This is a genomic window from Psychromonas arctica DSM 14288, assembly GCF_000482725.1.
GTDB classification, from domain to species: Bacteria; Pseudomonadota; Gammaproteobacteria; order Enterobacterales; family Psychromonadaceae; genus Psychromonas; species Psychromonas arctica.
This window is the reverse complement of record NZ_KI519477.1, coordinates 157,160-214,830: the sequence shown is the minus strand read 5'-3', so window position 1 is coordinate 214,830 and position 57,671 is coordinate 157,160. Positions and strand designations below refer to the sequence as shown.

Genomic DNA, 57,671 nt, shown 5'->3' with positions numbered 1-57,671 from the left:
ATATTTAAAACTTTTTTTGTATTAGGTTTTATTAGTTTTGGTGGTCCAGCTGCTCATATTGGCTACTTTAGACAAACCTTTGTACAACGCTTAGCTTGGTTAAGTGAGAAGCAATATGCTGATTTCGTAGCGTTAAGTCAGTTTTTACCCGGGCCGGGCTCAAGCCAAGTCGGTTTTGCTATTGGTTATCATCGCGCGGGATTAGCTGGAGCTTGTTGTGCTTTTCTAGGGTTCACCTTACCTTCCATTATTATCATGTTATTACTGGCAATAAGTGCCGGACAATTAGCTGGCGATCAGCTTTTCCTGTCTGTTATGCATGGCCTTAAGCTATTAGCCGTGGTGGTAGTTTTTGATGCTGTCTTAATGATGTATCAAAATTTCTGTAAAGATAAAACGCGCATTTTTTTATGCCTATTGACCGCAGCCACTTTATTAATAATACCGGGATTATTAAGTCAAATTTTGGTTTTAATTATTGCCGCGTTAGTGGGGGGATTTTTATTAAAAGAGAATAAAATGGAAGGTGTTGAAAAGGGGACACAAAGTGCAATGAAAGTACTGACCTCCTCAATCAACCATGTTCCGCTTATCGTATTTTTGCTGCTTTTATTTTTTCTACCAATTATGACCGTATTACTGCCGTCTATGCCACAAGTCTTTTCTGTGTTTTCTGACTTTTTTCAAGCGGGCAGTTTAGTGTTTGGTGGAGGGCATGTGGTATTACCTTTACTGCAGAATATTGTCGAGGGGCAAGTAACTCCTGATCAGTTTTTAACGGGGTATGCGATTGCACAAGCAGTACCCGGTCCGATGTTTACTCTTGCGACTTATATTGGGTACTTTATTTTACCCTCTTCGCCTATTTTAGGCGCTTTAGTTGCCACTATTGCTGTATTTTTACCGGGATTTTTATTGTTGTTAAGTTGTTTGAGTCATTGGCAGCGCTTATCGAAAATACCTAATCTAGCCGCTGCTATTAATGGTGTTAATGCTGCCGTTGTCGGATTATTGGTGAGTGCACTTTATCAACCTGTATTTATAAGTGCCGTTTTTAATGGGCTAGATATGGCGCTAGTATTGCTCGGGTTCTATTTATTAAAGTGCCTTAAGTGCCCAATTATGTTTTTAGTACTGTTATTTGCAGTTGCTGGCGCAATGTTAGGCTTTATTTAACCTTTCCATGACTATTAAAACAATATTAACCACGAAGCGCTACGCTTCACGAAGAACACGAAGAACACGAAGATAAAAGAGGCAAAAATATAAAGTATGTTTTGATCTACCTTCTTTTAACTTCGTGCCTTCGTGGTTATTTAGCTTTTGATTTTAAAGAACGATATTAACCACGAAGCGCTGCGCTTCACGAAGAGCACGAAGGTAAAAGATAAAAAGTTTAAAGTGTGTTTTGAGCTAACCTTCTTTTCACTTCGTGTCTTCGTGGTTATTTAGCTTTTGATTATAAAAAGCGATATTAACCACGAAGTGCTTCGCTTCACGGAGAGCACAAAGGTAAAAGATAAAAAGTTTAAAGTGTGTTTTGACCTAACCTTCTTTTAACTTCGTGCCTTCGTGGTTAATTGGCTTTTGATTATAAAAAACGATATTAACCACGAAGCGCTGCGCTTCACGAAGAGCACGAAGATAAAAGAGGCAAAAATATAAAGTATGTTTTGATCTACCTTCTTTTTTCTTCGTGTCTTCGTGGTTATTTAGCTTTTGATTTTAAAAATTGATATTAACCACGAAGCGCTTCACGAAGAGCACGAAGGTAAAAGATAAAAAGTTTAAAGTGTGTTTTGAGCTAACCTTCTTTTCACTTCGTGTCTTCGTGGTTATTTAGCTTTTGATTATAAAAAGCGATATTAACCACGAAGTGCTTCGCTTCACGGAGAGCACAAAGGTAAAAGATAAAAAAGTTTAAATGTGTTTTGACCTAACCTTCTTTTCACTTCGTGCCTTCGTGGTTAACCAGCTTTTGACCTAATTTTATGCACTCTTTGTCCTTTGTGGTTACAGGGGGGGGATTCGACAGTAAATAAAAGGCATAAAAAATCCGATGCTTTATGGGCATCGGATTTTAAAGTGGTTAGTCTTCGGCACTAAACAGCTGAAAACTTAAAGCAAGTAAGTGATCACTAATTGCTTATGCTTGAACACCTTGGCTTTTTAGGTATTCTTCATAAGTGCCATGGAAATCAATAACTTCGTCTTGTTTAATTTCAATAATACGAGTTGCTAGTGAAGATACAAACTCACGGTCATGACTTACAAACAATAAAGTACCTTCGTAGTTCTCTAAGGCTAAGTTTAATGATTCAATAGATTCCATATCCAAGTGATTGGTTGGTTCATCCATTAATAGAATATTTGGTTTGTTCATCATCAACTTACCAAATAACATACGGCCTTGCTCACCACCTGAAATGATTTTTACAGACTTAGTTATGTCATTAGCACCAAACAATAAACGCCCTAAAGTTCCGCGAACAGCTTGCTCATCATCACCTTCTTGCATCCATTGACCCATCCAATCCATTAGATTTTGGTCTTTTTCAAAGTCAGATGAATGATCCTGTGCGTAGTAACCTAATTGTGCATTTTCAGACCATTTGTACTCACCAGATGATAATTCAACTTCGCCCATTAAAGTGCGTAGTAAAGTTGTTTTACCGACACCATTTTGACCAATGATAGCAACACGTTCGCCTACTTCAATCATCAGGCTTAAGTCTTTGAATAAGGTATTCTCATCGAAGCTTTTTGTCATCGATATTGTTTCTAATGCATTACGGAACAGTTTTTTCTCTTGTTTGAATACGATGTAAGGATTGACACGACTAGATGCTTTAACTTCTGCGAGTTCAATCTTATCCATTTGTTTGGCTCGAGATGTTGCTTGCTTAGCTTTTGATGCGTTTGCAGAGAAACGACTTACAAAGTCTTGTAACTCAGATAGTTGTGCTTTTTTCTTCGCATTTTCAGATAACAAACGTTCACGAGTTTGTGTTGCCGCCGTCATGTATTCGTCGTAGTTACCAGGGAAAAGACGTAGTTCGCCATAATCGATATCTGCCATGTGCGAACAGACTGAATTTAAGAAATGACGGTCATGCGAGATGATTACCATAGTACATTGACGTGCTTTTAATTCAGTTTCTAACCAACGAATAGTATCGATGTCCAAGTTATTGGTTGGCTCATCGAGTAACATGATGTCTGGATTTGAGAAAAGCACTTGTGCTAGTAATACACGTAGTTTCCAACCTGGTGCAATGTCTGACATTGGACCGTAATGTTGCTCAAGTGGAATACCAACACTTAGTAATATTTCCCCAGCACGTGAATCGGCAGTGTAACCGTCCATTTCAGCGAATTGATTTTCCAAATCGCCTACATGCATCCCTTCTGCTTCAGTCATTTCCGGCAAAGAGTAAATACGATTACGCTCGTTCATGACTTCCCACATCTCTTTGTGGCCCATCAATACCGTATCCAGTACTGTGTGTTCTTCAAAAGCAAACTGGTCTTGGTGTAGTTTAGCAATACGTTCGTTAGGATCTCTGGTCACATTACCTGCACTAGGCTCAAGGTCACCGGTTAATATTTTCATGAAAGTTGATTTACCACAACCATTTGCACCGATTAAACCGTAACGGTTTCCAGTACCAAATTTTACAGAAATGTTTTCAAAAAGTGGTTTTGCACCAAATTGCATGGTGATGTTATTTGTACTTAACACGGCTTATTCCTAAATTGTTGAAGTCTTGCTTTTATGGGCATTTTTAAGGGGGGTATTATACATATTATGCGAGGTTAATCACGTTAGAATTGTATGAATTTTATGCATTGCCGTTGAAACTAACTGATAGCGTGAAAAGGTTCCTTAAGGTAAGCTACGCGTCTTAAGGCATATGCCGTATTTTAATGAGATTTTTTATGAGTTTTGATTCCCTAGGTTTACCCGCATCGTTAGTAGAAGCAGTGAAAAATGCTGGCTATGAAACACCATCACCAATTCAAGAACAGGCTATTCCTGCCGTATTAGCAGGTAAAGATGTAATGGCTGCTGCGCAAACTGGTACAGGGAAAACGGCTGGGTTTACATTGCCATTATTAGCAATGCTAGAAAAAGGTGAACGCGCTAAACCGAATCAAGTTCGTGCTTTAATATTAACACCAACACGTGAGCTAGCGGCTCAAGTGCAAGCAAGCGTACAAAAATATGGGCAAAACATGCCATTACGCAGCATGGTGGTATACGGCGGTGTAAAAATTAACCCGCAAATGCAAATGTTACGTGGCGGTATAGATATTTTAGTGGCAACGCCGGGTCGTTTATTAGACCTTTATCAACAAAATGCAGTACGCTTTCAACAGTTAGAAGTGTTAATTTTAGATGAAGCTGACCGTATGTTAGATATGGGCTTTATTCACGATATTAAAAAGATCCTTAAAGCGTTACCCGCTAAGCGTCAAAACTTATTATTCTCAGCGACTTTTTCTGATGAAATTCGTTCATTAGCAAAAGGCTTAGTTAATAACCCTGTTGAGATTTCAGTAAGCCCGCGTAATACAACGGTTGAGAAAATCGAACAGGCTTTATATGAAGTAGATAAAACTAAAAAGACGGCGTTATTGAGCCAGTTAATTCTTGATAATAAATGGCGCCAAGTTTTAGTGTTTGTAAAAACTAAACATGGAGCAAACCGATTGGTTAAAAACTTGGATGCTCGTGGTATTCGAAGTGCGGCTATCCATGGTAATAAAAGCCAAGGCGCACGTACTAAAGCATTAGCACAATTTAAAGATAGCCAAATCCAAGTATTAGTAGCAACTGATATTGCTGCACGTGGTATTGATATTGACCAACTGCCTAACGTAGTTAACTTTGACTTACCTAATGTAAGCGAAGACTATGTACATCGTATCGGCCGTACTGGCCGTGCTGGCAATGAAGGTTTAGCGGTCTCATTAGTTTGCCAAGAAGAGTTCAAGTTGTTAAAAGATATTGAGCGTCTTATTAAAAAGGTTATCCCACGCAAAATATTTGCAGGTTTTGAACCAGGTGAACCATTACAGCCTTCTGTATTAGGTACACACGAGAAGAAAATTAAGAAGCCAAAAGCGCCAAAAGTTCCACATAAAGATGGCGTTCGTTCAGGTGCAAGAACGGGCAGTGCTAAGAAACAAAACGGCCCAAGAAATAATTTTGTAGGCGGTTAGAAAATTGGATTTTTAGTTACGCAAAAATTTAGCGTAATTTAAGCTCTTATTATTTTTTTCAGTAGAGGATTACTGGAGTGATAATAGGGGCTTTTTTGTATCTGTTATTTGAGTTTTGTAGTTTTTGGCTCGTTCCCATTGTCCTTGTAGGAATGCATATTATTTGGTTCGATTGAATTTTTGATAATATTTTTGATTCATTATTCTAGCTAGGTTTTGAGTGATAGCTCGTCTGCGCTCGTCGGATTATTTTGACTTTTGTAGGCAGTATTTTCGCCCTGTCGGCGACCAAACTTTCTTTTATCAGAAAAGAAAGTAGGCAAAGAAACTGACACTGAGTCACTTTCTAATCCAATCTATTAACACATTTTAAACGTACCGTTTCGGACGTGCATCCATGCACTAGCCTCAACTAACCCAAACATCCTGTTTGGTTTTACTAAAATGAGTTAATAGCTTGGGAAAGTTCAACAGTGGTGTTGTCGTAGCCACATTGAGTTTCGTAGTTTATTCACTTATTGATATTGTTGATTTCAATGAATGGTTGTCCAACACTTTCACACACGAGAAGAAAATTAAGAAGCCAAAAGCGCCAAAAATTCCACATAAAGATGGCGTTCGTTCAGGTGCAAGAACGGGCAGTGCTAAGAAACAAAACGGCCCAAGAAATAATTTTGTAGGCGGTTAGAAGATTAGATTTTTAGTTACGCAAAAATTTAGCGTAATTTAAGCTCTTATTATTTTTTCAGTAGAGAATTACTGGAGTGATAATAGGGGCTTTTTTGTATCTGCTATTTGAGTTTTGTAGTTTTCGCTCGTTCCCATTATCCCTGTGGGAATGCATATTATTGGCTTGTTTAGCTCGTCTGCGCTCGTCGGATCATTTTGACTTTTGTAGGCAGTATTTTCGCCCTGTCGGCGACTCTACTTTCTCTGTGCCAGCAGAGAAAGTAAGCAAAGAGACTGGCACCGAATCCCTTTCTAATTCAAGCAATGTAGAACTTTCTCAACGCACCAGCTCATACGACACGTCCGTATGCCGGATGAACTTACAGCAAACGTCCTGTTTGCTGTTGCTGAAAGTTATTTATCGCTTGGGAAAGTTCAACGATAGGGTTATCGCAGCCGTGCATTGAGCTGAGCATCGAATTTTTAGAAAATTAAAGGTGAATCGTATGAGTTTTCATACCGATATGAAATTGGCATCAATATCAATCGAAATACATGCTTTAAAGGATGGTTTTGAATTGATTAAATCAACATTAGATAAGTTAAAGGCTAGTGAAAAAGATAAGTTAGAAAAAGCACTTAGAAGCAGTCAAATTTTAGATGAAGATGAACTTATAGATCTACATCAAGAGCTTTATCAAAAAGTGGATATATTTTATCCTCGCTTATTTTGGGGGCCTTATTTAATCACTATATTTTCAGTTTTTGAAAGTTGTACGCAAGAACTAACAGAATATATTCGAGAACATAAATGCTGTAAGTTGAAACTTGATGACTTAAATGGAAGCTTACTTGAAAAATTAAAACTATATTACTCATCAGTTTTAGATAATAACTACTTTATTGATAATCCTTCTTGGAAGACTCTTACTGATTTATGTAAAGTTAGGAATTGCTTTGCTCACAGTAATGGTCGATTTAGTATATTAAAACCAAATAAGCATGAAAAACCTATTTTAAAGTTAGTCAGTCAAAAAATTGGTATTAAAGAGTTCTCTGGTGTTGTTGTTATTGATTCAGATTTCGTTAGTAGATGTTTAGAGTCTGTATCTAACGTTATTGAAGACCTTAAAATATTATATATAAATCTGCACGATGATAAAATTGAGTGCAGTAGATCAACTTAAGTAAAATATGTAAGCTCGCTTCGTGCTCGAACGTGGCATATGAGGGGGCGCTGTTTTTTATTTTTTGCTACAGAAGAAATAGATTAAAAACAAAAGTATGGGGCATCCAATAGTTGAAGTTTGCTATATCAATTAGTTACGATAAAGCTTAGGTCAATGTGGCTACATCCATTCCCACCGTTGAGCTTTCCCAAACAATAGATTCATTTTAGTAAAACCAAACAGGATGTTTGGGTTAGTTGAGGCTAGTGCATGGATGCACGTCCGAAACGGTACGTTTAAAATGAAGGAATTGATTGGGATTAAAAAGCGAGTTGGTGCCAGTTCTCTTTGCTTACTTTCTCTACTGGTTTAGAGAAAGTAAAGTCGCCGACAGGGCGAAACCACTGCAATTAATAATTAAATGATCCGACGAGCGAAGACGAGTTTAAAACTAATAATAACCTTCCAAGTAAAAATCAAACCAACTCAAAGCTAGCCAAATCTTTACCTTTTCATTACTGTATATAAACAAACCCAACAGACTCAATAGGTCATCATTACAAATGAACGAAACAAAAAAATGCCATTGGGCTTTAAAAACCAAACTTGAAGAAAACTACCACGACACCGAATGGGGCGTACCTGTCTATGACGATACAAAACTATTTGAAGCACTTTCTTTAGAACTGTGTCAGTCGGGATTAAGCTGGCATACCATCTTAAACAAACGTGAAGGCTACCGCGCTGCCTTTAATCAGTTTGATCTTAAAAGCGTGGCTGCGTTTGATGATGCAAAAATTGAAGAGTTACTTTTAGATGCAGGTATTGTTCGACACCGAGCTAAAATATCGGCGATTATTAATAATGCGCAGTGCATTTTGAATGTGCAACAAGAGTACGGCAGTTTTTCTGACTATATCTGGCAATTTACTGACAACAAAACCATCGTTGGTAATTGGAAATCAAAAGAAGAAGTGCCTGCATCAACGGAGTTATCTGTCCAGATAAGTAAAGACATGAAGAAAAAAGGTTTCAAGTTTTTAGGGCCAACAACCACTTACGCCTTTATGCAATCTGTTGGTTTAATTAATGATCATACAACAGACTGTTTTCGTTTTGATGCTCACTAATACATTTAAAAATCTCTATGTTCGACAGAACTAAATTATTACCGCCAATCACCAAAATGATCCGATGGTCGCAGGCGAGCCAAGCTAAAAACTATTTATTTTTAATCAAAAAATAAGAATACATTTCGTTGCCAAACTTTTATTTATAATGATAATCTAAGCTTAAATCTAAATGAAAACTATTATCGAGTGTTGAAATGGTATCAAGTAAACAAATGTCAAAACCACAGTCTAAGCCTAAACCTAAAAAATCGATTGTTATTAAAACAGAAAAAATATCAGCCAATATGCAACGTGTGACACTTCATGCTGATGAGTTTGCTGATTTCCCTGAACACTGTGAAGGAAGTTATATAAAACTTCTTTTTAGTGCCGAGGGAAGCACGGATCCAAGCGCGCTTGCAGAAGGCGAACGACCTGTTATGCGTACTTATACCATTGCTGAATTTTCTCGAAGCGAATGTACCATTGATGTGGATTTTGTTCGCCATGAAACGTCCGACTCTGGCTGTGGTTTTGCTGCGCGTTGGGCTATGAATGCGGTGGTTGGCGATAATATTTATGTTGGCGGTCCTGGTCTTATTCTCGATATTAATAGCGATGCCGATTGGTTCTTTGCTGTGGCAGACATGACTGCGTTACCTGCGCTATCTGCAAAAATTCGCAATTTACCTAAAGACGCCAAAGGGTATGCTGTAATCAAAGTAATTGAACATGATGATATTCGATCAATTGATGCGCCTGAAAATATTCAGGTTATGTGGTTGTTAGAGAATGAATCACTTATTGAACAAGTGAAGGTGTTACCTTGGTTGTCGGGCAAAGTGTCGGTTTGGGTTGCTTGTGAATTTGACGATATGCGTGCATTACGTGGTTATTTCCGTAATGAAAAAGAAGTTGAGAAAGACAATATCTATATCAGCAGTTATTGGAAATCAGGTATTACTGAAGATGGACATAAAGTGATTAAAAGAGAAGATGCCGAGGCGAACTAACTTTTATTAACCACTTTATTAGGTAGTAATAACGCGAAAGGTGTTATTACTGCTACTTTCTATCGATACAGCCTAAATTTCTATCGGGCGCGACAATATCTCTCACCAATTTTTTAAGTTCGGCTATTTCAGGAAATCCGCCCATTTCTTTGCGCGACCAGATAAGCTGTTCGTTTACCGTGATTTCAAAAATACCGCCCGTTCTCGGTAGTAATGAGAGTTCATCAACTTCATCTTCAAAAGTACTTAATACCTCTTGAGCCATCCAGCTAGCGCGTAATAACCAACGACACTTTGAACAATATTTAATTTCTATTTTATTCATATGAGTATTCCCTTAGCCTAATAAAATGGTTTGCTTCAATATTGCTATTTTTACTGCAATTAATACCCATCCTATGGCGAAAATTGTACTTAATATTTGTGTTGGTAAAGTCGAAGCGCGATAAAGGGCAATGTAAGCCAAAATGATATAGGCGATAAGGCAGAATACTTTTTCAGTTAACCAGTTATCGAGTAGTGGCGACTGATGAATGATAAAGCAAAGCATAATAGCTGAGATTAATAAGAAGGTATCAACAATCCTTGCTAACATTTTAGCCCATTTTTGTTGATGAATTGGTTTATTGATAAACATTAAAGCAGCACGAATAATAAAAAATAGCACACTAAAAGCCACTAGCGTTATATGCAGGTGTTTAATTGGTAGGTAAAAATTTTCCATGAAAATTATCCAAAATAAGAGGGTAATGTACTTTACGCGTTTTATTCAAGAATGTTAATTTCAATTAACGGTATCGTCTTTTTACTTAATCACACAATAAGCTTGCTGAAACGATTGAAAAGCTTCATATTCTATTCATTAGCTTATCGAATCTAGGTCATTTTCAATGAAAAAAATTGCAGTTTTTGCTGACGTTCAAAACATTTATTACACTACTCGCCAAGCTTATGGCAAACAATTTAATTATCGTAAATTATGGCAAACCATCTCAGAGCAAGGCGAAATTGTGTGCGCATTTGCTTATGCCATTGACCGTGGAGATAACCAACAACAAAAGTTTCAAGAGGTGTTAAAACATATTGGTTTTCACGTTAAGCTTAAACCTTATATACAACGCAGCGATGGCACTGCTAAAGGTGATTGGGATGTGGGTATCACTATTGATGTGATGGAAGTTGCAGCTTCCGTTGATACTGTCATTCTATTAACGGGTGACGGTGATTTTGCTATTTTGTTAGAGAAAGTAAAGGATGTCTATCAAGTCACAACAGAAGCCTACGGCGTACCGAAGTTAACCGCTAAAGCATTAATAGATGCCTGTAGCGTATTTAATCCTATTGGAAATGAATATTTATTGAACTGAGCGAAACTCGAGCAAACCCAACTGACCATTACAAACTTCATCTAACTTCGTCTTTAAATTTAACTTGAACGATCATTAATTTCATTAGTCAGAAATAATGAGCGCTTTAATCAATCGTTAACTTTATCTTTAAACACTTGTTTAAGTAGTATTTTTTTAGTTAATAAAGTCAATGGGATTAAAGGCTACATTCACTTTTTATACGAATCTAGATTTTAAAAAAGAGGGTATTTATGTTTAAAGGTTTAATCGTTGTTGTATTCACAAGTTTATTTTCTCTTAGCACTTTTGCTGCATTCGTTGGGCCAGGAGCAACATCAATACAGACTGTTACTGTAAAGGAATCCATTGAGTTAGCGGATGATAGCAAAGTAGCCTTACAAGGCTCGCTAGTCAAACAAACCTCTGCTGAGCATTATTTATTCAAAGATCAAAGCGGTGAGGTGATGGTTGAAATAGATCCCGAAGATTTTCCTCATGTGACAGTAACACCTGAGGATAAAGTTCGTATTACAGGTGAAGTGGATAGTGATTGGTCTGAAACTAAGATTGATGTCGAATATTTAGAGCTTCTTAAATAATACCAACTCTGCTAACTAACCGATCAATCTTACTGGTTAAAAGGAACTATTTTCGCGTTAAAAGTTCTGTAAATGGAACAACCATTTACAGAAAATTTTGCCTTAAACTAGATCCTTTTTCCTGCGTAATATTTGATCATTAAATTAACGGAATTAGCATAACGTTTTATAAGCTACAAAAATGCCGCTTTATTAATGCGGCATTTTTATATGTGTCGATAAACGCTTAAGCAATTAACTCGCTAAGCAATTAACTCACTAGGCAGCAAAGTAAGTAACCAAACAACGGTAGTTAAGTTGTTATAACTGCTTAATTTGATCTTCTTTCAACCACTGAGCTACCTGCTTTGCAAAGTAGGTTAAAATTCCGTTCGCCCCTGCGCGCTTAAAGCATAATAAAGATTCTAAAACACATTCTCTTTCTTTTAACCAACCGTTATCAATAGCGGCCTTATGCATCGCATATTCACCACTTACTTGATAAGCAAATGTTGGTACTTTTAATTCAGTTTTAACGCGGCGTACAATATCTAAATAAGGCATACCTGGTTTAACCATCACCATATCTGCACCTTCTTGAATATCTAAGGCAACTTCATGGATCGCCTCATCACTGTTTGCTGGGTCCATTTGGTAAGTAAATTTGTTAGCACCTTTTAAGTTACCTGCACTGCCGACTGCATCTCGAAAAGGGCCGTAATAAGTAGATGCATATTTTGCGCTGTAGGCCATGATTTGAGTGTTAATAAAACCTGCATTTTCAAGGGCTTCACGGATTGCACCGATTCGGCCATCCATCATATCTGATGGTGCAACAATGTCAGCACCGGCTTGGGCGTGTGAAAGGGCTTGTTTTACTAAAATTTCAGTCGTGATGTCATTTAATACATAACCTTCACTATCGATGATGCCATCTTGTCCATGTGTGGTGAAAGGGTCTAAAGCAACGTCGGTGATCACTCCTAGCTCTGGGCAAGCATCTTTAATGCGTCTTACTGCACGTTGCGCTAGTCCATTCTCGTTATAGGCTTCTTCCGCCATTTCTGTCTTAATTTCACTCGGAGTGACCGGGAAAAGTGCGACAGCAGGAATGCCTAATGCGGCTAATTCTTTGACTTCAATTTCTAATAAGTCGATTGATAAGCGCTCGATACCTGGCATTGAAGGAATTGTTTCTCGGCGATTGGTGCCTTCAACAACAAACATAGGGTAAATCAAATCGTCTACAGTGAGGCGGTTTTCTTGTACTAAACGACGTGAAAAATCGTGTTTACGTAATCTACGTAAACGACGAGCAGGAAAGCTTTGAGAAACGGTCATAATAATTCCTGTAGCCTTTTAAAGCTGTCTATTTTAGGGACTGAATAATGAGTAAAAATAGAGGCTTAATAAAAAGCGAAAAGTTAAGTTAAGTTAAAAAAAGAGCGGGTTGTTTGTTCTGTGTTATCGATAAAGTATTGTAACTCTTGCTGACGAGCATTCGCAATGACCTTGGCAATATAGGGTAAGTACTTTGGCTCGTTTCGACTAGATTTCGGCTTAGGGCGCATTGAACGAGGCAATAAATAGGGGCTATCTGTTTCAATCATTAACCGATTATCTGGTATCAGTTTTACTAGTTCAAGTAAGTGTTGTCCTCTGCGTTCATCGCATATCCAGCCGGTTATACCAATATGTAAATCAAGTGCTAAACAACGTTCTAGCTCTTCTTGATTACCGGTAAAGCAATGCAATACCGCATTCGGTAATTGCTTGATATAAGGCTTTAGTAACTCTACAAAACGCTGGTTTGCGTCTCGTTCATGCATGAACACAGGTAATTGACATTCAACGGCAAGCTCTAGCTGTTGTAGAAATGCTTTTTCTTGCTCTGCTGGTGTTGAAAAGTTGCGGTTAAAGTCTAATCCACACTCTCCAATAGCTTTCACCTGTGGCTGCGCAGCTAGCTTTTTCAGCTGAACTAAGCTGTGTTCAGTAAAGTGGCTAGCATCGTGTGGATGAATGCCTGCAGTACTATAGATAAAGTCAGGGTAGGTCTTTGCTAAGCTAAGTGCTTGCTCACTTTCTGTGATATTAGTGCCGGTTACAATAAGTTGTTTTACACCTACTTGTTTGGCGTTGTTAATCACCGACTCTAGATCTTTGTCAAAGCGCTTATTGGTTAAATTAATACCGATATCAATCATAACGGTTAATCACTCTGTTTTGATTGTTTGTGAATTGTATTTTCTACCTCTTCATCATCTTCTGGTTTTTTTACATAAAAACGAGCAAACAATAATCCCAATTCAAATAAAATCAACATAGGTACGGCTAAGAGTGTTTGTGAAATTACATCGGGCGGAGTTAATAACATGCCAAAGACAAACGCGGCGACCACAATGTAAGGGCGTTTTGCTCTTAACGCTTCGGGTGTTGTCGCGCCTGTCCAACATAAAACTAAAGTGGCAACGGGTATTTCAAAGGCTAAACCAAAGGCAAAAAACAGTTTTAATACAAAGTCTAAGTAACTACTTATATCGGTGGCAATTGTTACGCCTTCAGGAGCGGTGCTAGTAAAGAAGGAGAAAGCCAAAGGAAATACCACATAATACGCAAACACCATGCCTAGATAAAATAAAAGCGCACTACTGATCACTAAGGGGGCAATAAGTCGGCGCTCATGCTTATATAAGCCGGGGGCAATAAAAGCCCATACTTGGTGCAAAATAGCGGGTATTGCGACAAAAATAGATAATACGATAGTTAGTTTAATCGGTGTAAAAAAGGGCGTGGCAACCCCTGTTGCAATCATGCTTGAGCCAATAGGTAATTGGCTAGTCAGTGGAATAGCAATATAGTGATAAATATCGTTAGCAAAATAAACCATGCTAAAAAATATCACCAATACCACGATCACCACTTTCAGAATGCGATCTCTTAACTCTAAAAGGTGAGTAATTAATGGCAAGCTATGTTGCGTTTGATCTGACGATTGCTCGCTCATTAGTTATTTATCCTGCTGAGAAACGTGGCTTGAAGATGAGTGGACTGATTGCTCTGCTTCAGTTGCTGGCGATCTAGTCGCTGAACTTTTATCAAATCTATTATCTGAAGGAGAGTGTTGTGATTGTAGACTCTGTTCCGTGGTTTTATCTTGTGCTTGCTCTATAGCCGGATTTTTAGAGTCGAGGCTTTCTTTTTTAGTTGGGGGTTGTGCATTGATTAAGTCATCTACATTATTTTTGTAGGGATGGGTTAATTCGCTGACACTATTTTTCATTTCATCAATGGAAGCTTTTAAATCAGGATCTAGTTTATCCAGCCCTTGTTTGCTGGCTTTGATCATATTTTCATTCATTTCATGTAATTCAAGCTCTTGTGAAATCTCATTTTTCACTGAATTAGCCATACTTTTGGCCGTATTGACCCATTTCATTACCGTACGAATGGCAATAGGTAAGCGTTGTGGGCCTAATACTACTAATCCAATTATAGAGATCAACATGATCTCCCAAAAGCCAATATCAAACATTAATTAAAGTACCTTTTACTGAGCAATTTAGCGGCTGTAATACTCTTACAGACTGACTTGCATGACTGAGTCATTTTGATTAATCACCGAACGCATTGCCAGTTAGCAAACATATTATCTATCGTTAAACACATCATCTATCACACAAAACAGGAACAATGATTAGATGATAAGTCCATTAAACAGCGACAGAGAAGCATCGGAGATTAATCTTTTAGTCACTTTTTTCTGTTTCAGTTTTCTTCTGCTCAGATTTTAAATTTGCATCCGGTTTTTTTTCTAACTCAGTCGGTGTTGAGTCTTCGTCTTTAATCGCTTTTTTAAATCCTTTGATTGCACCACCAAGATCACCACCAATACCGCGTAATTTTTTTGTGCCAAATAAAACAATAACAATCACAGCAATAATAATTAACTGCCAAATTCCGATACCGCCCATAATCTATTTCCTATATGTAATGATGTTGTTAAAAATAAAGTGATTAAAAATAATACAAATTATTCAATAGCCTTTCTTATCGGCTATCGAACATATTAAAGCTTGTTGCTAAAACGCCACGCAATTACCCATGATATTACTGCGGGTAAGGCAAAATACAAGTTAAACCTACCCTCTGATTGTAAATAGAAAAGTGCAGTGATGATACTCAACGTGATCGCCAGTGATGTTATCACTTGGTTTTTGTTATTTTTTTGTTGCTGATCATTAAAGCGTTGCATTAATAGTTGCTGCTGTTGTTGGATCTGTTTGCTTTGCGCTAAATTGTGATAAACCAACTCTGGAATATCAGGCAATTTTTCTAACCAGAACGGCGCTTTTAATTTAATTTTATTGAGCAGTGTTTTAGGACTTACCTGTTCACGCATCCAGTTTTCTAAGAAAGGTTTTGCAGTATCCCATAAATCCAGTTGTGGATATAACTGACGACCTAATCCTTCGATATAAAGTAAAGTTTTTTGCAATAACACGAGTTGTGGCTGTACTTGCATGTTGAAGCGTCGAGCTGTATTAAACAGATTGATTAGTACTTGAGCAAATGAAATCTCTGATAGCGGTTTTTCAAAAATAGGTTCGCAGACGGCGCGAATGGCAAATTCAAACTCTTCTACAGGTGTGTCAGCAGGTACCCAACCAGAATCAATATGCAGTTGTGCAACTTGTCTGTAATCACGATTAAAGAAAGCTAAGAAATTCTCTGCCAAATAGCGTTTATCTTCATTGGTTAATGTCCCAACAATGCCGCAATCTATGCCTATCCACAAAGGATCTTCTGGATGTTCGTAGGAAACAAATACATTACCTGGGTGCATATCCGCATGAAAAAAACTGTCTCTAAATACCTGGGTAAAGAAAGCTTCAACACCGCGCTCCGCTAGTAATTTAAGATCAGTGTTTTGTGCTTTTAATGCCTCAATATCTGAAACGGGAATACCATAGATTCGTTCCATTACTAATGCATCTTTAGTGCAGTAGTCGGAATATATTTCAGGAACGTATAATACTTTAGAATTTAGAAAGTTCCGTCTCAATTGAATGGCATTGGCACCTTCGCGCATTAAATCCAATTCATCAATAATCGTTTTTTCGTATTCTTTGATCACTTCAACAGGGCGCAGGCGTCTTGCATCCTTAACAAAACGCTGCACTAAGGCAGCTAACCATTTCATTAATTGAATGTCAGCGGCAATAGTTTTTTTAATGCCAGGGCGAGTCACTTTAATGACTACTTCTCTGCCATCTTCTTTTAAAATAGCCGTATGAACTTGGGCGATAGAAGCTGAAGCTAATGCGACTTTATCAAAGTCATCAAAAATCTCATCGATTGGACGCTGAAAGGATTTTTCTATTTGCTTTATTGCTAAGTCACCACAAAAAGCAGGGACATTATCTTGTAAATGCGCCAGTTGATCTGCATAAATTGGGGCTAACAAATCACGACGAGTTGATAACATTTGTCCTAATTTTATGTAGATAGGCCCTAGAGATTGTAAGCTTAAACGTAAGCGTTCAGGTAAATCCATGTCTTGATGTTGATTTCGTAACCAAAATAAACACAAACGTAATAACCAATAACTCTTAGGTATTTGCGCTTTTGGAACTAATTCAATTAAACCGTACTCAATAAAGGTCTTATTAATTTGGTACAAACGCGATAATTCTTTTATTTTAATCATCTATCTTCCAGCTAACTTGTTAGCATATGGTTAATTTGCTCTATTTATTGGTGTACTGGTTTAACTTTAACAACAGTTTATCCGCTTGCTTATCTAGCGTTTTTACTTGTTCACAAAAATAGGCAACCTCTAAGCCACTAGGGGCAAGTTTAACCTCTTCGGTAATATAGAGCGCCGTTTGTGTTTCTATATTCATTAACTGTTGCTGAACACTCTGCTGAATTTTTTTGGCGTGGTAACAAAACTTATGAGCAATCACATCTCCGACTTTATGCGATAAGTGCTCTTCCCAATCTATCTCCATATCTGTTAATAGTTGTGCAAACTGTTGCACTAATTGAATATCGCCTTCAACTTCTAATTGTCCAGTTTTAATCAAGTGAGTTAATTGATGATTATCTTGTAATTTAGGTAACGCACTAGCACTGACGCGAATAAAGCAATCAGGATCGCCGGAGAACTTATTGAGTATATCAATTTGTTGCGATGAGATAACAAAATACAAAGGGAAATTAAGCTCTTTTAAACTAACGCCAATAATAGTGCCATTAAGTTGTTTCCGTTTTATGACAGCGCTGCTATCTAATTGATGTAATTGATTTACACCTGTTTCTAATAAACCGCAAAGCAAGTTATTTAATGGCATATTGAGTCTCGTTGTAAAAGGGTTTCATCTGTTATTACATTGTCTCGAATAACACGCTTAATATTTATAACCACGGTGTAAAGCCACAATACCTGCGCTTAAATTAAAGTATTCAGTCCCTTCAAATCCGACATTTTCCATCATCTCTTTTAGCTCTTCCTGACCCGGATGCATACGAATACTTTCAGCAAGATATTGGTAACTTTCGCTATCATTCGCAATCAATTTACCTAATTTTGGCAGAATATTAAAAGAATAGAAGTCATAGAATTTTTTAACCGGAGTGTAAATAGGTTTTGAAAACTCTAACACTAATAAACGACCACCTGGTTTTAAAACTCGGTAGATAGAGGCGAGTGCTTTGTCTTTATCCGTCACATTACGTAATCCAAAAGCAATGGTAATCAAATCAAAATGATTATCAGGGAAGGGTAGTTCTTCTGCATTTGCTTGCACATAACTGACATTGCCTTCAATGCCCATGTCGCGTAACTTTGTACGGCCAACTTTCAGCATAGAATCGTTAATATCAGCTAAAACCACATCACCTTTAGGACCCACAATACGAGAAAATTTTGCTGTTAAATCGCCAGTGCCGCCTGCTAGGTCTAATACTTTTTGGCCTTGACGGACACCAGAGCAATCAATAGTAAAACGTTTCCAAATGCGATGAATACCCATTGATAACACATCGTTCATAATGTCATATTTAGCAGCAACAGAATGGAATACGTCTGCAACTAGTTCCACTTTCTTATCTTCTTCAACGGTTTTAAAACCAAAGTGAGTCGTGTTGTCTGGCTTTTCTTGCATGGTTATCTCTTTACCTTAAGGATAAAATTATTGGGTATTATGTTCAAACTACCTGAAGATATTGAGTTCAGCAAGGCGCAAGCTAATACAGTTGTAATAAAGGCAGTTTGATTTCTTTATTTAAAATCAATGTCTTTAAATTTCTAATGTCTGTACTTTTGTATTGCGGTTTTACAAAAAGCTAAATCTACATCTTCTGTCATTCAAGTATAAATATGCCACTATGATAGCAATTTTCCTTTGTAATTGGATCTTTATTGTTTGCTCTTTTATTGATTTAAGTAGCTTATTTTCTTTTGTTTTTAATGTTACGCTTTATCACCGAAATACTGTGAATTTGCCGATATTATCAAATTAAAAGAATAACTAATTACCTTGGCAGTACGCCATCTTCAGTGCTTTTGCATGCTAGTTATAAATATTACAGGACTCTGTGCCGCTTTGATTTACTGATAAGCACACGTGAGTAGATACAATTTAATATCATAAACTTGGGAACTCCATATGTTGAAAAATATACAACCTACACAAACCGCTGCTTGGTCGACTTTACAAAATTTATTTGATGATCATGCTGAGATGCAAATATCTCAATTATTTGCTGAAAATCCAGAACGCTTTGAAACATTTTCTCGTCAATTTAATGAAGACTTTTTGCTCGATTTCTCTAAAAACTTAATAACAGAAGAGATACTAGCTAGCTTAATTGATCTTGCAAAAGAAGTAGATTTAGCGTCGGCTATCAAAGCGCAGTTTTCTGGTGAAAAAATAAATATTACAGAAGGTCGTGCTGTTTTACATACGGCATTACGTAACCGCAGTAATACGCCGGTGATGGTTGATGGCGAAGATGTGATGCCTAAAATCAACCAAGTGTTAGCACAAATGAAAACATTTTGTGAAAAAGTGCATTCTGGTGAGTGGTTGGGTTATACCGGTAAACGTATTACTGACGTGGTAAATATAGGTATTGGTGGATCTGATTTAGGTCCATTCATGGTCACTGAGGCATTACGTCCTTACAAAGTAGAAGGTATTGAAACTCATTTTGTATCCAATGTTGATGGTACGCATATTGTTGAAACGTTAACAAAAGTAGACCCAGAAACGACGTTATTTTTAATCGCGTCTAAAACCTTTACTACACAGGAAACTATGACCAATGCGCATAGTGCGCGTGATTGGTTCTTAAACTTTGCGCAAGACGAAGCGTTTGTTGCTAAGCACTTTGCTGCGTTATCAACCAATGCGGATGCCGTCACTGAATTTGGTATTGATACTGCAAATATGTTTGAGTTTTGGGATTGGGTTGGCGGTCGTTACTCAATTTGGTCTGCGATTGGTTTATCAATTGCATTAACCATTGGCTTTGAAAATTACGAAGAGTTACTGGCTGGTGCTCACGAAATGGATAAACATTTTGCCAATACCGAATTTGAAAATAATATTCCTGTGTTATTAGCTGTGATTGGGATTTGGTACAACAATTTCTATGGTGCTGAGTCAGAAGCTATTCTACCTTATGACCAATATATGCATCGTTTCCCTGCTTATTTCCAACAGGGTAATATGGAGTCTAACGGTAAATGTACAGACCGTAACGGTGACCCAGTTGATTACCAAACAGGCCCAATTATCTGGGGTGAGCCTGGCACTAATGGCCAACATGCTTTTTATCAATTGATTCACCAAGGTACTAAATTAATTCCTTGTGACTTCATTGCTCCAGCTGTGAGCCATAATCCTGCTGGCGATCACCATGCTAAATTATTATCTAACTTCTTTGCTCAAACCGAAGCATTAGCTTTTGGTAAAAGTAAAATGCAAGTGGAATCTGAATTTACTGCTGCGGGTAAGTCTGCTGAAGAAGTTGCTGACTTAGTCCCTTATAAAGTATTTGAAGGTAATAAACCAACTAACTCTATTCTCGTGAAAAAAATCACACCAAGTACACTTGGTCAGTTGATTGCAATGTATGAGCAAAAGATTTTCACTCAAGGGATTATCTGGAATATCTTTACTTTTGATCAATGGGGTGTTGAGTTAGGGAAGCAATTAGCAGGGCAAATTTTACCTGAGTTGAGTAATGACGATAGTGTTGATAGCCACGATTGTTCAACTAATGGGTTAATAAATGCATGGAAAGCTTGGAAATAATTGTAAATAGTATTTAGTTTTAGTTTTACTTTTACTTTTACTTTTAATTCCCACTTCCATCTAAAGCGGCGAATGCTATCAGGTTTCTGGTTTCATTCGCCGCTTTTTACTTTATTGTCTTTTCATTAGATTGATTTACTCAGCATTGATAAATCACTACTATAGCTGCATTGTCTGAGCTAGCTGAATTAGCTAATGTAAAAATGACCAACATTTAGGAGTTAATATGAAATATCTTGTAACGGGTGCCGCTGGCTTTATTGGTAGTGTTGTTGTTGAGCGCTTGACCGCAGCGGGGCATCAGGTAATTGGTATTGACAATATTAATGATTATTACGATGTCGCATTAAAAGAAGCGAGACTACAACGTATTGAGCATGCACTGTTTGAGTTTATTAAATTAGATCTCGCCGATCGTGAAGGCATTAAAGCTTTATTTGCACAGCAGCAATTTGACCGAGTGATACATTTAGGCGCACAAGCAGGCGTTCGCTACTCTATTGAAAATCCACTTGCTTACGCTGATAGTAACCTAGTGGGCCATGTTAATATTCTTGAAGGGTGTCGTCACAACAAAGTTGGACACTTAATTTATGCTTCTTCAAGTTCTGTTTATGGTCTGAATGCTAAAGTCCCTTTCTCTACTAACGATTCGGTTGACCATCCCATTTCTCTTTATGCAGCCACTAAAAAATCAAATGAATTAATGGCGCATACCTACTCCCATCTTTACAATATTCCAACCACAGGGTTACGTTTCTTTACTGTTTATGGTCCTTGGGGACGCCCAGATATGGCCCCGTTTATCTTCACTAAAAAGATTTTAGAAGGTGAAACCATCGATATTAATAATAACGGCGATATGTGGCGTGATTTTACTTATATCGACGATATTGTTGAAGGTGTTATTCGTATTGCAGATGTTGAACCTGTTAAAAGTCCTGAATGGACTGTTGAAGCTGGCAGCCCTGCAACAAGCTCTGCACCTTATGCGGTTTATAATATTGGCCACGGCTCTCCAATTAGTTTGATGGACTTTGTACAGGCGATCGAAAGTGAGCTAGGTATTGAGGCTAAGAAAAACTTCCGTGAAATGCAAGCGGGTGATGTCTACCAAACCTACGCTGATACCAGTGATTTGTTTAAGGCAATCGGTTACACGCCAGCGGTTACTGTTAAAGAAGGTGTTGCCGAATTTGTGAAATGGTATAAAGAATTTTACCAAAAATAACTTAATAACTTTGCCAGCCGAGCTATAAGCTGCGTAGCTAACATTTAAATGATGAAATATTAGGGCTAATTGTATTAGCCCTTTTTTATTACTTAAGCATCAATGCTAAATTGCTCTCAGTACAAAAGTGGGTATGTTTGGCTGCGTTAAAACAACGAGTCGGTTGATTTATTAAACTGCTCTATCACTTGGCCTGTACTAATATCCTGCATAATATGTTCGCCCTTAGCACGCGCACTCCAAGGTAAGTCTTGTAACGGTTTTTTATGTTGCTCTTGTACATGTTTTTCATAAACGCTAACCACACTATCCTTACTTAGGTAAGGGCCTGTCCGTTTAGAATTACTATGGCCGTATAAACCTATCACCCGTGTTCCTTGTGTTGTTGCTATATGAGCCGGGCCAGAGTCTGGGGCTAATACTAGTGCCGCTTCTTTTAATACGGCAGTTAATTGTTTTAATGATGTTTTACCAATCAGATTAATGACCGGATGGTGCATTTTTCTCTCTATTGCTTCACCGAGTTTTTGTTCTCTTGGGGTTGGTGAACCGCATAACACGACTTCAAATCCTGTTTTAGCTGCATAGTCTGCGACTACTGCATAGCGAGGAATTAACCAGTTGCGTTCATCTTTACTGGCTGCAGGGCTGATCACAAACAAAGGTCGGTTTAAATGACTAACTTGATTTGCAAATTCAATGTCTGCATCGCTAAGTGGAATATTCCAAGTCGGTGTTGTTTTATCAATGCCTAGAAAATAAGCAAACTCAAAAAAGCTATCTAATACATGTTGTGAGGCCGTATCTGGGATTTTTTTATTGGTAAATAACCATTGTCCTTCTTTGGCGCGTTTACGGTTAAATCCCACTTTGTATTTTGCTTTAATACCGAGTGTTAGTGCACTTGCTCGCAGTGCTAATTGCATATGCAATAAGGCATCAAATTTTCTACCAGACAGTTGCTTCCAAATTGCTCTCATCCCCGTAAAACCGGTTTTTTTATCGAATACGATCACCTCTACATCGGGTAAGTCATGCAACAACTGTGCTTCAATTTTACCCATGATCCACGTTATTTTAGTGGTCGGCCATTGTTTTTGAATTGCTTGCACCATCGCAACAGCATGGCATACATCACCAATAGCAGAGAGACGTAGTAGACAGATAGATTTTGGTGCAGTTGTAAATAGAGGCATGTTAATATCTTATCTTTAAAGTAAATGGAATTGAGTCATGTTAAAAACTGTTGAGCAGAATAAACTATATATCGTGTTTGATGATAGCTTAATTAGCGATGATATTGAACGTTGTTTTGATGCTCAATTTTGGCTTAAACAAGATAAAGTAGTCGGCTCTGCAACAGGGCGAGGAACAACATGGTTTGTGCAATTGGCAAAAATGCAAGCCGCACTGCGTCATTATCGACGGGGTGGCTTATTTGGAAAGATAATATCAGACCATTATTTATTTAATGGCTGGCAAAAAACACGTTCAGTGGCTGAATTTCATTTGTTACAAACGTTAAAGCAGCACGATGTGAATGTTCCTAAACCTATTGCAGCGCGGGTTATTAAAAGAAACTTTTGTTATCAAGCGGATCTACTGTCAGAAAAAATACCAAATGCACAGGATTTAGTGGCGGTGTTACAACAACGCCAATTAACTGAAGTGGAATATAACGCGATTGCGATACAAATAAAAAAAATGCATCAAGCTCAGGTAAATCATACGGATTTAAACATTCATAATATTCTTTTAGATAATGATGGAAAAGCTTGGATCATTGATTTTGATAAATGTTATCAGCAACAGGGTGAAGCTTGGAAAGAAGCAAATTTACAACGCTTATTAAGATCCTTTAATAAAGAGCTTAATAAGCGTCAGATAAAATGGACTCAGGATGATTGGCTTTGCTTGTTTAACGCTTATCAACAAGCCTAATTTATTTAGTTTGCATTGCTTATTTAGTTTGTATCGCGCCTTTAGTTTGCATCGCATCGATAGTTTTCTGCAATGCGCCTTGATTTTTTTGTACAAAACTAAACGCAATTTCGCCTTGCTCAAGACGAATTTTTTTATTATCAAATAATTGCATCAAAGAGTCAGTTATTTCACTACTATCTTTGCAGATCGTACAAGCACCAAGCTCGACTAACTGCTCGGTTATTTGTTTAAAGTTAAAATAGCTTGGACCATTTAAAATTGGCTTTTTAAGCGCTGCGGCCTCTAATAAATTATGTCCGCCCACTTTATCCCCAATTAAACTGCCGGCGATAAAACAAACATCAGCGGCTCCTAATAAAACCATCATCTCGCCCATCGAGTCACCTAAGTAGAGTTGTGTATCGTCAGTAATTGCTTGTTGACTACTACGAGTAATCACTGACAAACCAGTCTGCTCTACTAGTGTTTGCACCGATAAAAAGCGCTCTGGATGACGAGGGACTAGGATTAATAATGCATTAGGTTTCTTCGATAACAGCTGCTGATGAGCTTTTATAAGTTGTTCATCTTCACCTTTATGCGTGCTGGCAGCTACCCAGACTTCTCGCTCTTGCCCTATAGAATGACGCAATAATGAAGCTTGCGTTAATTGTTCGTGATTTACCTTGATATCAAACTTAATAGAGCCGGTCACGCTGACTTGCTGTTCTTTTAACCCTAAATTCACAAAACGCTGTGCATCTTGTTTTGTTTGCGCCAAAATAAAATTAATGTTTTTAAGCAATAAACTGAAAACGAAAGGAAATTTTTTATAGCGAGCTTCAGAGCGTGCAGAAAGACGGGCATTAATAATGGTGACCGGAATGTTATTTAACTGACAACAATGTAAGGTATTTGGCCACAGTTCTGTTTCCATAATAAACAGCGCTTGCGGTTGAATAGCGCTAATAAATCCATTAACTGTAAATGAAAAGTCGACAGGCATATAACGGTGTTCAACTAACTCACCAAGTTTTTCTGCTTCTGCCGCACCTGTGCTGGTGGTTGTCGTGATTATAATTGACGCGCTTGGGTTTTGTTTTTTGAATGTTTTTATTAAAGGCGTAACAGCTAATACCTCTCCAACAGAAACCGCATGGATCCAGAACGGCGCATTTGTCGCATGCTGTAACCGAGGTGTAAATCCAAAGTGTTCCTTCCAACGTTGACCAAATTTAGGCTTGTTAGGTTTTGATTTATAAAGAGAATAAAGAAAAAGTGGGGAGGCTATCATAAGCACAAAACTATAAAACCATCGAAGAATCATTGTTACCCCTAACTGTTCAAGTAAAAATATATATCATATATAAATTCCACGATATAATCATCGATACTTAACGATTTGTTTTATTATTACGGAATATGCTGCGTATGCCTTCTCAAAAATATTTAATGTACATTTCTCAAAATTATTCCTACGCAATGCTCCGTCCGATCCAGTCTGAAATCCTCGCTAGAGGTGGTAGTGTTAAGTGGTTTTTAGAAGGCAAGGAAGTTTCTGATAAGTATTTATTAAACGATGAAATTCAATTAAATACAGTTGAAGAAGTGAATCAGTGGGGGGCCGATTTTGTTTTAGTGCCTGGCAATGTCGTACCTAGTTTCATTAAAGGGATCAAGGTGGGGTTATTTCATGGTTTTAACTCTGGCAAGCGAGGTAATGATGCACATTTTAAAATTCGTCAGTGTTTTGATATGTATTGTACTCAAGGCCCAAATACGACACAAAGATTTTTAAAATTATCAGAGCAATACCAAACCTTTACCGTTAAAGAAACGGGCTGGGCAATGCTCGATCCTCTATTTACAGCGGTTGAAAAAAATCCGTATCGTATTCAAGCAGATAACCGTCCGACAATTTTACTTTGTTCAACTTTTTCGGCAGAAACGTCGTATGCGGATGAATTGTTTCCTACTATTAAAAAATTAAGCCAATCACCTGAGTATCGTTGGTTGGTGCAATTTCATCCGAAAATGTCAGCTGATATCGTAGAAAAATATAAAGCAATACAGAACGAAAATTTGCAATTTGTTGAAACAGATGATGTTATTCCTCTATTACAAGCTGCTGATCTAATGATATGTGATACTTCGTCGATTATGATCATGTTCTTATTACAAAAAAAGCCTGTCATTGCCTACAAAAATAAAACAACAAATGACAGTTTTATCCATATAGATAATGCAAGTGATCTTGATAAAACTATCGTACAGGCCTTAAATAGTTCTGAGCAACTTTTAAATAAAATTGACCTGTATTGCTCGCAAACACACCCTTATAGTGATGGTCAATCAAGCAAAAGAGTCGTAGAGGCTTGTGAACGGTTGAAAAAAGAAGGGATTGAAAATATAAAACCTAAACCGTTAAATCTAATTCGGCAGTTAAAGCTACGCAAAAAATTAAAATATTGGAAAATATGATGAGTGTAAAAAAACATAGTTTATCAGTGATTGTTATTACTAAAAATGAAGCAGATAGGATCTCTCGTTGTCTAGAGTCAGTTAAAAATGTTGCAGATGAAATTATCGTCTTAGATAGTGGTTCAACTGATGATACTGTTGCTATCTGTCAACAATATACTGAACATGTGTTCGTGACGGATTGGCCTGGTTTTGGTAAACAAAAACAAAGGGCGTTAGATAAAGCAACCTGTGATTGGGTGTTATCAATTGATGCAGATGAAGCGTTGGATGAAAAAATGCAAGCTGAGCTATCTAAGTTACTTGCACAGCCGACTATTCAACATGATGCCTATAAACTTCCTTGGGGCGTCACTATCCATGGTAAAACCTTAAAATACGGACGAAGTGCTCGTGCTGTTTTACGTTTATTTAAAAGAGAAGGTGCTGAGTTTTCTTTGGATGAAGTGCATGAAAAAGTGATTCCAGTCGGTACCAACTTTGGGAAAATGAAAGGCATTTTATTACATTACACCCATCGTGATTTTAAACATGGGTTAGATAAATCAGCCAATTATGCTTGGTTAGGCTCACAAAAATATTTTCGTAAAGGTAAAAAATCACATGGTTTGTTGTTAGCTTTATTAAGATCCATGTGGGTATTTTTTCATATTTATGTATTAAGGCTGGGTATGTTAGATGGCAGTATCGGATTTTTAGTCGCAATGCGTTATGCTCATGGTAATTTTAATAAATATGCAGGTTTGTGGTTACTTGAGAACGACCGAAGTTGATAGACATTTAATTACTTTTAGGCATGATTTACGAAGTATATAAATTAAGATACTTAATACATATTTGAAATGGATTACATTATTAATGAAAAAACTAATTGTTGATTTAGATGGCACTATTACTAAAGCAGATACAAATGATTACATTAATGTTTCACCTAATTTAGAGGTTATTAAACAGCTTCGTTATTATAAAGAATTAGGTTATAGCATAACTATTCATACCGCTCGAAATATGCGTACTTATGAAGGTAATGTAGGAAAGATTAATATATTTACCTTACCTATTATTACTGCTTGGTTAGAAAAACACCAAGTTCCATTCGATGAAATATTAGTTGGTAAGCCTTGGTGTGGGCATGATGGGTTTTATATCGATGATCGTGCTATTCGCCCATCAGAGTTTTCTGCTTTAAGCATCAATGAAATAGAAGAGCTATTGGCTAAGGAAAAGCAATGTTCTTGATTATGTCGGGTGATTATATCACTCAAGAACTACGTTCAGAATTTGGTAAAATTCCTCCATCATTTTTGCCACTAGGTAATAGGCGTTTATTTCAGCATCAAGTAAAATCAGCGCCAGAAAATAAAAAAATATTTCTGAGTCTACCCGAAGGTTTTACTCCTGATAATCATGATTTAACTTGGCTTGCTCTGCACAATGTAACTATTCTAAAAATTCCTGAAGGCTTATCGCTAGGCGAGTCTTTAGTATCTGCATTAAATTTAGCCGAATATGATAATCAGGTCTCATTAAGTATTCTTTTTGGTGATACCTTATTACCTAACTTGCCAAGCAATGAAAATATTATTTCTATTTCTCAAGTCGATAGTAGTTACCATTGGGCTGTTGTTAATAATGATAATAGTATTTGGCTAAACACTAGTGAGGGGGGGGAAGAGTTAGACAAGCATAACGTAGTGTGTGGTTACTTTAATTTCAATCAACCTAAACAACTTGTTAGGGCACTAGTTATGGCGCATTGGGATTTTATTGAGAGCCTTAATTATTATCATAAAAAGTGTAATTTAAGCGTACTCGAGGTTGATAATTGGTTAGATTTTGGACACCTAAATACTTACTATAGATCTAAAGCAAAATTCACTACTCAACGTGCTTTTAATAACCTTGAGATTACTCCTCGTTGGATTAGAAAATCTAGTCATAAAATTGAAAAAATCTCTGCAGAAGCTAACTGGTTTGAAAATGTACCTGCTCAATTAAGAATATTTTTGCCCCAATACCTTGGTTCAATTATTACTAAAGAAAGTGCTTCTTATCAATTAGAGTACCTCCATTATACTGCGCTCAATGAACTGTATGTTTTTTCTGTTCTTCCTGAAATTGTATGGAAAAAAATACTTAGTAATTGCTTGTTTTTTATAGAAGAATGCCATAAATATAAAGCACCTAATCAATCTGCAGGTGTTGATTTAAAAGCCATGTTTCAAGATAAAACGACAGTTAGACTTAATGAGTATTGTCAGGAAATTGGCTGTACTATGGAGACTAAATGGTTGTACAATCAAAATTTAAACGCTTCATTTTCTGATTTACTACAATGTAGTGAACAATTTCTACCCCCCTCAAGTCAGCATAATAGCGTAGTTCATGGTGACTTTTGCTTTAGTAATATATTGTATGATTTTAGAACCAATAATATAAAAACAATTGATCCTCGAGGGATCGATTTAAATGAAAATTTTACTATTTTTGGTGATGGTCTTTATGATGTAGCTAAACTTAGTCATTCAATATTAGGGTTATATGATTGGATCATAGCAGAATACTATGAAGTTGATATTAAGCAGAATAGTATTCAATTTACACTCGACGTGCCAAATTCAATTAATGGTATCCAATCCTTATTTTTAACATTAGTGAATGATAAGTTTAATCTAACAAGTAATGCTTTATACGCAATGCAAATACAGCTATTTTTATCGATGTTACCTCTACATAGTGACGATAAAAAAAGGCAACAAGCATTAATGGCCAATGCATTTAGGTTATACAAAATAATTAAAGAGGTTAAATAATGATCGTTATCCCAATGGCTGGATTAAGTTCTCGTTTCTTTAAAGCTGGATATAAAAAACCAAAATATATGCTTGAAGCTCATGGCAAGTCTCTTTTTGCACATGCTGTAAATAGCTTTTCTGAGTATTTTCAAACAGAAAGTTTTTTATTTATCGTTCGTGATATTTTAGGGACGGTTGAGTTTATCAAAAATGAGATCGCTGTTTTAGGAATAAAAGAAGCACATATTTTTATTTTGGATAAAGAGACAAAAGGGCAAGCAGAAACTGTCTACCTTGGTTTGCAATCAATAGCTAATAGTGAAGAAGCAATCACTATTTTTAATATTGATACATTTAGACCAGCATTTAATTACCCTAAGAATATCGAACATTGGGATGGTTATTTAGAGGTATTTGAAGGGGAAGGTGATAATTGGTCATTTGCAAAGCCAGAATCTAGCAACAGCACTAAAGTCATTGAAACAGCAGAAAAACGAGCTATTTCAAACTTGTGTAGTACAGGTTTATATTATTTCAAAAGTATCACTATTTTTAACCGAGCTTATAATAATTATATTGCAAAACCAGAAAGCGAATGGGAAAAAGGAGAATTATATATTGCACCTTTATATAATTATTTAATTAAAGATAGTAATGAAGTTCACTTTCATTTAATTGATCGAACTGACGTTATTTTTTGTGGAGTTCCTGATGAATATATCGCTTTTTTAGAAGGTTAACCAACATGGAGGCAAGATTTGAAAATATCAGTGTTGTAGTGCAAGGCCCGGTACAATCTTCTCAAGCTCGTAAGCAACAAGAAGGTATAACAGAAAAATGTTTATTAAGTATTCGTAAGTATTTACCCGGTGCGACTATAGTCCTTTCTACTTGGAAAGGGCAGGATATTAGTCATCTAGAGTACGATAAATTAGTGCTAAGTGTAGATCCCGGACAAAATAAGGATGGTTATTGTCCTGTTAATTATCATCGTCAAGTGCTGTCTACAAAAGCTGGACTTGCAGTTGTAACTACGCCTTATGCGATGAAATTAAGAAGTGATAATTTTCTTATTGGAAATGAATTCGTTAATATTCAAAAGGTATTTTCAAAAAAATCTAAACAATATAATTTTTTTTCTGAAAAAGTCGTAATAAATAGTAACTTATTTCGTCGTACTTCTAATGGCCACAAAGTGATTTTCAATGCGAGTGATTTTTTTTATTATGGTTTAACTTCTGATTTAAAGCTTATCTGGGAACAGCCTCCTTTTGAGGAACAGCGGTTTTCACAAGTATTATTAGATAAAAGTTTGCTGCGTAAAAATGGATATAAAGCTTTAGAGGCGGAACAAGTATATTGTCAAATATGGATGAGAAGATTAACTAAAGATTCACCATTAATGGTCCATCGTTATGATTCGACTAAACAGGACTTAAATTTTTGGGATGAGTTTTTAGCAAATAATATTATTATTGCAGATCCTGAAGTTATGGGCTTAGGTTTGAGAGATGCCTCTATTCGAAAAATAAAAAGAGCAAATGAATATAGCCACATAGATTGGTTGGAGCTCTATAAGAAATATTGTAACAAAAAACAAAAAATCCCTTTTTCAAAAGCACAGCTAGGGCTATCGATAAGAAGATTTTTTAAACTGCCCATTAGTAAACTTTATACTGATCTTAAATTGATTTTGAAATAAATATAATGGAGAAAAATTAATCTTATTCTGGACGATTTAATGCTATCAATATTTTTAGATAGTTTTAGAACAATTAAAGCAAAATTACTGTTAGCTATTTAGAGCCAATGCTTTTTAAAATATTCACTCATAAAAAATGAGCTATTTATTTTTATGGAATAGCTAGAGTTACTTAAAAGTAACTCTATAACATTAAGGTACGTTATACTTTTTCCGTTTTAACTGACGAATCTTTGCTTCAAAATAAACGGGAAAGATGTATTTTAGACGATTAATAAACAACTTAAATCTAAGTATATATGCAGGTTCTATATTAAAAGTTGGGTCACAATATTTTTTGTAAAGATCTTGCCACTCATGAAAGTAGATATGAGCACACTTTCCTCTTTCTCTTGATATTCTGACTTTCCCATTAGAAAATTTCTCACCTAAATTAAGTCCGATTTCTTCAGGTGACGATATAATTACATTATTTGCATAACAGATATCTGATTGTTTAGTTTTCTCTTTATTGTTGTCTAATAGGTGTTCAAGTGTAATTGATGGTTCAAATTTTTGTAATGATCGTAACCAGAATAATTGAGTACAATCAGTTATATAATTAGGGTGTGATGGACTTAAATCGTGTTCAGATTTCTTTTTATAATCTTTGACTAAAGGCAAATCCCATAACGTGAGCAAATCATCAGTTAAACCGAAATAAAAAAAGTCGCTTAAATGAAAAGCTACTTTTTGTCCTTTAGCGTACTTTCTAGTAAATGCATTCGCTGTAACAACTCTTTCTTTAAGAAATCTATATTTATTACTTCGAGCAGGGAACTGTGTTTGTAATGATATAAAGTTATTAGATGTTAGATAATTATCACTTCTTAATTTGATTGCATACTTGGTTTTTACTCGTTTAAGACCTTCTAAAGTTGAAACAATTTGCCTATTATTATTATAATATTTAGGTGAGCCATCTTTATTGTATTTACGAATATTCTGACCTGGATCCTCACATAAAACTAATTCATCATAATCTAGTCCATCTAAATTTTGATTGTGCCATGTAGATAAAATTATTTTTGCACCAGGTAAGTAGTTACGGACTGAATTAAGGCACTTGTTAGTAATACCTTGTTCTTGTCCTCTGCTTCCTAAACTTTGCACCGGCCCTTGAACTACGACACTAATGTCAGTATAGGTTTTATTTTTCATAATTACTTCTTTTTCTGTGGATATTTATTATCAATGTCATGTGAAATTATCCAATAATGTACGTGAGTATATTTCAATTAATTATTTCAATTAATTATTTCAATTAATTATTTTAATTAATATTGTTAAGCTAATAATTTAGTAAAGAATGCTAGGTGCTCTTTAATAGTATTTTGTGCATGGAACTCGTGGTCCAGACGTTGTTGTGCGGCAATACTCATTGATTGAATTAGTTCTTTATTATTAATTAGCTTATTCATTGCATCTGCAAACTCTTGAACATTTCCGGCTTCCGCGATGAAGCCAGTTTTACCATCTACAACAAGTTCAGGTGAGCCTCCTGTTGTTGTTACGACGGATGGAGTCGCATTTGCCATTGCTTCAATAATTGTTCTAGGTAAACCCTCGCCACTAATTGATGGTTGAACCTGAAAGTCTGCCATTGTCATTAATGACGGAATATCTGTTCTATGCCCAATATAGTGGATACGTTCACTCATTGGACTTGCTTTGATCTCATCAAAATATGGTTCAAATCCACTACCAGCTAAAATCAAATGAAAATCTGGGTTTGTAATAGAATGGGTTGCTTGTAATAAAAGAGAAATACCTTTGCTGGGCCTTACATGTGCGGCACAAACAGCAATAATATGTTCATCTGTTAAACCAAATTCACTACGTAGTGTAGGTGCAACTTGATACCACTCTAGCTTGTGGCCTTTATAAATAGTCACAACATTGTTTTTATTTTTCCAAACTCGTTGAACAACATCTCTTTCTACTGCTTTTGAAACACATACAATTCCGTCAACCCGAGGGTGTAACTGAGTTAAGTAAGCCGATGGGTCATGACGATACAAGCCGCCTGTAGTGCCTCGATAGACAACTAATTTAGCTTTAGTCCCAATACATGCAAATGCAGCGTTAGGGATTGTTTTAGAATTAAACGCATAACAAATGTCAATGTTGTTTTCTTGTAACACTTTACGAATTTTTTTGATCGTAGTAAGGCATATTTTTTTCGAAGGATAACCATCAATGACATTGACACCACAAGTAATGAATCTCTCTTTATAAGGGCTATCTCCTTGTGTCATAACTGTTACATGATGACCTTGATTTACCATCTCAATAAACATTTCAGCTTCAGGTCTTACACTGTTCCAAGCATGCTTATATGAACTGCAAACGAGAATTTTCATCGTACTACCTTATTTTTATCAGAAACAGATACCTGATTTGTATGAAAGAAGACTGCGTAAAATATTATCGTATACATTAAGTAATGCAGCATTCCAGAATGATGATTTATATAATTTTGAGTCAAGCAATAGCCCATGACAAGTATAATATGTGCAATACCTAGTTGTGCAAAAACACTATTTTTAACATTTCTTTTCGCTATGAAAAAGTATAAAGGGGAACAAAAGAACAGCATTAATGTTGTTAAGCCAATAATTCCTTTTATAGATAGCTCTTCAATGTAACTATTATGCAGCCTACCAAATTTAAGGACAATAGGGGCAACTAACTTCTTGTCAACTAGAGCTTGGTTATATTTTTGTCTGTCCTTGTAACCCGTACCAAAGATTGGATTTTCTATAAAATTATAGACGCCACTTTTCCACATCTCTATACGTGCGCCAAGAGATGAGTTGCTATTATTTTGTTCGCTATACTGAGTGATATCTTGAACTGCTTTCTTAATGCGTTTATCTACAATGTCATAAGAAACTAAGCTGCTACTCATAAGTATTATTGTTAAGGTTACCCCTACTTTTACAGAAATTAATTGACGGTTGACTATTAACAACCAAATGATAACAAAGGGCGCTATGATCCAACTCCCACGAGAACCTGACAGCATACTTGCCAGGATACCAAAAAATGCACATATTAAAGCGATTATTACCAATTTAGATTTTTTGTCTTTGAAGTGTTGAATAGCAATAATTAAAGAAAAAATACCAAGTGACATAGCAATATTACCGGATTGAATAATCATGTATCCAAAACCATCGAATGCTCGTATATGTAAAACTTGATAGTGATACAGAGCAATCAACCCACTGATGAAAGAGCCTGTTAAAATTCCTATAAAAACCCACTCCTTTTTCGGAGGAAAACTCAATAGAAGAATAAAAGCAGGAAGGATAAAAAGCGTTCGACTAGGCATATCTAAGTTACTGAGTTTACCACCTAATATTAATAGTGATAAAGCAGTAACCAATGCATAGCAAATGAATGAAAAACCAATTTTGTAAAACTCAGAAGGTAATCTGTTTTTTAAGGTTATAGGTAAAATTAACAAAGAAATAATGCATAGTAGAATAGCAATGTAAGAATAACTTTTTCCTGACACAAGTAATGTTAAGGAGTATAGGAAAGTTAAGAAAGAAGTGAGGAAAGTTAAATTCTTAGTAGTCATTAAATGGCTCTTTATTAAATTGTTTATATTTTTAATCTGTAAGTTTTAAACAAAACCTACTCTTTACGATATTTTAATTAAATAGGTTTACTTAGGTGATTTTAGGTTTCACTTGAATTTTCTTATTGGAATTATATGGGCCATATAGAGATTACTCTGATTATATGTGGAATATGCAATCGCTTCATTTTAGTGCATGATACGCATAGTTAAAAGAGATATCAGTGTTTTATCTATATCTCCTAACCAATTAATGAATTAAACCATTTTAATGAGAGGAATAAGCATGCCCACATTCAAGTTAATAGAAATAGCAGAAACAAAGCAACGATTACAAAATGAAGAAGCTATTCTTGTGGATACTCGCGATCTTCAATCTTATACAGCGGATCATGTCGAAGGTGCATTCAATTTAAACAATGATACGTTGAAAGAGTTTTTCGATAAAGTTGAGTTTGATACGCCTGTTTTTGTGGTTTGTTATCATGGTAATAGCAGTAAAGGTGTAGCTCAATATTTAGCTGAGCAAGGTTATGAAGACACTTATAGTGTGGAAGGTGGGATGGCAATGTGGCGTCAACTATTCCCAATAAATTAATCGCATAGTTTAATTGTAATAGCTTAATTGTAATAGTTTAATTGTAATAGTTTAATTGTATAAGTTGCTGGTATAGGCTGGTGGCGTAGAACTATAAAATAGATTATTCACCTTCCTGAACGAATCAGTTAAATAAAAAAGATAAAATAAAGGTTATTTATGAGTGTAGTAGATACAGATAGCATCGATGCAATTGGTATGGAGAAAGAAGCGAAACGAGTCTTTTTAAGTATTATTGATTCATTAGTGTGGGACCATGACGACGTTCATCTGTTTACGTTACAAGAAAAAATTAATACATATCTGTATTTCATTGAGTCAGGTGAATTAGTTAATGCTTTTCCAGATGCCGAAGGATTTGATATAGCAATTGAATTAATTCTCAAGCATATGCCTACAGATCAAGCGATTACTTTTTTTGATAAAACCACACAAGTTCTTTTAGACAAGGGCATTATCTTTGTTTTTGGGCCAAATAAAAATGCAGGTTACGCAGAGCAACATAGTTAAGCTTGCACTTATCCCAGATAAGGGGCATTGATTTATCCTTATCTGGATCTTATTTCTTTCAGCTTCTCTTCTTAGATTGATCTTTATTTTGTTTAAATATGTGATCAAATTTTAACTTTACCATTGCCCCTGCTCTGGGTATTTGGGATAATCCGCGCCTCATATGTCCGCAATTTTCATTAATTCAAAATGTAATCAGGAGAAACAGATGCCTTCTCGTCAAGAGTTAGCTAACGCAATACGCGCCCTTAGTATGGATGCTGTCCAACAAGCCAATTCAGGTCACCCAGGCGCACCAATGGGTATGGCTGATATTGCGCAAGTTTTATGGACGGATTTTTTAAAGCATAATCCGACTAATCCAAACTGGGCTGATCGCGACCGCTTTATTCTATCTAACGGCCACGGTTCAATGCTTATCTACTCTCTACTGCATTTAACAGGTTATGATTTATCAATTGAAGATCTTAAAAACTTCCGTCAATTACATTCAAAAACACCGGGTCACCCAGAATATGGTTACGCACCAGGTGTGGAAACAACAACCGGGCCATTAGGCCAAGGTATTACTAATGCCATTGGTATGGCAATTGCTGAACGTTCTTTAGCGGCTTCTTTTAATAAAGAAGGTCACGACATTGTTGACCACCATACTTACACTTTCCTAGGCGATGGTTGTTTAATGGAAGGTATTTCCCATGAAGCTTGTTCTTTAGCGGGTACGTTAGGTCTTGGTAAACTGATTGCTTTCTGGGATGACAACGGTATCTCAATCGATGGTGATGTAGAAGGTTGGTTCACAGACGATACACCTAAGCGTTTTGAAGCTTACGGATGGCAAGTGATTTCTGTTGACGGGCATAACCCTGAAGAAATTAAAGCGGCTATCATTTCTGCAAAAGCTGAAACCACTAAACCAACCATGATTTGTTGTAAAACGATTATTGGTTTTGGCTCGCCTGCTAAGCAAGGTACACACGATTGTCACGGCGCACCATTAGGTCACGATGAAATTGCTGCAACACGTAAAGCATTAGGTTGGAATCATGGTCCATTTGAAATTCCTGCCGATATTTATGCCGGTTGGGATAACAAAGTACAAGGTCAAGCTGCAGAGCAATCTTGGGATGAAAAATTCGCAGCTTACGCAGCGGCTTATCCTGAACTAGCTGCTGAATACAAACGTCGTGTTAATAACGAGTTACCTGCTGAATGGGAAGCTAAGTCTTCTGCTTACATTGCTGACTTACAAGCTAACCAAGGTAATATCGCTACGCGTAAAGCTTCACAAAACTGTATCGAAGCTTACGGTGCAATCTTGCCAGAGCTATTAGGGGGTTCAGCTGATTTAGCGCCATCTAACTTAACCATGTGGTCTGGTACGAAAGCGATTACGGCTGATGATGCAACGGGTAACTATATACACTATGGCGTACGTGAGTTTGCAATGGTGGCTATCATTAACGGTATCGCACTACATAAAGGCTTTGTACCTTACGGCGCAACATTCTTAATGTTCATGGAATATGCACGTAACGCGCTACGTATGTCTGCAATAATGAAGCAACGTTCGATTCAAGTGTTTACGCATGACTCAATCGGTTTAGGTGAAGATGGTCCAACTCACCAACCTGTAGAGCAAATTGCAAGCTTACGTTTAACACCAAATATGAATACATGGCGTCCATGTGACAGCGTTGAATCTGCTGTTGCTTGGAAATTTGCGATTGAATCTGTGGATGCACCGTCATCACTTATCTTTAGCCGTCAAAACTTGAAACCACAAGCACGTGACGCACAGCAATTAGCTGACGTTGCGAAAGGTGGTTATGTATTGATTGATTCAGCAACACCAGCTGAAATCATTCTAATTGCTACAGGTTCTGAAGTTCAGTTAGCGGTTGAATCTGCTGCTGAATTAACAGCACAAGGTAAAGCGGTACGTGTTGTATCTATCCCTTGTACTGAGCAATTTGAATTACAATCAGCAGAGTACAAAGAATCTGTATTACCAGCAGCAGTGACTAAACGTGTTGCTATTGAAGCTGGTATTGCTGATTACTGGTACAAATACGTTGGCTTAAACGGTGCAGTAATTGGTATGACAACATTTGGTGAGTCAGCGCCTGCCGATCAACTATTTGAAATGTTTGGTTTCACTGTTAAAAACGTAGTAGATACAGCTAACGCTTTATAATTAGTTAATCTATTTAGTTTTTTAAAGTTTTAAAAGCCGCGCTTAACTAGTTGATAGTTAACCGCGGCTTTTTTATTTTATTTAGCTTAATGATAAAACAGCAAGTAAAGCTTAATCTGTAGGAGTTAGTGAGTAATGGTAAATGATTGTGATATTACCTTTGTAATCCAGGGACGAGTAGTAGATTTAACAAAAGAAACTATCGCATCTATTCGTAGGCTATTTCCGGGAAGTAAAATCTTTTTATCAACATGGAAAGGGCAATGCCTCGACGGTTTTTTTGTAGATAAGATCATAGAGAATGATGACATCGGACCAACGGTCATTAAATATAATAAACACTCTAAGCCACATACGGTTAATGTTAACCGTCAAATAATATCATCAATCAATGGCTTAAAAGCCGTTAATACAAAATTTTCTGTAAAAATTAGAAGTGATAATAAATTAACAAGTCGAACAATGATGGATTATTTTGGTGTTTTTGATCATAACCGAGACCCTGCATATTCATTATTTGAAAATAGGATTGTAACATCTAATTACTTTGCTAAAGAATACACGCAAGGGCTTAAAGTTCCTTTTTTTATCTCTGATTTTTTTCAATTTGGATTAACTAAAGATCTGAACAATTTATGGGATATCACATTATTTGATGATTATATTTTTAACGATGAATTTTTGGGGAAGCTACAGCATGAAAATCTGCCTTATAGACAACACCATATCGAACAGAAACTATGGTTAAAATTTATCAATAAGCATAGAACAGTGCTGCTTAAGAATAAATTTGGTGATGCTGATTCAGTGAAGTTATCTTATAAATTAATGCTTAACAATGTTGTTATTGTCGATGGAAGTTTACTTGGATTGTCAGTGCCAAAACGTCTGGAACAACATGATGGATTTCCTTACGAAAACTTTACTCACTTACGTTGGCATTACTTATATAAAAAATATCTTAATATGCCTATCAATGATTCTAAAAAAATAGTTATTAAGTGGTCCATTGCCAAGTATTATTCATTTCTTAAATCGGGCTTAAGAACTAAATTAAAAGATAGAATAAGGTATATTTCTTCATCGTTTAAACCTTAACTTTTTAAACTCAACGTAAATTAACTACGAAGGCGTGAAGATAAAAGAGTGCTAGGCTATAATGGGTACGGGTAACGTATTTTAGCTTTAAGGGAGAACTATATTAATGGCCTAAACCTGTTATATTTTCTTTTTGCACTCGCTTTCTTTGTTTTATCTTGTTTAAATAGCGAGCTCGCTATTTCTCTCTCCAGATTAAAAACTCTAATTAAAAATAATAGTAAACAAAAAACTATCGCGTAAATTGTGTTTATTTGCAATATTCAATGCGAGGAGCGGGTTAGGATTAAAATGTTCTAGAAAAGTAGTGTTTATATTAAATTACTAAGCAAATGATTATTATTTAGGTTGTCATTTATTTAACAGTTCAACTTATAATTACTCTTATTATGGGCTATGGAATGATTTTTCTTTATTGATAGGTTCTCAATTTATGCATTTACAAGAAATAGAAAAAAAAATAACTAATATGGACGTAAAATCAGAATTCATATCAAAAAAAGATGGGCGAATAACAACTATATTTGAGTCATTATATGTTTTGAAAAAATTTGCACCAAATAAAGTCCATAAAAACGAATGGGTTATAGAGTACGATGTTATAGCTCATTTAAAGAATAATAATGTTTTAGCGCCTAGTTGTTACGGATATAGAATCGATAACAGTGGTGCTTATTTATTTAAAGAATATGTTCCAGGACAACCGCTAGAAAATTACACTAAAGAGACTGCGCTACAATTAGCGCTTATGTTTTCTAAATTCCACGCAACGGGCGTTGTCACATGTGATGCTCATAATGATAATGTTATCCAGACTCTTAGTGGTGAGCTTCTTTTTATTGATTTCGGTAAAGCAATTATATTCAAAAAGAAAAATTTATTATTCTATTTTAAAGCGGCTAGAGAAATTTTCTTTATAAAAACAAAAATAATAAAAGATAACGTAACATATCAAGATTTTTTAAAGTCTTATATAGCGCAGCAACCTGATAAGCAAAGACGGATATTACGAACTTTTTTTGCAGGATGTAATAGCATCTTACATTTACGCGAAAATTTTCGCCAAAAATATAAAAAAAGCAAATAAATCAAGCCCAATTACTATTGAGATAATCCTTTTTTGATTATCTTTAACATAAGCTCGCGTTAACTATTTTCTTATTTTATTCGCATTTTTGCGAAGGCCTTGGTGTTTAATGCTGTTATTAAAGCCAAAAGAAAATTGACCATGAAGGCATGAAAATAAAAGAAGGTTAGGTCAAAAGCCGAAACTAAAACCTAATTTATTGCCAACTGTCTTGAAAAACACCGCCAAGGAAAAGGAAAATAACTTTAACTGTTTTATTGGTTAACTTCGTTGTTAATACTATTTATTTTTGCACAAAAAAAGAGAGCCTTAGTATCACTGAGGCTCTCTTTTAACTATTATTTTAATCTAAGCTTAAATAACTTTACGATATTAAGCTTGTAGTAAGTCTGCTAACTGTTTATCTAATTTTATTTGGTCTAGTGTAAAGTTACGAATACCTTCTGATAACTTTTCTGTTGCCATTGCATCTTCATTTAGTGACCATCTAAACTGGCTTTCTGTTAAGCGAGTAACCTCTTGTTTAGTCGATTTTTTATCACTTAGCATTTGTTGTATTGGCTCGTCTCTACTTTGCAATACTGCCATTAGATCAGGGCTAATGGTTAAACGATCACAGCCTGCGAGTGCTAATACTTCTTCAACACTTCTAAAGCTTGCACCCATTACCACTGTGTTGTAACCCTGTTGTTTATAATAATTATAAATTTCAGTGACGGAAATAACACCAGGATCTTCATCTGCCGGGTAAGACGCTTTACCTGTTTGCTTTTTATACCAGTCCAGAATACGGCCTACAAAAGGAGAGATCAGGTATACGCCAGCTTCAGCACAGGCTTGCGCTTGAGCAAAACTAAATAGTAAAGTGAGGTTACAATTAATGCCCTCTTTTTCAAGTATTTCAGCCGCTTTTATACCTTCCCAAGTGGCTGCTAATTTAATTAGAATACGATCGTTTTGAATGCCTGCTTGATTATATAAAGCAATCAACTTGCGGGCTTTTAAAATCGAAGCTTCAGTATCAAATGAAAGGCGTGAATCTACTTCTGTAGAGATTCTTCCTGGAATAATTTTAAGCACTTCTAAACCGATTAAAACTGCTAATTTATCGCTAGCATCAATCGTCTGCTGTTGGATATCTTGTGATTGTTGTTTAGCCCATTCTGTTGCTTGTTGTAATAAACCTTGATATTGGCTTAGTGAAGCTGCTTTTAATAATAAAGATGGGTTAGTGGTTGCATCTTGTGGCTGATATTCTTTAATCGCTTGCACATCACCTGTATCAGCGACTACTGTCGACATTTCTTTGAGTTGTAATAATTGATTGGTCATAAATTTTCCCGTTAATGTTGGTGACTGTTTTATTAGTATCAATCTTCCTATTGTTAAGCAAGCATCATTTCTGTTTATTTTTGTGTAGATAAGTTTGCAAAAAAATATCGTGAAGCGGCTCTCTTTTTTTGCCATCAATACGTGCAATTTATTTCATAACGTTTAAATTTTACGCATCGAAACGATTGCGCAAACGTTTCGTTGGTAAGTAAAGCCATACTTATAAGCGTGTTTTTAAAACAAATATTAATTGCCTTGAGGTTTTAAAATGAAAAAATCAGCACTGTTAAATGCAAAATTATCTTATTGCATTGCCTCATTAGGGCATTTTGATGAAATAACAATATGCGACGCAGGTTTACCTATTCCAAGCCAACCAGTGCGTATTGATCTTGCTTTAACGCATGGTGTACCTGCATTTATTGATACCGTTGCTGTTGTGCTCAGTGAGATGCAAATAACAGGTGTGATATTGGCTGAGGAATTAAAAAAAGTGAGTCCAGAATTGCATCTGCAATTGTTAGATTTAATTAAAAAAGAGCAAGTATCTGGACATCACATCGATATTACCTATATCAGCCACCAAACATTTAAAGATCGCACGATTGAAAGTAAAGCAGTGGTACGTACGGGTGAATGTACACCTTATGCCAATGTTATTTTTCAATCCGGTGTGGTTTTTTAGTCGTGAGGATAAAAATGAAACAGCCAATATTACAGCTTAATAATATCAATAAGTCCTTCCCTGGTGTGAAAGCGCTGGATGGTGCTTGCCTAAATGTTTATCCCGGACAAGTAATGGCTTTGTTGGGCGAAAATGGGGCGGGAAAATCGACCTTGATGAAAGTGATCACTGGGATCTATTCGCTAGATGAAGGTGAAATTCGTTATCAAGATAAAGTGGTTAGTTTTAATGGACCAAGAGAGTCTCAAAAGGCTGGTATTAGCATTATTCATCAAGAGTTAAACCTGTTACCTGAATTGACGATTGCAGAAAATATCTTTTTAGGGCGTGAAATAACCAATCGATTTGGTGCAATTAACTGGTCACTTATGTTTGAACAAGCAGATCTATTATTGAAGCGCTTAAAGGTAAAACACAAATCATCTACTCCCCTTAATGAGTTAAGTTTAGGGGAACAGCAAATGGTTGAAATTGCTAAGGCTTTATCCTTTGAATCAAAAGTGATCATTATGGATGAGCCAACTGATGCGCTGACAGATAGTGAAGTTGATTCATTATTTGTGGTGATCAATGAGCTACGCGATGAAGGGTATGGCATTGTTTATATCTCGCATCGTTTGAAAGAGATTTTTGAAGTATGTGATGATATTACGGTATTACGCGATGGAAAATTTATTGCGGAAAAAACAGTTGCGTCGATGGATGAAGATACTTTAATTGAATTAATGGTAGGGCGTCGATTAGATGAGCAATACCCCCGTATTGCAACTACTCACAGTACTGTTTGCTTAGAAGTGAAAGAGTTATATGCGAAAGCCACACATGGCGTTAGTTTTACGTTAAACCATGGTGAAATTTTAGGTGTTTCAGGGTTGATGGGCGCAGGGCGTACTGAATTAATGAAAGTTATTTACGGTGCACTCGCTCGTGAATCAGGGGATATCATTCTGAATGGCCAAGTGATTAATCCTACTTCTTCATTGCAGGCTTTGAATCATGGCATTGCTTATATTTCAGAAGACCGTAAAGGTGATGGCTTAGTATTAGGATTATCGGTTAAAGATAATATGTCTTTGTGCGCACTCAAAGATTTATCTAAAGGCTGGCAATTAGATCATCAAGCTGAAGCAACGTCGGTTAATGATTTTATTCGTTTATTCAACATTAAAACACCTTCAATGAACCAAATTATTGGTAACTTATCCGGTGGTAATCAGCAAAAAGTTGCGATTGCTAAAGGCTTGATGACTAAACCTAAAGTATTGATTTTAGATGAACCCACACGCGGTGTTGATGTGGGAGCTAAAAAAGAGATTTATCAGCTGATTAATAAATTTAAAGCTGAAGGCATGAGCATCATTCTCGTGTCATCTGAAATGCCTGAAGTACTAGGGATGAGTGACCGCATTTTAGTCATGCATCAAGGTCAAATAAGTGGTGAATTTAGCGCCAAAGAAGCAGATCAAGAAAAGCTAATGGCTTGTGCCGTTGGTAAAAATAACAACGAGGTAGCAGCATGAGTTCAAATATTACAAGTTCAGTGTCAGCAATATCGAAAAGACACTTTCTGAGTAAAGAGTGGTTTATTGAGCAAAAGTCACTGATTGCATTAATCGTATTAATAGCTGTTGTTTCAGTGCTCAATGAGTACTTTTTTACGATTGATAATATTCTTAATATTTTACGTCAAACTTCTGTTATTGCTATTTTAGCAGCAGGGATGACACTGGTTATTTTAACCGCTGGTATTGACCTAAGTGTGGGTTCTATATTGGCCTTATGTGGCGCATTTGCCGCTAGTATGATCAGCTTAGAGATTCCTGTCTTGATTGCAGTACCTGTGTCTTTATTGGGTGGCGCTGTATTAGGTTCTATGGCGGGTCTTATTATTTCTAAGGGTAAGGTACAGGCCTTTATTGCTACGTTAGTGATGATGACGTTATTACGTGGTGTCACCATGGTTTATACCGATGGTCGTCCAATCTCAACGGGATTCACCGATGTTGCGGATAGCTTCGCATGGTTTGGTACTGGCTATATGTTTGGTATTCCTGTGCCCGTTTGGTTAATGATTTTTGTATTCGCAGGCATTTGGTATCTATTAAATCACACACGTTTTGGACGTTATGTTTATGCTTTGGGCGGCAATGAGTCAGCGACAAAATTATCGGGCATTAATGTTGACCGCATCAAGATCGGCGTGTACTCGATCTGCGGTTTATTATCGGCACTTGCCGGCATTATTATTACTTCTCGTTTGTCATCGGCACAGCCAACCGCGGGCATGGGCTATGAATTAGATGCGATTGCTGCCGTTGTGGTAGGCGGTACAAGTCTTGCTGGTGGTAGAGGTTACATTATGGGCACTTTGATCGGTGCATTGATTATTGGTGTTTTGAATAACGCCTTAAATCTATTAGATGTGTCTTCATACTTCCAAATGATAGTAAAGGCTGCCGTAATTTTGTTAGCCGTATTAGTTGATAACAAAAATAAATAAGCACTCGACAGCAGCAGATAACAAATAATCAATAACAATTGATAAATAATCACTAATAAATAACAAGTTATGTAAATTTACATTAATTTATTTTTTAAAACCAAGAAAAGGAATGTTCAATGAAAAAGTTAACTACATTAATTTCAGCCGCTGTGATTTCAGCTACTTTTAATGCAGGTGCAGCTGCACAAGATACGATCGCGATGGTGGTTTCTACACTTAATAATCCATTCTTTGTGACTATGAAAGAAGGTGCAGAGAAAAAAGCAAAAGAGCTTGATTACAAATTGATTGTGCTAGATTCACAAAATGATCCAAGTAAAGAGCTAGCAAATGTTGAAGATTTATTAGTTCGTGGTGTAAAAGCGATTTTGATCAACCCAACAGATTCCGATGCAGTATCTAATGCGGTACGTATGGCAAATAAAGCTAATACACCTGTTTTTACCTTAGATAGAGCGGCAAATAACGGTGAAGTCGTTAGCCATATTGCCTCTGATAATGTTGCTGGTGGTGAGATGGCGGGTAAATATATCAGTGAAAAAATTGGTAAAGATGCAAAAATTGTTCAACTTGAAGGTATTGCGGGTACCTCAGCTGCACGTGAACGTGGTGAAGGTTTCATGAAAGCGGTTAAGAGTGAAAATATGCAATTATTGGCTAGTCAACCAGCTGATTTTGACCGTACTAAAGGGTTAAATGTAATGGAAAATTTACTTTCATCGCAACCACAAACTCAAGCCGTATTTGCACAAAATGACGAAATGGCATTAGGTGCATTCCGTGCTGTACAAGCTTCTGGCAAAAAAATATTAATCGTCGGTTTTGATGGTACTGAAGATGGTATTGCAGCTGTTAAACGTGGTCTTTTAGGTGCGACGATTGCACAACAACCAGCGCTAATTGGTGAGATCGGTGTTGAATCAGCGGTAGCAGTCTTATCGGGCAAAACCGTTGCTAAAAATATTCCTGTACCATTAATGATGATTGTAAAATAATTTGTCGAGAGGTTACGTAAAGTGACCTCTCTTATTTACACTTATTTAGTATTTTTATTTATTAGTCTCTATTTATTAATATGTTATGTATATTAGCTTAGTAGGCTAATAGTATTTAACCCATCTCAAAAGGTATTTTTATGCGTCAACTAACAGTACTAGGCAGTGTTAATGCAGATCATGTTCTGAGGGTTGGTAGCTTTCCCCGTCCAGGGGAAACATTACATGGGCAAGGTTACTCTGTTATTGCCGGTGGTAAAGGAGCAAACCAAGCGGTTGCTGCTGCACGTTTAGGGGCAAATGTTAGCTTTATTGCCTGTGTAGGAGACGATAGTTTTGGTCTTAATATTCGTCAAGAATTTGAAAAAGACGGTATTAATATTGATGCAGTAATGATCGAAAAGGATACGCCAACTGGGATTGCAATGATTCAGGTTGCAGCAACGGGAGAAAACAGTATTTGTATTTCTGCTGAAGCCAATGCATGTTTAACACCACAGCGTATTGCTGCACATACTAGTATCATCGAACAGGCTGATATGTTGTTATTACAACTAGAAGTGCCAATGGAAAGCATCGAGTATGCCGCTGAAATTGCCAATAAATCCGGTACGACTGTTATTCTCAACCCTGCACCAGCTCAACATCTAAGTGATAAATTGTTGAAACTGATCGATATTATTACCCCGAATGAAACAGAAGCTGAAATACTGACTGGGATTAAAGTATTTGATGCAAAATCAGCACAATTAGCTGCAGATGTGCTGCATAAAAAACAGATTAAAACCGTGTTGATCACCTTAGGCAGTCAAGGGGTGTGGTTAAGCAAAGATGGTGAAGGCTCTCAGATTATGGGCTATAAAGTTGATGCGGTTGATACTACGGCGGCAGGTGATACCTTTAACGGTGCTTTTTTAACTGCGTTATTAGAAGATAAGTCTTTAGAAGAAGCGGTACAATTTGCTCATGCTGCAGCCGCTATTACGGTGACCGGTCAAGGTGCTCAATCCTCTATTCCATATCGTCAAGATGTAACTGAGTTCTTAACTGAAAGAGCATAGCTGCAAGAGCATAACTGCAAGGAAATAAATAAAGAAATGGCCACTATTAAAGATGTAGCAAAGCATGCCCAAGTTTCTACTTCCACCGTGAGTCATGTATTAAATAAGACTCGCTATGTTAGTGAAGCTGTTACCGAAAAAGTGTTAACCGCCGTAGAGGCATTGAATTACGCTCCCTCTGCGCTTGCTCGTAGCCTAAAGTTAAAAAACACGCATACTTTTGGTATGTTAGTGACGACTTCAATTAACCCTTTTTTTGCTGAAGTAGTAAAAGGAGTAGAGCGTCGTTGTTATGAGCAGGGGTACAATTTATTGTTATGTAACACCGAGGGAGATTTTGACCGGCTGCGTTTTAATATTGATATGTTATTGCAAAAAAGAGTGGATGGATTGTTGCTAATGAGCGATGAATTAGTGAACCAAAATATAGATATTTTTGCGCGACATAAGCCCGTACCCACAGTCGTTATGGACTCCGGTGAAACACACTTTCCTGCTGATAAAATTCAAGACAACTCCTATCGCGGTGGATATATTGCAACTCAGCACTTGATTAAGCAGGGTCATACCAGCATTGGCTGTATCCATGGTCCGTTAGATAAACCCACGGCAAAGAAACGTTACGCTGGTTTTAAGCAGGCAATGCTGGATGCAAACCTCATTATTAATGATCATTGGATAGTACCGGCAAACTTTGAATGTGAAGGTGGTGCGATTGCATTTAAAGCTTTATACGATCAAGGAACTCTGCCAACGGCATTATTTGTGTGCAACGACATGATGGCAATGGGAGTGATTAATATGGCCAATGAGCTAGGGTTATCAATTCCTGATGATTTGTCTATTATTGGATACGATGATATTAAAATAGCGCGTTATATGAGCCCCTCGCTCACCACCATTCATCAATCTAAGTTTCATCTTGGCCAACAAGCGTTTGATACTTTATTAGATAAAATACAAACTCAACGAGATACTGATTTAGAGATCCAGCTTGAACCTACTTTGGTTGAAAGATCTAGCGTGAAGCCCAATAGAAAAAATAGCTGATATTATTTTCACTAAAGCAATCTAGGGCTATTGCTTACCATCACTATTGTTTATAAATGATAAACAATAAAAAAGCCCATTATGATTCATAATCAGAATGGGCTTTTTCTTTATCTATTTTATTTAAATAGTTATTTTAGTTTATTCAATACCTAGATTTAAGGCTGTTTAAGGCTATTTAAGTTTAGATAAATCGCGTACTGCACCTTTATCTGCTGATGTTGCCATCATTGCATACACTTTTAATGCTGCCGAAATAGGGCGGATACGGTCAACAGGTTTCCAGCCGATAGCATCTTGCTTAGCGCGACGTTCAGTAAGTACTTGTTCAGATACTTTTAAGTCCATTGCACGTGTTGGAATGTTGATATCGATGATGTCACCGTTTTCAATTAAACCAATCACACCACCCGCCGCAGCTTCTGGTGAAACGTGACCAATTGACAGGCCAGAAGTACCACCTGAGAAACGACCATCAGTGATCAATGCACACTGCTTGCCTAGTCCCATTGATTTTAGGTAAGACGTTGGGTAAAGCATTTCTTGCATACCTGGACCACCTTGTGGACCTTCGTAACGAATAACAACGACATCACCAGCAACCACTTTACCACCTAATATCGCTTCAACCGCATCATCTTGGCTTTCGTATATTTTAGCTGGGCCCGTAAAGGTTAGGTTATCGTCATCAACACCCGCAGTTTTAACTACCGCGCCATCAACTGCCATATTACCGAATAGTACGGCTAAACCACCTTCGGTACTGAAAGCGTTGTCTATTGAGCGGACACAACCATTTTTACGATCATTATCTACGGTATCCCAACGACAAGATTGGCTAAATGCTTTCACGGTACGGATACCTGCAGGACCTGCACGATAAAAGTCGATAATTGCTTGGTCTTTAGTTTGCATGATATCGTATTTTGCTAATTGCTCTTTCATGGTTGGACTTAGAATAGTTGGGATATCGCTATTTAATAAACCTGCTCTATCTAACTCGCCTAAAATAGCCATTACACCACCGGCACGATGTACATCTTCCATATGGTATTCAGGTGTTGAAGGTGCCACTTTACAAAGCTGCGGAATACGACGAGACATCTCATCCATGTCTGCAACGGTAAAGTCTAACTCTGCTTCTTGTGCACACGCTAAAAGGTGAAGAATGGTGTTGGTTGAACCACCCATTGCAATATCCAGTGCCATTGCATTTTCAAAAGCAGGGCGGCCTGCAATAGATCGCGGTAATACAGAGTAGTCATCTTCTTGGTAGTGACGTTTTGCAATCTCAACAATACGACGACCAGCTTCTAGGAATAAGTTTTCACGATCTGCATGTGTGGCTAGCATTGAACCATTACCAGGTAGTGATAAACCTAATGCTTCGGTTAGACAGTTCATAGAGTTCGCGGTAAACATACCAGAACAAGAACCACAAGTAGGACAAGCACTGCGTTCTACTTTTTCTAAATCTTCATCAGAGACGTTTTTATCAGGTCCCATTACCATTGCATCAACAAGGTCTAGTTTGATAATTTGGTCAGAAAGCTTAGTTTTACCCGCTTCCATTGGTCCGCCTGATACAAATATAACTGGGATGTTTAAGCGTAATGCCGCCATTAACATTCCCGGTGTTATTTTGTCACAGTTAGAGATACAAACAATGGCATCTGCACAGTGTGCGTTGACCATATATTCAATTGAATCTGCGATTAAATCACGTGAAGGTAGGCTGTATAACATACCCGAGTGACCCATTGCGATACCATCATCAATCGCAATAGTATTAAATTCTTTAGCGATACCTCCGGCTTTTTCGATTTCACGAGCAACCAATTGGCCCATATCTTTTAAATGGACGTGTCCCGGTACAAACTGTGTAAATGAGTTTGCGATAGCAATGATCGGTTTTCCGAAGTCATCATCTTTTACACCAGTTGCGCGCCATAATGCACGAGCACCTGCCATGTTACGACCGTGTGTTGATGTTTTTGAACGATAAACTGGCATGTTAATTTCCTTAAGCTACTTGCTGGCCAAACTACTTGGCGCTGATATAAATAAGTGTTAATAGCAGTAAAGCAGATATCCTGTTAAGGCACAATCTGCAATTTACGCTGTTGCTTTGATATTTTTTTCTTGTTGTAAGGTCGCTACTTGCTTGACCCCTACAATTTTTTCAATCTGCTTAGTCAATAAGCTAATGTTTCGCTCACTGGCCACGGTAATCGTAATGTGTAAGGTTTGTTGTGAATTGCCTGTTTCTGCATTGATGTTAGTAGTGGTAAATCCTCTATGACGACAAACTCGCAATAATCGCTCTAAAAACTCTGGGCTATTTTTAGCTTCAATAATTAATAAAGACTTCATTCGATACTCTCCATCATTTTGTCATTAGGTGCACCAGGTGGCACTAACGGCCAAACATTCTCAGCTTCTGAAATTGAAACATGCAATAAATAAGGCCCCTCACTAGTCAATAAACGTTGTAATGCTTGGCTTATTTGCGACTTAGTTTTAATGGTTTCACCTGGGATATCAAAAGCACTCGCTAAGGTCACAAAATCTGGATTATCAGTTAATATGGTTTCACTGAATCGACTGTTAAAAAACAGCTCTTGCCATTGTCGCACCATGCCTAAGCGTTGGTTATCAATCAATAGGATTTTAATCGGTAATTTTTTACGTTTAATGGTACCTAATTCTTGTACGTTCATCATAAATGAACCATCACCAGAAATGGCAATCACCATATCATCAGGTCGAGCAACTTGTGCACCTACCGCTGCAGGGACACCAAATCCCATGGTGCCTAATCCTGAACTGGTAATGTGGTTTTCAGGGCGATCGACAAACATATGTTGTGCAACCCACATTTGATGCTGCCCTACATCGCTGCAAATCACCGTATCACCTGGGATCGACTGAGCAAGCTGACGTAATAATGCTGGCGCAAAAATAGGCTCACCAGGATGGTCATATCGACTCACATGCTTTGCTTTCATTGTCGCTATATGCTTTTTCCAGGGAGTAATATTAGGTTTAATAGTGATCGCGGGCAAAACCTGTTTCAAGTCATCAGTCATTGAAAGGGTTACTTGGCGTAATTTATCTATTTCAGCAGCATCAATATCTAAATGGATCACCTTTGCATTAGGTGCAAACTCATCCAGTTTGCCTGTCACTCGGTCATCGAAACGCGCCCCAATAGCAATTAATAAGTCACACTCTTGAATCGCTAAATTGGATGCTTTACTACCATGCATACCTACCATTCCCATAAAGTAGGGGGAGTGATGAGGAATGCAACCAATTGCTTTTAATGTACAAACACTGGGTATTCTTGTCTGTTCAATAAAGTCTCGCAATTCACTGACTGCATTGGCCATACCAACACCACCACCAACATACAGCAGTGGTTTATTTGATGATTCAATCATCAGTTTAGCTTGTGCAATCAGTCGGTTGTCTAAATAATTATTACTATGAACTAATTTTGCAAGCGTATGTGCAACACTGGGACCGATTTGAATATCTTTAGGTAAGTCGATGAGTACTGGACCAGGCCGACCTGTGGTTGCTATTTCAAAGGCTTGTTCAATAATAGGGCCAAGCTGGTCTGCGCTTTGTACCATAAAGCTATGTTTGGTGCAGGCTAATGATAAACCAAATACATCAATTTCTTGGAAGGCATCGGTACCAATTAAATTGGTAGGTACTTGCCCGGTGATCGCTATAATAGGAATTGAATCTAATAATGCATCCGCTAAGCCTGTGATCAGATTGGTTGCACCAGGGCCTGACGTGGCGATACATACGCCAACTTTACCCGTTGCTCTAGCATACCCGATTGCTGCCATCGCAGCACCTTGCTCATGGCGGCAAAGTAAGTGTTTAACACCTCCATCATATAATGCATCGTAGAGCGGCATAATAGCACCGCCTGGGTAGCCAAATACCTGCGTTACGTTTTGTTCTTTTAAAGCGTGTACAACAAAGTTTGCACCATTCATGTGCTTTTCCTGAATTTAATGAAGGTAATCAAAGGCATTCAAAAACTGCCAATTTGAATTTTAAAAAGGGTGCTCTTTATAGCAAAAAAGCGCTTATCAAACAACATTTGTCACATTTTTAAGCAAATTATTGGTAGAACAATCACTTGTTCGCGTTTTGTAGCGCAACCTATTCGATACTGTATTTAATAGATGATCGCGTTTTACTAAATGATGGATTTTGATTGGCGACCGAGTTTTACTGAATGACGGGTTTGATGGTTTACTTAGCTTTGATAGTAACAAAGCTTTAATGGTAAACAGGTTAAAGCGAAAGCTATTGTTTAAAAAAGGAGCACAACATGGCGTTAGCAAGGTTAGTTTGCCGAGCTATTTCAGGCGTAGATGCACCGGAAGTTGAGGTGGAAGTTCATCTAGGTACTGGTTTGCCTGGTTTTTCGTTGGTTGGCTTGCCTGAAACCTCGGTTAAAGAAGCAAAGGACAGAGTACGTAGCGCGATTCTCAATAGCCATTATAAGTTTCCTAGTAAAAGGATTACCGTTAATTTAGCCCCTGCGAACCTGCCTAAAGAAGGAGGGCGTTTCGACTTGGCAATCGCGTTAGGCATTTTAATTGCCTCAGAACAAATTCAATGTTCTGATATTTTGAATTATGAATGTTATGGCGAATTATCGTTGTCCGGTGAATTACGTGGTGTTGATGGCATTATTCCCTGTGCGCTCGCTGCAAAAAAACAACAGCGACAAGTTATAGTTTGTACCGATAATCAACATGAGTGCGCCTTAACCGGAGCTCAAGGTTTTGTTGCACCTCACCTTTTAGATGTGTGCGCTTTTTTACAGCAACAAACAACGTTACAGGCTGTACAGCAAAGTGCGGCACCAGTGAGTAAAGAGAGCGAGGTTGATTTTTCCGATGTGTTAGGTCAGGAACAAGCGAAAAGAGTGTTGGAAGTGGCTGCTGCGGGATCTCATAATTTACTGTTAATTGGTCCTCCGGGAACAGGTAAAAGTATGCTTGCTGAGCGTTTTATGACGCTTTTACCTAATTTAGAAGAGGAACAAGCTTTACAGACCGCTGCGGTTTATTCCGTCTGTGGTAAACAACGTGACGATTGGTTTTTACCTCCTTATCGTGCGCCACATCATAGTGCATCGGCTGTTGCATTAGTTGGTGGCGGAGGGAAGCCTAAGCCGGGAGAAATTTCCTTATCTCACCATGGCGTTTTATTCCTTGACGAACTACCTGAATTCCCAAGGCAAGTATTGGACAGTTTGCGCCAGCCAATGGAAACACATGACGTAACTATTTCAAGAGCGGCTAACCAAGTTACCTTTCCCGCACATTTTCAACTCATTGCTGCCATGAATCCGAGCCCTTGCGGTCATATATCTGGAAATTTAAGGCGTAGTACGCCGGACCAAATATTACGTTACCTAAATCGTTTGTCAGGCCCTTTTTTAGATCGATTTTCTCTGTCGCTAATGGTGCCATTATTGCCTAAAGGCATGTTGGCGGAATCTCAGCAAGGTGCAAAAAACTTAACTGAAAAGAGCTGTGATGTAAAACAAAGAGTGTTAAAAGCAAGGAAAATTCAGCTTCAGCGTCAGGGCAAGTTAAACCATTATTTGTCTAGCCAGGAAATCAATGAGTTTTGTATATTAAGCCAGCAAGATGCCTTGTTTTTGGAGCAAGCGATTGAGAAAATGGGCTTGTCGATTCGTGCTTGGCATAGCCTGTTAAAAGTGGCAAGAAGCATTGCCGATCTTCACGCCCAACCTGACATTTCAAAAGCACACTTATGCGAAGCGTTAACATATAGAGCGATGGATCGTTTATTAAAAAGTGTGGCACACGAATAATTAGGGACAAATTTTTCCTTTTCAGTTTTAACAGTAAAAGCTAGTTCAAATTAAACACTTTAGGATCTAACTTTCCCTTTCTATATGGCTGTATTGTTCATATACTTGTTACGTAAAATTCAGATTCTGCTACTCCCAAATAAGAGTAAAAATTATGTATAAAAATATCCTTGTTCCTATCGATTTAAATGAAAAAGGCTTTTCAGATAAAGCTGTGCAACTCGCTATTTGGTATGGTAAAAATACCGATGCCCATATACATCTTTTAACCGTTTTACCAGGCGTGCATATGTCGATGGTTGCGACTTACTTTCCTAAAGATGCAGCACAAAAAATGAAAGCTGATATAAAAACACAGTTGGCTAAATTTGCTGAATCACAAATGAAAGAAAAAATTGATTACACAACCTATGTTGCAGAAGGTAAAGCATATAAAACGATCATCAAATATGCAGAAAAATTGAAAGTAGATTTGATCATTATGCCTAGCCATAAACGTTCAAAGGTAGATAAGGTTATGTTAGGTTCTGTTGCCAGTAAAGTGGTACAAAACTCACCTGTACATGTGTTAGTTGTAAAACCACAAGGTTAAACTTATACCCGTTACCCTTATTTGCTAACAACTAAGATGCTTACCTCATAACTTGCTGAAGAAAGCATCGCGGTTGGTAACGGTTATATTACATTAACGAGGTCGTTTATCTTTAATCAGATTGGTGAGCGGCTGAATTTTAATGCTATTTCTTCTTTGCTAATTCCTCTGCCTAACATTAATTGTTCGTATGGTGAAACGTGATGCTTAATGAAGCCAACTTACCCTCAATAAAAGCTTTACGAACCTTTGTTGCCGTTGCTAATAACTTGAGTTTTTCAAAAGCGGCAAAAGAGTTGTTTGTTACTCAAGGTGCTGTGAGTAAACAAATATCGGTGTTAGAACAGCAATTACAACAACCTCTATTCAGTCGGCACCTTAATGGTATTAAATTATCTTCGGCTGGTGAAAGTTATCTCCCTAAAATCATAGAAGCCCTTGAAATAATTCAATATGCAACCACGAGTTTGAACACAAAAGATCATGCCCAAGAAGTACTAACATTAAATGTAACACCTTCATTTGCAAGCTTATGGTTAGTCCCTCGTATTGAAGCGTTCCATCATTTAAATAACAAAATTCAAGTCAGTATCAAAACTGGTGATGGTCCAATCAATCAAACTAACGGCGATAGCGATCTTTCTATTCGTTGCTTACCTATCTCAGCGCATTATGAAAATGCGACTCTATTACGACGTGAGCGTCTTGTATTAGTCGCTTCTGCCAAGTTAATGATGAATAATCCGATAACTTGTATTGAAGATATTAAAAAGCAAACCTTGATCCCGCATATCACTCGTCCTCACCTCTGGGAGCAATTTAAAAAATACAAAGGGTTAGTTTATAACAGTCAATATAGTGCCACTGGGTTTGAGCATTTTTATATGTCTTTAGAAGCGGCAAAAGATGGTTTAGGCCTTGCTCTCCTACCCGATTTTATGGTCGAAGGATCGTTACAAAGTGGCGATTTAGTTAATCCTCTTAATTTATCGATGCAAACCAGTTATGGTTATTATGTCTTTGTACCTAGCTATAGGCTTTCTTCCAGAAAGATTTATGAATTTAGTCGTTGGTTAAGCCATTGTTTGGGCAAAGATTGTAATTAAAGCTGCTAGGCTAGGTGAAGAAAGCGAAATAAAAAGGTTAAGGGAAAAAGAAAGTGCTGAATAACTACACTTTCTTTTTTATTTTGAAGGTTTTGATTTGAAGATCGATTTACGCTATTTTGAACAGAGCTAAGCTCATTTAGCTTAGCCTAACTCAGCTTAACCTAACTTTAACCTAGCTTAACTTAACAAGGCTTTACGGAAACTGTGTGCATCATGAAGATCTATATTCAGTAAACTGGTTAACGCTTTAATATCCGTTACTTGTTGTGCATTGCTATGTGCCTTTGCACCATGGCTATTATGCAGGTTATTTTCAAATCCTACTCGAATATCCGCGCCCATTAACATTGCGCTCAATAAGCATTTTTGCTCACTCGGCCCAAAGGCACAAGCCGCCCAGCGTTTTTCACTACTTTCCATTAATTGCAGAAAATCAGGTTGCTTTAAAAAGGGCAATAAGTCTTTAGGTGAAGATAATAAATCTTTATGGTATCGCCCTAAAACAAATAACAGATGGTGGTTTTTATTCGCTAAGATCCCCTGTTTAACTAAACTAAAATAACGTGTTAAATCTGCCGGCGAATACAAAATATATTGTGCAATCATGCCGCTATCAGCAACCCAATTGAAGAATTTTTCTGCTTCTGGTAAGTAAGAGTCATCGGGAATAAGCTCATTGAGCCCAAACGAAGCAGCTTCAGGCGTTGTTTCTTTGATTAGTTGCATCTGTTGTTGCGGTGTATATTGGCCAATTGCTTCAGTGGTTAGCTGCACGATCACACTGTCACCAACCGCGGCTTTGACTGCCTCTTGAGTTAATAGATTATCGTCAATCGCCAAAGAATGTAGGCCATTTTTATCCCTTGCGTGTAAATGCACCATGGCTGCACCTGCATCTCGACATGCAATTACGTCAGCAACGATCTCTGCGGTCGTTATTGGCAAAGCAGGATGATCCTGTTTGGTTTTTCTTGCGCCATTAGGGGCAACAATAATCGCTACTTTATCATCGATAGTTTGCATATTTATACCCACCCCTTAGCTGCTTCAATTAAAGCAGAGGTTAATTTACTGACTAATTCATCAAGCTGTTCATCATTAATAATAAAAGGTGGTGCAATTAAAATATGATGACCTTGTTTCCCGTCTATAGTCCCCGCCATTGGATAACACATTAAGCCATGTTGCATTGCAATGTTCTTCACTTTTTTATTCGCTTCAGTACTGCTTGCTAATGGTTTTTTTGTAGACTTATCTGCGACTAATTCAACGCCTAAAAAGAGTCCTCGTCCTCTTATATCACCGACATAAGGCAAAGGCTGAAGTGCCATCTGAAGCTTGCTTTTTAGCTTATTACCTTGTTCGCTCACCCTCTCTAATAAATGTTCATCTAGAATAGTGTTGATAGTTGCTAAGGCTGATGCGCATGCCATCGGGTGGGCCATAAAGGTATGGCCATGTTGAAAAAATCCACTGCCATTAGCGATAGCATCATAAATCTTACTGCTTGCAACCACTGCGCCGATAGGTTGGTAACCTGCGCCTAGTCCTTTGGCCATGGTCACTAAGTCTGGAATTATTTTATCTTGTTCAAATGCATAAAAGGTCCCCGTGCGGCCAATGCCACACATCACTTCATCAAGAATTAAAAGTACATCATATTGGTCACAAATTTCACGTATACGTTTAAAGTAACCTTCCGTTGCTGGCACGGCACCTGTGGTTGCTCCAACTACTGGCTCAGCGACAAATGCCATCACATTGTCTGCTCCAACTTCAAGTATCTTTATCTCTAGCTCATTGGCTACGCGCATTGAATAGTCTAGCTCTGTTTCATTCTCTCTTTGATCTCGATAGGCGTAACAAGGGGAGATATGATGAACCGATGAAAGTAAGGGTCTAAAAGGTTCCTTGCGCCATTCGTTACCACCAACAGCTAATGCGCCTAAAGTATTGCCATGATAACTTTGTCGTCTCGCAATGAACTGTGTTTTTTGTGGTTTTCCTATTTCAACAAAATACTGTCGAGCCATCTTCAATGCCGACTCTACTGCTTCTGAACCACCGCTTGCAAAATAAACATGATTGAGAGGATCAGGCGCTAAGTCTGTTAATATTGTAGCGAGATCTTCACTTGCTTGGTTGGTAAAAAAACCTGTATGCGCGAACGGTATTGCATCGAGTTGTTGTTTAATCGCATCTTTAACTGCGGTGTGGTTATGCCCTAAATTAGATACAGCAGCGCCTCCACAACCATCTAAATATTGTTTACCTTCAGTATCAAATAAATAAACCCCTTCGCCCGAAGCAATAGAAGGAAGTTTGGCATGGCAGTGGCGATGAAATACATGTGTCATTAGCGGATAACCCTTGTTGTATATATCCAATTACCTGAGCAAGTAAGTATCAGCAGGTTGCTTGGTTATAAAAGAAAGTAATCCTGATTTTGGTCTATTTTTATTAAACAGACAAAGTAATTAAAGTGAAGGGGTATGAGTAATTGGAATAGTAAGCAGAGCTGCTACTATTAAAGAAAGTAACTGCTAGTGATACTCACGTTGTCTCGATAATCACAAAAGATCAAAGCTCAATATGGTTACATCATTATCAGCTTTCTTTTCAGATAAGAGAAAGACGTGTCGCCGACAGGGCGAAATAAACGTTAATGATAATCAAACTGCCTCGACGAGCACAGACGAGCTGACTTTCTCACTGTAAGTAGCCACGACGAGCGCAGGCGAGCTAAAACCCCAAGCAAACTGGCAGACATATAG

53 protein-coding genes (1 of these 53 cut by a window edge) are annotated in these 57,671 nt (G+C 37.2%); 31 read left to right on the top strand and 22 right to left on the bottom strand.

All coding sequences use genetic code 11. From position 1 onward, the window contains the following. Positions 1-1,176, top strand: partial view of a chromate efflux transporter gene (gene chrA / locus H592_RS0112530; RefSeq protein WP_028869065.1) — the 3' portion only. It extends 9 nt beyond the left edge of the window; the window shows 1,176 of its 1,185 coding nt (coding positions 10-1,185); the start codon falls outside the window, past its left edge; it ends in the stop codon at positions 1,174-1,176. Between the two features lie 970 nt (positions 1,177-2,146). Here chrA and H592_RS0112525 read toward each other — a convergent pair. Further along, on the bottom strand, positions 2,147-3,742 hold the full coding sequence (locus H592_RS0112525; protein ID WP_028869064.1) for an ABC-F family ATPase: 1,596 nt from the start codon (positions 3,740-3,742) through the stop codon (positions 2,147-2,149). 197 nt (positions 3,743-3,939) lie between these two features. On the opposite strand from H592_RS0112525, the gene H592_RS0112520 reads away from it, so the two are divergent. From H592_RS0112520 to H592_RS0112500, 5 genes are all read left to right on the top strand, one after another. Then, the gene (locus H592_RS0112520) at positions 3,940-5,226 is read left to right on the top strand and encodes a DEAD/DEAH box helicase (RefSeq protein WP_028869063.1); all 1,287 of its coding nucleotides are present in this window, start codon (positions 3,940-3,942) and stop codon (positions 5,224-5,226) included. 457 nt (positions 5,227-5,683) lie between these two features. After that, positions 5,684-5,914, top strand: coding sequence for a hypothetical protein (locus H592_RS0112515; RefSeq protein WP_028869062.1), 231 nt, complete (start codon positions 5,684-5,686; stop codon positions 5,912-5,914). Positions 5,915-6,401: 487 nt separating this feature from the next. Continuing rightward, a complete protein-coding gene (locus H592_RS0112510) occupies positions 6,402-7,082 on the top strand; it encodes a hypothetical protein (RefSeq protein ID WP_028869061.1) in 681 nt (226 codons plus the stop codon). Positions 7,083-7,627: 545 nt separating this feature from the next. Further along, a complete protein-coding gene (locus tag H592_RS0112505; RefSeq protein ID WP_028869060.1) occupies positions 7,628-8,194 on the top strand; it encodes a DNA-3-methyladenine glycosylase I in 567 nt (188 codons plus the stop codon). Between the two features lie 215 nt (positions 8,195-8,409). After that, positions 8,410-9,189 (top strand): siderophore-interacting protein, encoded by a 780-nt coding sequence (locus H592_RS0112500; RefSeq protein ID WP_037071812.1) that lies wholly within the window; start codon positions 8,410-8,412, stop codon positions 9,187-9,189. 52 nt (positions 9,190-9,241) lie between these two features. Here H592_RS0112500 and H592_RS0112495 read toward each other — a convergent pair whose 3' ends face one another. Together H592_RS0112495 and H592_RS0112490 are read right to left on the bottom strand one after the other, a co-directional pair. Beyond that, positions 9,242-9,514 (bottom strand): Rdx family protein, encoded by a 273-nt coding sequence (locus H592_RS0112495; RefSeq protein WP_028869058.1) that lies wholly within the window; start codon positions 9,512-9,514, stop codon positions 9,242-9,244. 12 nt (positions 9,515-9,526) lie between these two features. Further along, on the bottom strand, positions 9,527-9,913 hold the full coding sequence (locus H592_RS0112490) for a SirB2 family protein (RefSeq protein ID WP_028869057.1): 387 nt from the start codon (positions 9,911-9,913) through the stop codon (positions 9,527-9,529). A 166-nt stretch (positions 9,914-10,079) separates the two neighbouring features. Here H592_RS0112490 and H592_RS0112485 point away from each other — a divergent pair, with 166 nt between their 5' ends. Next, entirely contained in the window at positions 10,080-10,556 is a 477-nt protein-coding gene (locus H592_RS0112485) for an NYN domain-containing protein (protein ID WP_028869056.1), read from the top strand. Positions 10,557-10,789: 233 nt separating this feature from the next. Continuing rightward, on the top strand, positions 10,790-11,137 hold the full coding sequence (locus H592_RS0112480; protein ID WP_028869055.1) for a NirD/YgiW/YdeI family stress tolerance protein: 348 nt from the start codon (positions 10,790-10,792) through the stop codon (positions 11,135-11,137). 300 nt (positions 11,138-11,437) lie between these two features. On the opposite strand, the gene hemB is transcribed toward H592_RS0112480, so the two are convergent. The 8 genes from hemB to ubiE all read right to left on the bottom strand — a co-directional run bounded on the left by hemB (position 11,438) and on the right by ubiE (position 18,285). Continuing rightward, positions 11,438-12,457, bottom strand: coding sequence for a porphobilinogen synthase (gene hemB, locus H592_RS0112475; protein ID WP_182691666.1), 1,020 nt, complete (start codon positions 12,455-12,457; stop codon positions 11,438-11,440). 83 nt (positions 12,458-12,540) lie between these two features. After that, positions 12,541-13,323, bottom strand: coding sequence for a TatD family hydrolase (locus H592_RS0112470; RefSeq protein WP_028869053.1), 783 nt, complete (start codon positions 13,321-13,323; stop codon positions 12,541-12,543). Between the two features lie 5 nt (positions 13,324-13,328). Next, on the bottom strand, positions 13,329-14,123 hold the full coding sequence (gene tatC, locus H592_RS22275) for a twin-arginine translocase subunit TatC (protein ID WP_037071745.1): 795 nt from the start codon (positions 14,121-14,123) through the stop codon (positions 13,329-13,331). Positions 14,124-14,126: 3 nt separating this feature from the next. Next, positions 14,127-14,651, bottom strand: a complete 525-nt coding sequence (gene tatB / locus H592_RS23685; protein ID WP_084296276.1) for a Sec-independent protein translocase protein TatB — start codon at positions 14,649-14,651, stop codon at positions 14,127-14,129. A gap of 214 nt (positions 14,652-14,865) precedes the next feature. Further along, positions 14,866-15,090: a twin-arginine translocase TatA/TatE family subunit gene (gene tatA / locus H592_RS0112455; RefSeq protein ID WP_028869052.1), complete on the bottom strand. Its 225-nt coding sequence runs from the start codon at positions 15,088-15,090 to the stop codon at positions 14,866-14,868. Positions 15,091-15,185: 95 nt separating this feature from the next. Beyond that, on the bottom strand, positions 15,186-16,826 hold the full coding sequence (gene ubiB / locus H592_RS0112450; protein ID WP_037071743.1) for a ubiquinone biosynthesis regulatory protein kinase UbiB: 1,641 nt from the start codon (positions 16,824-16,826) through the stop codon (positions 15,186-15,188). Positions 16,827-16,866: 40 nt separating this feature from the next. After that, on the bottom strand, positions 16,867-17,472 hold the full coding sequence (locus tag H592_RS0112445; RefSeq protein ID WP_028869050.1) for a ubiquinone biosynthesis accessory factor UbiJ: 606 nt from the start codon (positions 17,470-17,472) through the stop codon (positions 16,867-16,869). 57 nt (positions 17,473-17,529) lie between these two features. Next, positions 17,530-18,285, bottom strand: a complete 756-nt coding sequence (gene ubiE, locus H592_RS0112440; RefSeq protein WP_028869049.1) for a bifunctional demethylmenaquinone methyltransferase/2-methoxy-6-polyprenyl-1,4-benzoquinol methylase UbiE — start codon at positions 18,283-18,285, stop codon at positions 17,530-17,532. Between the two features lie 504 nt (positions 18,286-18,789). Between ubiE and pgi the strand changes: the two genes are divergently transcribed. Then, entirely contained in the window at positions 18,790-20,442 is a 1,653-nt protein-coding gene (pgi, locus tag H592_RS0112430) for a glucose-6-phosphate isomerase (RefSeq protein ID WP_028869048.1), read from the top strand. 226 nt (positions 20,443-20,668) lie between these two features. Further along, the gene (locus H592_RS0112425; protein ID WP_028869047.1) at positions 20,669-21,673 is read left to right on the top strand and encodes an NAD-dependent epimerase; all 1,005 of its coding nucleotides are present in this window, start codon (positions 20,669-20,671) and stop codon (positions 21,671-21,673) included. A gap of 146 nt (positions 21,674-21,819) precedes the next feature. Here H592_RS0112425 and H592_RS0112420 read toward each other — a convergent pair whose 3' ends face one another. Beyond that, entirely contained in the window at positions 21,820-22,869 is a 1,050-nt protein-coding gene (locus tag H592_RS0112420) for a glycosyltransferase family 9 protein (protein ID WP_028869046.1), read from the bottom strand. Positions 22,870-22,906: 37 nt separating this feature from the next. Between H592_RS0112420 and H592_RS0112415 the strand changes: the two genes are divergently transcribed. Continuing rightward, the gene (locus H592_RS0112415) at positions 22,907-23,614 is read left to right on the top strand and encodes a 3-deoxy-D-manno-octulosonic acid kinase (RefSeq protein WP_028869045.1); all 708 of its coding nucleotides are present in this window, start codon (positions 22,907-22,909) and stop codon (positions 23,612-23,614) included. A gap of 19 nt (positions 23,615-23,633) precedes the next feature. Here the strand turns inward: H592_RS0112415 and waaA are convergent, their stop codons facing one another. Beyond that, complete coding sequence (gene waaA, locus H592_RS0112410) at positions 23,634-24,923, bottom strand: lipid IV(A) 3-deoxy-D-manno-octulosonic acid transferase (protein WP_028869044.1); 1,290 nt, start codon at positions 24,921-24,923, stop codon at positions 23,634-23,636. Between the two features lie 104 nt (positions 24,924-25,027). Between waaA and H592_RS0112405 the strand changes: the two genes are divergently transcribed. The 6 genes from H592_RS0112405 (at position 25,028) to H592_RS0112380 (ending at position 30,574) form a co-directional block, all read left to right on the top strand. Further along, positions 25,028-26,077 (top strand): CDP-glycerol glycerophosphotransferase family protein, encoded by a 1,050-nt coding sequence (locus H592_RS0112405; RefSeq protein ID WP_028869043.1) that lies wholly within the window; start codon positions 25,028-25,030, stop codon positions 26,075-26,077. Next, positions 26,077-26,850: a glycosyltransferase family 2 protein gene (locus tag H592_RS0112400; protein WP_037071739.1), complete on the top strand. Its 774-nt coding sequence runs from the start codon at positions 26,077-26,079 to the stop codon at positions 26,848-26,850. Before H592_RS0112405 ends, H592_RS0112400 begins: the two co-directional genes overlap by 1 nt. Before the next feature lie 85 nt (positions 26,851-26,935). Next, positions 26,936-27,316 (top strand): HAD family hydrolase, encoded by a 381-nt coding sequence (locus tag H592_RS0112395; protein WP_028869041.1) that lies wholly within the window; start codon positions 26,936-26,938, stop codon positions 27,314-27,316. Beyond that, a complete protein-coding gene (locus H592_RS0112390; RefSeq protein WP_028869040.1) occupies positions 27,307-28,890 on the top strand; it encodes a hypothetical protein in 1,584 nt (527 codons plus the stop codon). Before H592_RS0112395 ends, H592_RS0112390 begins: the two co-directional genes overlap by 10 nt. Further along, positions 28,890-29,612 carry a glycosyltransferase family 2 protein gene (locus H592_RS0112385; RefSeq protein WP_028869039.1) on the top strand — a complete coding sequence of 241 codons (723 nt, stop codon included), beginning with the start codon at positions 28,890-28,892 and terminating at the stop codon, positions 29,610-29,612. Before H592_RS0112390 ends, H592_RS0112385 begins: the two co-directional genes overlap by 1 nt. A 5-nt stretch (positions 29,613-29,617) precedes the next feature. After that, positions 29,618-30,574 (top strand): WavE lipopolysaccharide synthesis family protein, encoded by a 957-nt coding sequence (locus H592_RS0112380; protein ID WP_028869038.1) that lies wholly within the window; start codon positions 29,618-29,620, stop codon positions 30,572-30,574. A gap of 192 nt (positions 30,575-30,766) precedes the next feature. On the opposite strand, the gene H592_RS0112375 is transcribed toward H592_RS0112380, so the two are convergent. From H592_RS0112375 to H592_RS0112365, 3 genes are all read right to left on the bottom strand, one after another. After that, positions 30,767-31,774, bottom strand: a complete 1,008-nt coding sequence (locus tag H592_RS0112375; protein WP_028869037.1) for a WavE lipopolysaccharide synthesis family protein — start codon at positions 31,772-31,774, stop codon at positions 30,767-30,769. 125 nt (positions 31,775-31,899) lie between these two features. Beyond that, positions 31,900-32,976, bottom strand: coding sequence for a glycosyltransferase family 4 protein (locus H592_RS0112370; RefSeq protein ID WP_028869036.1), 1,077 nt, complete (start codon positions 32,974-32,976; stop codon positions 31,900-31,902). Continuing rightward, on the bottom strand, positions 32,973-34,202 hold the full coding sequence (locus H592_RS0112365) for an O-antigen ligase family protein (RefSeq protein WP_028869035.1): 1,230 nt from the start codon (positions 34,200-34,202) through the stop codon (positions 32,973-32,975). Before H592_RS0112365 ends, H592_RS0112370 begins: the two co-directional genes overlap by 4 nt. A gap of 286 nt (positions 34,203-34,488) precedes the next feature. Between H592_RS0112365 and glpE the strand changes: the two genes are divergently transcribed. The 5 genes from glpE (at position 34,489) to H592_RS0112340 (ending at position 39,692) form a co-directional block, all read left to right on the top strand. Then, positions 34,489-34,800 carry a thiosulfate sulfurtransferase GlpE gene (glpE, locus tag H592_RS0112360; protein WP_028869034.1) on the top strand — a complete coding sequence of 104 codons (312 nt, stop codon included), beginning with the start codon at positions 34,489-34,491 and terminating at the stop codon, positions 34,798-34,800. Positions 34,801-34,959: 159 nt separating this feature from the next. Continuing rightward, a complete protein-coding gene (locus tag H592_RS0112355) occupies positions 34,960-35,310 on the top strand; it encodes a DUF6572 domain-containing protein (RefSeq protein ID WP_028869033.1) in 351 nt (116 codons plus the stop codon). A gap of 208 nt (positions 35,311-35,518) precedes the next feature. Then, the gene (tkt, locus tag H592_RS0112350) at positions 35,519-37,507 is read left to right on the top strand and encodes a transketolase (protein WP_028869032.1); all 1,989 of its coding nucleotides are present in this window, start codon (positions 35,519-35,521) and stop codon (positions 37,505-37,507) included. Between the two features lie 135 nt (positions 37,508-37,642). Next, the gene (locus tag H592_RS0112345; protein WP_028869031.1) at positions 37,643-38,605 is read left to right on the top strand and encodes a WavE lipopolysaccharide synthesis family protein; all 963 of its coding nucleotides are present in this window, start codon (positions 37,643-37,645) and stop codon (positions 38,603-38,605) included. Between the two features lie 433 nt (positions 38,606-39,038). After that, positions 39,039-39,692, top strand: a complete 654-nt coding sequence (locus H592_RS0112340; RefSeq protein ID WP_028869030.1) for a BUD32 family EKC/KEOPS complex subunit — start codon at positions 39,039-39,041, stop codon at positions 39,690-39,692. A 372-nt stretch (positions 39,693-40,064) separates the two neighbouring features. On the opposite strand, the gene tal is transcribed toward H592_RS0112340, so the two are convergent. Then, positions 40,065-41,024, bottom strand: coding sequence for a transaldolase (gene tal / locus H592_RS0112335; RefSeq protein ID WP_028869029.1), 960 nt, complete (start codon positions 41,022-41,024; stop codon positions 40,065-40,067). 268 nt (positions 41,025-41,292) lie between these two features. On the opposite strand from tal, the gene rbsD reads away from it, so the two are divergent. The 6 genes from rbsD (at position 41,293) to H592_RS0112305 (ending at position 47,318) form a co-directional block, all read left to right on the top strand. After that, a complete protein-coding gene (gene rbsD / locus H592_RS0112330; protein ID WP_028869028.1) occupies positions 41,293-41,709 on the top strand; it encodes a D-ribose pyranase in 417 nt (138 codons plus the stop codon). A 14-nt stretch (positions 41,710-41,723) separates the two neighbouring features. Beyond that, positions 41,724-43,229, top strand: a complete 1,506-nt coding sequence (rbsA, locus tag H592_RS0112325; protein WP_028869027.1) for a ribose ABC transporter ATP-binding protein RbsA — start codon at positions 41,724-41,726, stop codon at positions 43,227-43,229. Continuing rightward, entirely contained in the window at positions 43,226-44,209 is a 984-nt protein-coding gene (rbsC, locus tag H592_RS0112320; RefSeq protein ID WP_028869026.1) for a ribose ABC transporter permease, read from the top strand. Before rbsA ends, rbsC begins: the two co-directional genes overlap by 4 nt. 119 nt (positions 44,210-44,328) lie before the next feature. Beyond that, positions 44,329-45,207 carry a ribose ABC transporter substrate-binding protein RbsB gene (gene rbsB / locus H592_RS0112315; protein WP_028869025.1) on the top strand — a complete coding sequence of 293 codons (879 nt, stop codon included), beginning with the start codon at positions 44,329-44,331 and terminating at the stop codon, positions 45,205-45,207. A 140-nt stretch (positions 45,208-45,347) separates the two neighbouring features. Next, on the top strand, positions 45,348-46,268 hold the full coding sequence (gene rbsK / locus H592_RS0112310) for a ribokinase (protein WP_028869024.1): 921 nt from the start codon (positions 45,348-45,350) through the stop codon (positions 46,266-46,268). A 36-nt stretch (positions 46,269-46,304) separates the two neighbouring features. After that, a complete protein-coding gene (locus H592_RS0112305; protein WP_028869023.1) occupies positions 46,305-47,318 on the top strand; it encodes a substrate-binding domain-containing protein in 1,014 nt (337 codons plus the stop codon). Positions 47,319-47,492: 174 nt separating this feature from the next. On the opposite strand, the gene ilvD is transcribed toward H592_RS0112305, so the two are convergent. From ilvD to ilvG, 3 genes are all read right to left on the bottom strand, one after another. Beyond that, positions 47,493-49,331, bottom strand: coding sequence for a dihydroxy-acid dehydratase (gene ilvD, locus H592_RS0112300; protein WP_028869022.1), 1,839 nt, complete (start codon positions 49,329-49,331; stop codon positions 47,493-47,495). 102 nt (positions 49,332-49,433) lie between these two features. Beyond that, the gene (gene ilvM, locus H592_RS0112295) at positions 49,434-49,691 is read right to left on the bottom strand and encodes an acetolactate synthase 2 small subunit (protein ID WP_028869021.1); all 258 of its coding nucleotides are present in this window, start codon (positions 49,689-49,691) and stop codon (positions 49,434-49,436) included. Continuing rightward, the gene (gene ilvG, locus H592_RS0112290; RefSeq protein WP_028869020.1) at positions 49,688-51,334 is read right to left on the bottom strand and encodes an acetolactate synthase 2 catalytic subunit; all 1,647 of its coding nucleotides are present in this window, start codon (positions 51,332-51,334) and stop codon (positions 49,688-49,690) included. The genes ilvM and ilvG overlap by 4 nt, the downstream gene beginning before the upstream one ends. A gap of 341 nt (positions 51,335-51,675) precedes the next feature. Here ilvG and H592_RS0112285 point away from each other — a divergent pair, with 341 nt between their 5' ends. The 3 genes from H592_RS0112285 to H592_RS0112275 all read left to right on the top strand — a co-directional run bounded on the left by H592_RS0112285 (position 51,676) and on the right by H592_RS0112275 (position 54,894). Beyond that, a complete protein-coding gene (locus H592_RS0112285; protein ID WP_028869019.1) occupies positions 51,676-53,196 on the top strand; it encodes a YifB family Mg chelatase-like AAA ATPase in 1,521 nt (506 codons plus the stop codon). Between the two features lie 154 nt (positions 53,197-53,350). After that, positions 53,351-53,788, top strand: coding sequence for a universal stress protein (locus H592_RS0112280; protein WP_028869018.1), 438 nt, complete (start codon positions 53,351-53,353; stop codon positions 53,786-53,788). Between the two features lie 203 nt (positions 53,789-53,991). Then, the gene (locus H592_RS0112275; protein ID WP_028869017.1) at positions 53,992-54,894 is read left to right on the top strand and encodes a LysR substrate-binding domain-containing protein; all 903 of its coding nucleotides are present in this window, start codon (positions 53,992-53,994) and stop codon (positions 54,892-54,894) included. A gap of 180 nt (positions 54,895-55,074) precedes the next feature. Here the strand turns inward: H592_RS0112275 and H592_RS0112270 are convergent, their stop codons facing one another. After that, positions 55,075-55,920, bottom strand: a complete 846-nt coding sequence (locus tag H592_RS0112270) for a beta-keto acid cleavage family enzyme (RefSeq protein WP_037071737.1) — start codon at positions 55,918-55,920, stop codon at positions 55,075-55,077. A 2-nt stretch (positions 55,921-55,922) separates the two neighbouring features. Then, positions 55,923-57,254 carry an aspartate aminotransferase family protein gene (locus tag H592_RS0112265; RefSeq protein ID WP_028869015.1) on the bottom strand — a complete coding sequence of 444 codons (1,332 nt, stop codon included), beginning with the start codon at positions 57,252-57,254 and terminating at the stop codon, positions 55,923-55,925. Positions 57,255-57,671 lie beyond the last annotated feature (417 nt).

What these genes read in the sequence shown, in the direction of transcription:
- ubiE (WP_028869049.1), bottom strand. Translation starts at nt 18,285, where the DNA reads ATGCAAGAAAAGCCAGACAACACGACTCACTTTGGTTTTAAAACCGTT.
- tkt (WP_028869032.1), top strand. Translation starts at nt 35,519, where the DNA reads ATGCCTTCTCGTCAAGAGTTAGCTAACGCAATACGCGCCCTTAGTATG.
- H592_RS0112370 (WP_028869036.1), bottom strand. Translation starts at nt 32,976, where the DNA reads ATGAAAATTCTCGTTTGCAGTTCATATAAGCATGCTTGGAACAGTGTA.
- rbsA (WP_028869027.1), top strand. Translation starts at nt 41,724, where the DNA reads ATGAAACAGCCAATATTACAGCTTAATAATATCAATAAGTCCTTCCCT.
- tal (WP_028869029.1), bottom strand. Translation starts at nt 41,024, where the DNA reads ATGACCAATCAATTATTACAACTCAAAGAAATGTCGACAGTAGTCGCT.
- H592_RS0112285 (WP_028869019.1), top strand. Translation starts at nt 51,676, where the DNA reads ATGGCGTTAGCAAGGTTAGTTTGCCGAGCTATTTCAGGCGTAGATGCA.
- H592_RS0112520 (WP_028869063.1), top strand. Translation starts at nt 3,940, where the DNA reads ATGAGTTTTGATTCCCTAGGTTTACCCGCATCGTTAGTAGAAGCAGTG.
- H592_RS0112490 (WP_028869057.1), bottom strand. Translation starts at nt 9,913, where the DNA reads ATGGAAAATTTTTACCTACCAATTAAACACCTGCATATAACGCTAGTG.
- H592_RS0112480 (WP_028869055.1), top strand. Translation starts at nt 10,790, where the DNA reads ATGTTTAAAGGTTTAATCGTTGTTGTATTCACAAGTTTATTTTCTCTT.
- H592_RS0112355 (WP_028869033.1), top strand. Translation starts at nt 34,960, where the DNA reads ATGAGTGTAGTAGATACAGATAGCATCGATGCAATTGGTATGGAGAAA.
- H592_RS0112495 (WP_028869058.1), bottom strand. Translation starts at nt 9,514, where the DNA reads ATGAATAAAATAGAAATTAAATATTGTTCAAAGTGTCGTTGGTTATTA.
- rbsD (WP_028869028.1), top strand. Translation starts at nt 41,293, where the DNA reads ATGAAAAAATCAGCACTGTTAAATGCAAAATTATCTTATTGCATTGCC.
- H592_RS0112510 (WP_028869061.1), top strand. Translation starts at nt 6,402, where the DNA reads ATGAGTTTTCATACCGATATGAAATTGGCATCAATATCAATCGAAATA.
- H592_RS0112445 (WP_028869050.1), bottom strand. Translation starts at nt 17,472, where the DNA reads ATGCCATTAAATAACTTGCTTTGCGGTTTATTAGAAACAGGTGTAAAT.
- H592_RS0112280 (WP_028869018.1), top strand. Translation starts at nt 53,351, where the DNA reads ATGTATAAAAATATCCTTGTTCCTATCGATTTAAATGAAAAAGGCTTT.
- H592_RS0112275 (WP_028869017.1), top strand. Translation starts at nt 53,992, where the DNA reads ATGCTTAATGAAGCCAACTTACCCTCAATAAAAGCTTTACGAACCTTT.
- H592_RS0112265 (WP_028869015.1), bottom strand. Translation starts at nt 57,254, where the DNA reads ATGACACATGTATTTCATCGCCACTGCCATGCCAAACTTCCTTCTATT.
- H592_RS0112425 (WP_028869047.1), top strand. Translation starts at nt 20,669, where the DNA reads ATGAAATATCTTGTAACGGGTGCCGCTGGCTTTATTGGTAGTGTTGTT.
- H592_RS0112420 (WP_028869046.1), bottom strand. Translation starts at nt 22,869, where the DNA reads ATGCCTCTATTTACAACTGCACCAAAATCTATCTGTCTACTACGTCTC.
- H592_RS0112400 (WP_037071739.1), top strand. Translation starts at nt 26,077, where the DNA reads ATGAGTGTAAAAAAACATAGTTTATCAGTGATTGTTATTACTAAAAAT.
- H592_RS0112505 (WP_028869060.1), top strand. Translation starts at nt 7,628, where the DNA reads ATGAACGAAACAAAAAAATGCCATTGGGCTTTAAAAACCAAACTTGAA.
- glpE (WP_028869034.1), top strand. Translation starts at nt 34,489, where the DNA reads ATGCCCACATTCAAGTTAATAGAAATAGCAGAAACAAAGCAACGATTA.
- H592_RS0112385 (WP_028869039.1), top strand. Translation starts at nt 28,890, where the DNA reads ATGATCGTTATCCCAATGGCTGGATTAAGTTCTCGTTTCTTTAAAGCT.
- tatC (WP_037071745.1), bottom strand. Translation starts at nt 14,123, where the DNA reads ATGAGCGAGCAATCGTCAGATCAAACGCAACATAGCTTGCCATTAATT.
- H592_RS0112305 (WP_028869023.1), top strand. Translation starts at nt 46,305, where the DNA reads ATGGCCACTATTAAAGATGTAGCAAAGCATGCCCAAGTTTCTACTTCC.
- rbsB (WP_028869025.1), top strand. Translation starts at nt 44,329, where the DNA reads ATGAAAAAGTTAACTACATTAATTTCAGCCGCTGTGATTTCAGCTACT.
- H592_RS0112340 (WP_028869030.1), top strand. Translation starts at nt 39,039, where the DNA reads ATGCATTTACAAGAAATAGAAAAAAAAATAACTAATATGGACGTAAAA.
- H592_RS0112470 (WP_028869053.1), bottom strand. Translation starts at nt 13,323, where the DNA reads ATGATTGATATCGGTATTAATTTAACCAATAAGCGCTTTGACAAAGAT.
- H592_RS0112485 (WP_028869056.1), top strand. Translation starts at nt 10,080, where the DNA reads ATGAAAAAAATTGCAGTTTTTGCTGACGTTCAAAACATTTATTACACT.
- H592_RS0112500 (WP_037071812.1), top strand. Translation starts at nt 8,410, where the DNA reads ATGTCAAAACCACAGTCTAAGCCTAAACCTAAAAAATCGATTGTTATT.
- ilvD (WP_028869022.1), bottom strand. Translation starts at nt 49,331, where the DNA reads ATGCCAGTTTATCGTTCAAAAACATCAACACACGGTCGTAACATGGCA.
- hemB (WP_182691666.1), bottom strand. Translation starts at nt 12,457, where the DNA reads ATGACCGTTTCTCAAAGCTTTCCTGCTCGTCGTTTACGTAGATTACGT.
- H592_RS0112365 (WP_028869035.1), bottom strand. Translation starts at nt 34,202, where the DNA reads ATGACTACTAAGAATTTAACTTTCCTCACTTCTTTCTTAACTTTCCTA.
- H592_RS0112375 (WP_028869037.1), bottom strand. Translation starts at nt 31,774, where the DNA reads ATGAAAAATAAAACCTATACTGACATTAGTGTCGTAGTTCAAGGGCCG.
- ilvG (WP_028869020.1), bottom strand. Translation starts at nt 51,334, where the DNA reads ATGAATGGTGCAAACTTTGTTGTACACGCTTTAAAAGAACAAAACGTA.
- H592_RS0112345 (WP_028869031.1), top strand. Translation starts at nt 37,643, where the DNA reads ATGGTAAATGATTGTGATATTACCTTTGTAATCCAGGGACGAGTAGTA.
- H592_RS0112395 (WP_028869041.1), top strand. Translation starts at nt 26,936, where the DNA reads ATGAAAAAACTAATTGTTGATTTAGATGGCACTATTACTAAAGCAGAT.
- tatA (WP_028869052.1), bottom strand. Translation starts at nt 15,090, where the DNA reads ATGGGCGGTATCGGAATTTGGCAGTTAATTATTATTGCTGTGATTGTT.
- H592_RS0112405 (WP_028869043.1), top strand. Translation starts at nt 25,028, where the DNA reads ATGCCTTCTCAAAAATATTTAATGTACATTTCTCAAAATTATTCCTAC.
- rbsK (WP_028869024.1), top strand. Translation starts at nt 45,348, where the DNA reads ATGCGTCAACTAACAGTACTAGGCAGTGTTAATGCAGATCATGTTCTG.
- ubiB (WP_037071743.1), bottom strand. Translation starts at nt 16,826, where the DNA reads ATGATTAAAATAAAAGAATTATCGCGTTTGTACCAAATTAATAAGACC.
- rbsC (WP_028869026.1), top strand. Translation starts at nt 43,226, where the DNA reads ATGAGTTCAAATATTACAAGTTCAGTGTCAGCAATATCGAAAAGACAC.
- pgi (WP_028869048.1), top strand. Translation starts at nt 18,790, where the DNA reads ATGTTGAAAAATATACAACCTACACAAACCGCTGCTTGGTCGACTTTA.
- waaA (WP_028869044.1), bottom strand. Translation starts at nt 24,923, where the DNA reads ATGATTCTTCGATGGTTTTATAGTTTTGTGCTTATGATAGCCTCCCCA.
- ilvM (WP_028869021.1), bottom strand. Translation starts at nt 49,691, where the DNA reads ATGAAGTCTTTATTAATTATTGAAGCTAAAAATAGCCCAGAGTTTTTA.
- H592_RS0112390 (WP_028869040.1), top strand. Translation starts at nt 27,307, where the DNA reads ATGTTCTTGATTATGTCGGGTGATTATATCACTCAAGAACTACGTTCA.
- H592_RS0112415 (WP_028869045.1), top strand. Translation starts at nt 22,907, where the DNA reads ATGTTAAAAACTGTTGAGCAGAATAAACTATATATCGTGTTTGATGAT.
- tatB (WP_084296276.1), bottom strand. Translation starts at nt 14,651, where the DNA reads ATGTTTGATATTGGCTTTTGGGAGATCATGTTGATCTCTATAATTGGA.
- H592_RS0112380 (WP_028869038.1), top strand. Translation starts at nt 29,618, where the DNA reads ATGGAGGCAAGATTTGAAAATATCAGTGTTGTAGTGCAAGGCCCGGTA.
- H592_RS0112270 (WP_037071737.1), bottom strand. Translation starts at nt 55,920, where the DNA reads ATGCAAACTATCGATGATAAAGTAGCGATTATTGTTGCCCCTAATGGC.